This window comes from Corynebacterium sp. HMSC08F01 (assembly GCF_001807545.1).
GTDB classification, from domain to species: Bacteria; Actinomycetota; Actinomycetes; order Mycobacteriales; family Mycobacteriaceae; genus Corynebacterium; species Corynebacterium coyleae.
This window is the reverse complement of sequence record NZ_KV789314.1, coordinates 112,557-169,583: the sequence shown is the minus strand read 5'-3', so window position 1 is coordinate 169,583 and position 57,027 is coordinate 112,557. Positions and strand designations below refer to the sequence as shown.

The window sequence follows — 57,027 nt, the reverse complement described above, 5'->3', positions numbered from 1 at the left end:
GTCCATAAGCAAACGCATTAGCTCAGGAATGCCGAGCACCGGGTGTGTGTCGTTGAGCTGGATCGAGTTGTACTTGTGGAAGTTGCGCAGGTCGTCGCCGTGGGCGGCGCGGTAGTCGTCGATAAGTTCCTGCAACGATGCAGACACGAAGAAGTATTGCTGACGCACGCGCAGCAACTTGCCGGCGTACGTGGTGTCGTTCGGGTAGAGCACACGCGTGATGTCGTGGACAGCCTCGCGCTCAAGGATCGCGTCGGCAAAGCGCTGAGAATTGAACGCGTCATAGTCGAACTCATCGATCGGGGAAGCGTCCCACAGACGCAGCGTGCCCACATTGTTCGTGCCGTAACCCGTGATCGGCATGTCGTACGGAATTGCGCGCACATCCATGTCGTCGAAATGAACAATGCGCTGCTCAGAGCCACGACGCACGATAAACGGGTAGAACGATTCCTTCCAACGGTCCGGGTGCTCGCGCTGGAAGCCGTCCTCGAACTCCTGGCGGAACAACCCGTAGCGGTACAGCAGGCCATAGCCGGTCAGCGGATAGTCCTGCGTCGCTGCCGAATCCAAGAAGCAGGCGGCGAGACGGCCGAGCCCGCCATTGCCCAGTGCCGCGTCGTGTTCTGCCTCCAACACATCGGAGAGATCGTGGCCCAACTCGCGGGTCACCTCCTCAGCCTTATCGACGAGCCCAAGGTTTGTCAGATTGTTCAGCAGCGCACGGCCCTGCAAAAACTCCGCCGAGAAATACGCAGCGCGACGAGTGTTGCGGTAGGTGTTGCGGGTTTCATCCCAATCGTCGGCGATCTGCTCAACGACAGCGGCCGACAAGCCGGTCCAAAACTTCTTCACGGTTGCGGCTTGCGGCGACTTGCCGGCAAAGCCACGGACATGGCCTGCGATCGTCTGCTCAAATGCGGGTGACTGCTTGGAGAACGTCATGGCGCCCAAGCGTACCGCCAGTTAGCCAGCTAGGTAGGTCAAGACAGCAACTGCGGCCGAGCGTGTGGCAGCAGAAATCGTGGGCTCATAATCCGGCAGGAAGTTCGGCATATGGTTGACCGGAACATCCTCGGCAACCCGATCCTCCTCGACAGCACGATCCCACACGTCGCGCGGGGTGCAACCGATGAGCCAGAAGAGGTACGGCGCCCCAAACGTTTGACCGATGATCGGGAAGTCCTCGGAAACCGTCTTCGGATCCGACGTGACCGAGTCCTCACCGAACACCGCATCGAAGTTCGCGCGCACTGCGGAAAAGACCGCCTCGTCGTTGTCCAACAGTTCGCCGTGAGCAAAGTACTCGATGCCAGCCGTGCCCTCCGCGCCCGAGGCAGCTACCTCGGCATGGACAACACGCTCGATGGCGGCATACACGCGTGCCTTGACCTTGTCGTCGTAGAAACGGCAGTTGAGCACCAACTCCGCAGACCCTGGAATGATATTGATCGCGCGCCCAGCACTCATGCTGCCGACGGTGACCACCGCGAAATCCGCCGGATTGACCTCACGCCCCACAATCGCCTGCAGACGAGCGATAATCATCGCGGCAGTAAACGTGGGATCCACCGAGTTGTGCGGCATCGAACCGTGGGCCGAACGGCCGGGAATGTGCACCCTGATCGAATCACAAGCAGCGAACTGCGGGCCGGGCTTGGACATGACCTCGCCAGCGCGACCAGGCATCACGTGCAGGCCCAACACCACGTCCGGGGTGGGCACCTTCTCAGCCAGGCCGCCATCGGCCATGTCTTGGGCGCCCGCAGCCAGCTCCTCGCCAGGCTGGAACAATGCGATAAACGTGCCCGACCAGTGGTCGCGCGTGTTGTCCATGACGTGGCACAAGCTCAGCAGAGCCGTGGTGTGGATGTCGTGGCCGCAAGCGTGCATCGTGCCGGTCGTGTGCCCATCCGCAGTGGTGACCACCTTGCGGGAAGCAAACGGTACGCCGGTGCGCTCCGTGACCGGAAGGCCATCAAAGTCGGCTCGGTAGAGCGCTGTCGGGCCTTCACCGTTGCGAAAGACTGCGCAGATGCCGTACTTGCCAATCGGGGCAACAACCTCGCAATCAAGCGGCTTCAACTCATGCAGGATTCGCTGGTAGGTCTCCTCCTCGTGCATGGAGAGCTCCGGGTTAGCGTGCAGTTCCTCGTAGAGTCGGCGCTGCCAGGCTGCATCAACCTGGTACGTATCCAAGATGTCGGCGATGTTGCTCATAGTCTCGTTACCTCTCTACGTTCGGGGCCAAACCTTGGGTATAGCGCAGCACGTTCGGCCTAGGCGTGCATTCTTGGCCTATACGGATACTAGGCGCGACCGTTCCCACGGCACGCAAGCGCTCCAGTTCCGTGGTGACGCGGTCGTGGACATCAAAGGGCGAAAGCGTATTGACGAAGATCTGCGTGCCGCCCTCAAAACCCGCAACAGTAGAGATGCGCCACTTCACATTGATACGCCACGGCATTGGCACCTCGACATCGTGTGGTTTGTAGTGCCACTCTTCGTTCGTGGCCACACGGGTACCGGTCGCGGCGTGTGCGGCGTGGAGCAGGTCCGACATGGCACGGACCTCGTCGTCAGTGTGCAGCCATGGCTCGCATGCTTCCGACTTCGAATACACCGTCATCGTGGGGTAGCGGTGCCCCACACCGGCAACTAGGACGGCGTGGTCGTTCTCCGCGATGACCAGGTTGTTGTCGAAAGCGGGGTTCACACCCCAGTCGTTGTACATGTTCGGGTGCTGCTGCAACTTGGCGATTTCGGACTCAGCGTTGACGCCATGCTCGTCGATAGCAACCAACTGCTTATGCAGGTGTTCAAAGGACGCGCCGGCTGCGGCGAGCCAGTTTTGAAACACCACAACATAGCGGGCGTGACGGTGGTGAGTGATGAGGTCGTGCAACGAATCGACGGTGAAGGCGATGAACTGGTAATGCTCATCCGCAGTGAGCGAGCCTGAGCCTGCGAGGTCGGAGGTGTCGCGGGCGTCGTCGATAAAGTGCCGCCTTGCAATGATGACGTCGTGCCCACCACCAAAATAAGCAGGCGCGATGCTGAGCAGTTGCTCGTCCGGCGGATCCGGATCCTGACCCGACGCAGACAAGCGCGTGCGCACAATATCCAACACGTGGTGTCGGCCAGACGGGTCCGACAGGTAGCGCTCCATGTGCTCCTGCCAATCTTTTGACATTTCCGCACCATAGTTTTCGCGCCAGTAGTCGTAAGAAACGATCTCGAACAGGTTGGGCACGCGCCGAAAGTCGGCCTGTGTCGCATCGAGTTCCTCCGGCATGACATTGCGCAGAATGTCGAAACCCGTGCTGGTAATCACCAGCCGCGAACGCTCCGGGGGAGTATGCAGCATGCGGTCCGCGCAGAAATTACACGTATCGGTGTGCGCGTCGGGGCCAAGTGCTGCAGGTTCGTTCGGCTGGGTGTGAAGCGGACGGTTGCCACGGCCAGGCACCGTCCACACATGGGTTCCCGTGAACGGATTGACCTGCTTTAACGTGCCGTCCTTCATACGTTGCAGCGCTGTGTGCTGCGCGGGCGTCGGGTTGACAGCAGCGTGAGACATGAACGACACCCTACCGCCCCGAGCGTCTAGCCTTATGCCCATGTCTGTCATTCAATTCGACGTCCTCGTCCCACCCGCGGCAGCTCCAGAGGTACGCGACGCATTCCAGCGCGCCCTCGACATCCTGGTGCGCCGCGAGATGCTCACCTCCGGCAGCGTGACTATGGAGCAAGTGCGTATCGACGACACCGTGCACGCCCAGCTCGCCGAAACCTATGAACACGACCGCGGCGAGCCAGCAGACGACGCTGAAATCCACCGCTACCGTATCGAGTCCGAAGGCGCGGACAGTATTAACCGCCTCGCTATGGGGCTCTCACGCATCCTGACCCCCAAGCGCGACCTGCCACGCGACCCCGTGGCGCTCGAGGACCAGGACAAGTTCGAGGCCCCGTCGATTTATCCCTGGACAGTTGAAGTGTTGAGGTAAGCGACCGCAATCTCCGCACCGGCGCGAACGAGCTGCTCGCGGACGTCGTCAATCTCGGGCAGCGTCACTGCGAGAGTTCCGTCGGCGGGCTGCTCGTCGAAACGCCCTGCAGCAATCGCGAATACCGCACCTGCTTCCGCAGCAAGCTCGCCGACCACAGACGCCACCTTGCCGGTGCCTGTCTGTCCATCGAAGCGACCTTCGCCGGTGATCACCAACGCAGCGCCATCGATCTGCTCAGTCAGCCCGTTGGAATCTGCGACAACGCGCGCGCCGGGCACGATATGCACGTGGGAATCGGTCCCGTGCAGCATGGTGGAAAGCCATGTCAGGCCGATGCCCACGCCGCCCGCCGCACCAAGCCCCGGGGTTGTGGGGTCGATCTCTGCGACCTCGCACAGTCGAGCAAGACCACGGTCCAAGAGTTCAACATCGTCGGCGGTCGCGCCCTTTTGTGGGCCGAACACGTGAGCTGCACCGTTCGGGCCTGTTGCTGGTGCAGACGTGTCAGTGAGCAGCACCCACTCCATAGCGCCAGCAGGGACATTGACTTTGGCAGTGTCGAAATCCGCAAGATTTTCCAACGCGCCACCGCCAGGTTTTAGCTGATAGCCAGCAGCGTCGAGGGGGTTGACACCGAGCGCCACCAGAATGCCGGTACCGCCATCGACCGTTGCGGTGCCACCGAGACCAAGCACGATACGTTTCGCGCCGCGGGTCTCCGCATCAGCGATGAGCACACCGGTGCCGTAAGTGTCGCCGGTCAGCGGGACCGGCTTTTCCACAGCGGGCAACCCAGAAGCAGCAGACACATCGATATAGGCGGTGGAGGAGGGGGCGTGGAATGTGTATTCGGCTTCGGTAAGGCGACCGTCTGCTGTGGTCGTCGGTAAGCAAATGCGTTCCCCCTCAAACAACGCGGACGTGCCCTCGCCACCGTCGGCCATCGGGGCAAGGATGATTTGGGCATCGCGGATCACGCTTGTCACACCCTCTGCCAGCCATTCAGCAGCCTCCTGCGCAGTAGCAGTGGACTTAAACGAATCCGGGGCGATGACGATTTTCGGCGACGGAGCCGGGTCGAAAGAGGAAGACATGCGGGCAAGTTTAACCGGAAGACCGCAAAATTCCGCGGGCGGGCGAGATGTGTTGTAGCATCTTTCCGGTAAACAATTCTGCAAGCCTATAGAAATTGGAGGCGGGGTCCCATGAGTGCAATCGACCAGGAAGTTGCGAGTTTTTACGACAGGGTGCTCGAGCGAAACGCGGGAGAACCCGAGTTCCACCAAGCAGTTGCCGAGGTGCTCGACTCGCTGAAGATCGTCCTGGAAAAAGACCCGCACTACGCCGACTACGGCCTCATCGAGCGCCTCTGTGAGCCGGAGCGTCAGATCATCTTCCGCGTCCCGTGGATCGACGATGACAACAACGTGCGCGTCAACCGTGGCTTCCGTGTCCAGTTCAACTCCGCACTTGGCCCCTACAAGGGCGGTCTGCGATTCCACCCGAGCGTGAACCTGGGCATCATCAAATTCCTTGGCTTTGAACAGATCTTCAAGAACTCGCTCACCGGCCTGCCCATCGGCGGCGGCAAGGGCGGCTCTGACTTCGACCCGAAGGGGAAGTCCGACGCTGAGATCATGCGCTTCTGCCAATCCTTCATGACTGAACTGTGGCGCCACATCGGCGAATACCGCGACGTCCCCGCGGGTGACATCGGCGTGGGTGGGCGCGAAATCGGCTTCCTGTTTGGCCAGTACCGCCGCCTGGTGGACCAGCACGAGTCGGGCGTGCTCACCGGTAAGGGGCTGACATGGGGTGGCTCCCTCGTGCGCAAGGAAGCCACGGGCTACGGCGCTGTGTACTTCACCGACGAAATGATGCGTACCAACGGCGAATCCATTGACGGTGCACGCGTGATTGTCTCTGGCTCCGGCAACGTTGCCACCTATGCGATCAAGAAGGCGCAGGCGCTTGGTGCAACTGTCGTTGGCTTCTCCGACTCCTCCGGTTGGGTGGAGACCCCGAATGGGGTTGATACTGAGCTCCTGATCGACATCAAGGAAAACCGTCGCGGACGCGTTTCCGACTATGTCGCAGAAGCCACCGGGGCGACCTACCACACCGACGGCTCCATTTGGGACCTCGAAGCTGACGTGGCGTTGCCGTGCGCAACCCAAAATGAGCTCAACGGCGAGCATGCCCAACGCCTCGTCGACAACGGTGTGAAGTACGTCGCGGAGGGCGCCAATATGCCGTCCACGCACGAAGCGACCGAGGTCTTCCGGGCTAATAAGGTCTCTTTCGGCCCAGGTAAAGCGGCTAACGCCGGTGGTGTTGCTACCTCTGCGCTGGAGATGCAGCAAAACGCTTCCCGTGACTCCTGGTCCTTCGAATACACCGACGACCGTCTGCAGCGCATCATGTCCAACATTTTCAAGACCGCTGCACGAACCGCGGAAGAATATGACCGCGCGGGCGACTATGTTGTGGGCGCAAATATCGCTGGGTTTAAAAAGGTTGCCGACGCGATGCTGGCGCAAGGCGTGATTTAGAGCTTCATCCAGTACGCTGTGCAACTATGTACCGCGTTTTTGAAGCCCTCGATGAGTTAGTGCAGACGATGGAGCAGGCCTACGGCGTGCCGATGACCTCCAACTGCATGGTGCCCCGCAATGAGATGCTCGCTCTTCTCGACGACCTCCGCAACGCCCTGCCCGGCGATCTAGACGATGCCCAGGACGTTCTGGACAAGCAGGACGAAATCCTGCGCGGGGCCCAGGAACGCGCCGACGTTCTCGTTGGCGACGCCGAAGAGGACGCCCGTCGCATCGTTTCCGACGCCCAAGCCGAATCGGAGACGGTGCTGTCGGACGCCCAGGACCACGCAACTCGACTCGTCTCGGGCGCCGAGGAAGAGTCGAACATGATGATCACCCGCGCTCGCGACATTGCAGAAACCACCATCAACAGTGCTCAGCGCGAAGCCGATCACCTTGTGGAAACCGGCAACGAGGAATACCAGCGCTCCGTCGACCAGGGCCTGAAGGAGCAGAAGCGCTTGATCTCCGAGTCTGAGGTCATGCGTCGCGCAGACGAAGAGGCACATCGCCTCGTCGAAGACGCACACGCTGAATCCTCCCGCCTGCGCGCAGAGTGCGACGACTATGTCGACTCCAAGCTCGCAGAGTTCGAGGAGACCCTCAACACCGTGCTGCGCACTGTCTCCACCGACCGCTCCGCGCTGCGTCGTGGGGCGGGCGTCTCCGGTGCAGACCGCGCTCGCCGTGGCCAGGGTGAAGCCGACGAGTACTAGCAAGGGAAGCGATTCGTTGTAGTCTGAAAGGGCTATGGCTAACAATCCTTTCGTATTTGATGTTTCCGGCGTCCTCAAAGGCGACGGACTGCCGGAAACCCTGACGCAGACGGGGCCATCCCCGTCGCGTATCGGCCCGGAAATGATCGCTATTCCTGAAGGCCGAGAGGTCAAGGTAGAAGCCACCCTGACCCCACTTGGCTCCGGCATCATGGTCGATGCGACCCTGACTGCTAAGTTCGTAGGTGAGTGTGTGCGCTGCCTTAAAGATCTGACCCCCACCGAAACGCTCCAGATCTCCGAAGTGTTTTCCACTTCAGATGATTTCATCACCGGAGACGCAGAGGAAGAAGAAGACCGTGGCTCGGGGGACGAAATTGCCCGTGTCGAAGGCGATACTGTCGACCTAGAGCAAGCGTTTGTGAACGAAGCTGGGCTTAACCTGCCGTTCAACCCGACCTGCCAGCCAGAATGCGCCGGCGATACCGACGTTCCCGTGCCGGACGGTGTATCGGGCGAAGAAAACAACCTTGTCGACCCGCGTTGGGCAGATCTGGAGAAGTTCCTGTGAGCCGTTCACGCAGGAAACCCGCCAACGCCGAACAGGCATGGGAAGACGCCTATGGGGCAGTAGACCATGCGCCACTGCTGGAAAAACTGGGCGTCAACATCGAGCGCGACAATCTCAAACTTGCGCTGACTCACCGCTCGTTCGCCAACGAACACAACCAACTGCCCAACAACGAGCGACTCGAGTTCGTCGGCGACGCCATCTTAGGTCTGACCGTGGCAACTAAGCTCTTTGAGCTTTACCCGTCGCGTCCCGAGTCCGATCTTTCTCCAATGCGCGCAGCGATTGTGTCGCGTTACGGCTTGTCCGACATCGCCCGTGAGATCAACCTCGGCCAGCACGTTCTCATTGGCAAAGGTGAAGAACTGACTGGTGGGCGCGATAAAGAGTCGATTCTTGCCGACACAACAGAGGCTGTGCTCGGCGCGATATATCTCGAGCATGGATTCGCGACTGCCCGCGACGTGATCCTGCGGCTTTTTGACGAGAAACTGCGTCACGCCACGGTAAGCAAAAAGAACAAAGACTGGAAGACCGCACTGCAAGTTCGTGTGGCAGAACTGAAGCTCCCTGTTGCAGAGTATCGCTCTGAGGCGACCGGTCCGGACCACGAGCAAACCTTCCACGCCGAAACGCTGATCAACGGTGTCGTGCGAGGTAAGGGCGTGGGGCCGAACAAGAAACTCGCGGAACAGGAAGCAGCGCAACAGGCACTGGTATACCTGCGCGACCACGCTGCCGAGGCCACCCTGGGACATGCCTGAACTGCCAGAAGTTGAGGTGGTCCGCCGGGGGCTCCAACAACACATAGTCGGCCTCACGTTCGGCCGCGTCGAAGTGCTTCACCCACGTGCATCGCGTGGCAACGAAGTTGATCTTGAGCGTGTGCTGCCGGGACGTACCGTCGTGGATACGGGCCGACGGGGCAAGTACTTGTGGCTACTGCTGGACAATGGGGCAGCGGTGCTGGTGCATTTGAGGATGAGTGGACAGATGCTCGTCGCAAAGCATGGCGAAGTGACATCGCCGCATTTGCGAATTCGCGCAGACATGGGCACATGTGAGCTGTGTTTCGTCGACCAGCGCACGTTCGGATTCTGGCAATACACCGACCTTGTCGACGGGGTGCCATGTCCTGCGGGCCATATTGCGCCGGACCCTTTCGAGGATGCATTTGATGTGCGAGAGACAGCGCGCGCGATGCGCCGGAAAAATTCGGCGCTGAAAACGGTGCTGCTTAACCAAGAAATCGTCAGTGGAATCGGTTCAATCTACGCCGATGAAGCGATGTGGGCTGCCAACCTCAAACCCTGGCGAAAAGCGCGCACCATGCGACAACGCGACGCCGAAGCAGTGCTTGAAGCATCGCGTGACGTAATGGCCAGTGCGCTCGAGCAAGGCGGCACGAGCTTCGATGCCCTCTATGTCAACGTCAACGGAGCCTCCGGATACTTCGCACGCTCCCTCAATGCATACGGTCAAGCCGGAAAACCCTGTGCGCGATGCGGAACGGAGATCGCCCGCACCGTGATCATCGGCCGTTCCAGTTATTACTGCCCGGTTTGCCAAGTGCTCTAGGTTAGAAGACATGGTTGATCAGCAGACGTTCAAAGTCGCGATGTCCCAGGTTGCCGCTGCAGTTGCCATTGTGACGACAGGGACGCAAGCATCGGCACACGGCACAACGGTCAGCGCATTCATGTCACTTTCTCTCGAACCACCGATGGTGCTGGTCTCGCTAGACCAGAAGTCATCGCTGCTCGCGAGGTTGGAGATCGGCTCACCGATCGGTATCAACGTGCTGTCCACCGAACAGAACGAGTTGGCGCGCAGGTTCGCTGACAAGCTCGAGGATCGTTTCGCGGGGGTGGATTGGCGCATTGCCGACGGCGCACCGAAACTTGCCGGCGACCACACCTGGATCGCCGGCAACGTTAGCCGCATCATCGAAGCAGGGGACCACTTCCTCGTCTTGGTTGACGTCACTGCCACCGAAGTTACCGCAAACTGCCCGCTGCTGTACTGGCAACGCGAGTTTGGCACCCACGGGCCAATCCAACCCGGAGAGGTACAGACCAAATCCATAGAGGGGTAGTGCGCTCGATCACGTTGGGTAATTGAGACAACCCAGGGATAAGCTGCCCGCCATGGATTCAGCTACCTCATTTGTCGAGGGATCGCTCAATGGCGTGATTTGGAGCCTCGTACCGTGGTTCCTCGTTGCTGCCGGCATCTACTTCGGCTTGCGCACATTATTCGTTCAAATCCGCATGTTCCCGGACATGCTCAAAGCCGTTGCAGAAACCCCGAAGGGCAAAGACCGCGAAGGTCGAGACCTCGATGAAGAGTACGGTGGCTTGTCGGCCTTCAAGGCTTTCACCATCTCTGCCGCCTCTCGTGTCGGCACCGGCAACATCGCCGGTGTCGCACTGGCAATCTCCATCGGTGGCCCGGGTGCGGTGTTCTGGATGTGGATGCTCGCCTTGCTCGGTGGTGCGACCGCATTCGTCGAATCCACGCTGGCCCAGCTGTGGAAAACCAAGGACAGCGACGGCAACTACCACGGCGGCCCGGCGTACTACATGACCCGCGGCCTTGGATGGAAGCCACTCGCGGTGCTGTTCTCTGCCTTCCTCGCCATCACTTACGGCTTTGTGTACAACGCCATCCAAACCAACTCCATCGCTGAAGCGGTTTCCGGCTCGTTGGGCAACGACTCTATCGCCGTGAAAACCATCGTGGCTGGTGTCGTCGCCGCACTCACCGCGCTCATCATCTTCGGTGGCGTTACCCGCATTGCATCTTGGACCCAGGTGATCGTTCCGTTCATGGCCGGTGCCTACATCTTGATTGGCCTCGCGGTGCTGGTGATCAATTGGCGCGAGATCCCAGGCATGTTCGAACTCATCGTTGGCCACGCACTCGGCCTCAAGCAGGTCGCAGGAGCGACCGTTGGCGCAGCCTTCGCACACGGTATGCGTCGTGGTTTGTTCTCCAACGAAGCAGGCATGGGTTCGGCACCAAACGCTGCCGCGACTGCGACCGTGTCTCACCCCGTTAAGCAGGGTCTTGTGCAGGCCCTCGGCGTGTACTTTGACACCCTGCTCGTGTGCTCCATCACCGCGTTTGTTGTACTGCTCGGCCCCGCAATCACCTATGGCCGCGATGACATCCAGGGTGCCTCGCTGACGCAGTCTGCACTCGCCGATTCTGTCGGCGCCTGGGGCGCACACGCCATCACGTTCATCCTGTTCTTCCTGGCGTTTTCTTCCGTGATCGGTAACTACTACTTGGCGCAAGCTAATTTGCAGTACCTCACCGACTCCAAGTCCGCGTTGACCACGTTCCGCATTGTTGTTCTCGGCTTCGTCATCTTCGGTGCGTTCGGATCTGTGCCGCTCGTTTGGGCCCTCGGCGACACGATGGCCGGTCTTCTGGCGCTTTTCAACATCATCGCAATCGTTCCGCTCGGCGGGGTAGCGCTGAAGCTGCTGAAGAACTACAACGAACAGCGTCGCCGAGGAGAAGACCCTGTCTTCCACCGCGGCATGCTGCCGGAAGTCAAGAACGTTGAGTTCTGGGACGGCTCCGACCCCGTCACCCGACGCAGCGCAGACGACCGCATCTAAGTTGTATTCTCGGGCGGTATGGCTAAGACACGCATGACCGCCCACGTCCACGGCGAAGTCCAGGGGGTTGGATTTCGCTGGTGGACCCGCTCCCGCGCCCTCGAACTTGGGCTTGCGGGATACGCCAAGAACCTTGCAGATGGCCGCGTTGAAGTGGTTGCGGAGGGGGAGCAGGGTGGCGTCGAAAAGCTTGAAAAGCTCTTGCGGGAAACACCCTCTGGTTCGGGGCGCCCTGGGCGCGTGGACCATGTGCAAGCCCAGTACAGCGCACCGAAGGGTGCGGTAGGATTCGACGAACGTTAAAAGCCGCGCCCGAGCGGGTAATATTGCGCGAATGCACCTGAAATCGCTGACGCTCAAAGGATTTAAGTCCTTCGCGTCCGCGACAACCATGAAATTCGAGCCGGGCATCTGCGCCGTCGTCGGGCCGAACGGCTCGGGAAAATCCAACGTCGTCGATGCACTCGCGTGGGTGATGGGCGAGCAAGGTGCGAAAAACCTGCGTGGCGGGAAGATGGAAGACGTCATCTTCGCCGGTGCCGGCGGGCGCAAACCACTCGGACGTGCCGAAGTCACGCTTACTTTCGACAACACCGACAAACGTTTGCCCATCGACTACACCGATGTAGCAATCACTCGCCGCATGTTCCGCGACGGTGCGTCCGAATACGAAATCAACGGCTCCAAAGCACGTCTCATGGACATTCAGGAGCTGCTGTCCGACTCCGGTATCGGCCGCGAAATGCACATCATTGTCGGCCAGGGCAAACTCTCCGAAATCCTTGATTCGCGCCCTGAAGAACGTCGCGCGTTTATCGAAGAAGCCGCTGGTGTACTGAAGCACCGTCGTCGTAAAGAGAAGGCACAGCGCAAACTTGTCGGCATGCAGGCGAACCTGGATCGCCTCACCGACCTCACCGACGAACTGGGCAAGCAACTCAAACCGTTGGCGCGGCAGGCAGAAGCTGCGAAACGTGGGGCGGCGGTGCAGGCCGAACTGCGCGACGCCAAACTCAAGCTCGCAGGTGACCAAGTCGTGCGTTTGCGAGCGAAGCTTTCCGACGCCGCCCGCGCCGCCGAACTCCTCGAAGAACAGGTGGAAACCGTCACCGCACAACTCGAGGAATACACCGAAGCGCAGGAGAGCATCGAAGCACAGCAGCAGGAAGTACAGCCCAAAGCACAAGAAGCACAGCAGGTGTGGTTTGCGCTATCGACGCTGGCGGAACGGGCGAGTGCTACGGAACGCATCGCATCGGAGCGTGCTCGGAGCCACAACGCCGATGTTGCCTATGCCGGGCAAGACCCGGAAGACCTCGAAGCACGGGCACGGATTGCCGACGAACGCTACGCGGAAGCCGTCGAAGCAGCCGAAGAAGCAGCAGAACAGCTGGAAACGGTACGAGAAGAAGTCGCGGAACGACAGGAAGCTTTCGATGAAGCTGAGCGCGAACACATGGCGCAGGTGCGTGCGATCGCGGACCGTCGCGAAGGCGTAGTGCGACTGCTTGCTCAAGAAGAATCGCAGGCGCAAGCGGTTGAAGCTGCTGAGGAGGAGATTCGGCGTTTCGACGAGACGCTTCAAGAAACCCGTGAACGTGCACGCCAAGCTGACGCTGAGGTTGTGTCCGTTGAGGAACGCATCGCGGCGTTTGAGGCGGAACGCGCTCCACTCGACGCCGCATTCGCCCGCGCCCACACCGAATCTGACGCTGCAGAGAAGCGCCTAGAGCAACTTCGTGCTGAGCAGGGCGAACACGAACGTAACGTAGCAACGCTTGAATCGCGCATTGCAACGCTGTCTGAGCAGACGCCGAAAATGGATGCCGCCGAATTGCTCGACGGTTTCTCACCGCTAGCGGGTTTGCTGACTACAGAGGCAGGTTTGGAAACGGCGCTTGCGGCGGCCCTCGGCGACTATGCCGAAGCGCTCGCAGGTGATGTGTCCGACGAGACCGTGTCGCGGTTGGGGAATGCGAGTCGTACGGTGGTCGTCGATACACGAGGCGGCTCCACATGGCGCCTGGAGACCGACGTTGAGGTGGACTGGCTGCTCGACCACGTCACGCTGGACGATGCAGTGGCTGGTCCGGTGACACGTTTGCTCGCTGACACTGTGGTCGCAAAAAATGTTGAGCTGGCTCGTGCCGTCGTCGAACAAGACCCGAGATTACGAGCCGTCACACACGACGGCGTACTTGTCGGCGAAGGCTGGATCGCAGCCGGCTCCGGGCAAGCAACCACGGTTGAAGTCTCCGCCCGCATCGAGGCTGCTCGCGTGGAACTTGAAACGGCCCGCCAACAACTCAGCGAACTCGCAGGCACGTTTGAAGGTGCGAAGGTTGCGGCGGAAGAAGCCCGAGTCAACGCCGCGTCGGCGCGTGCGTCTCTTCGAGAACACGACACCGAACTCGAAGCCTGGCGACGCGATCGCACCCGCCTGGTCAAGCAAGCTGAAGCGAACAAGTCGGAGCACGAACGAGCTGCGCAGCGCGCCAACGAAGCTGACGCACGGCTTGCGCAACGCCGCGCCGAACTGGAAGAAACTCGCGACCGTCTCACCCGAGTGGACACGGATGTATCCGCCTCACCCGAGGAGCCGTCATCTGCCGAACGCGACGCTGCCCGAAACGCGCTAAACCACATCAAATCCATGGAAATGGAGGCCGTCCTCGCCGCGCGTACTGCACAACAGCGGGCAGAGGCGGAAGCGGGCAAGGGAGACGCGCTACGCCGCCAAGCCGAGCAAGAACGTCAGGCGAAAGCCCGCCATGACGCTGCGATGGCAAGGCGTCGAGCAGAGGCGGAGCTAGCGGGGGTCGTCGAGAAGCACGCGCGCGACCTTGCCGCCCGAATCGAGGACGCGTTGGCACGCGCGACGGCGCAACGCGATGAGCTCTCCGCCCAGACCGCAAGCCTGCAGGGGCAGTTGCAGCAAGCTCGTCAGCAGGTCAATGCCACGCGCCAACAATTGTCTCGATTGACCGACAACGCACACGCATCCGATATTGCCCGCTCGCAAGCACAGGTGCGTATCGACGAAGCCGAAGCCAACATCACCTCCACCCTGGGCATCGCCGTAGCCGATCTGCTTGATGGGTACACCCCAGGTGAGGACTTTGACCGCGAAGCAGAAGAGAAACGTCTCAAGCGGGGAGAAAAGGATCTGCGCGCGCTGGGTAAGGTCAACCCGCTGGCATTGGAGGAATACAAGGCGTTGGAGGAGCGGTATTCGTTTCTTTCTACGCAGCTTGATGATGTTATTCAGGCGCGCAAAGACCTCACTGGTGTGATCGAGGACGTTGACGCACAGATCTTGCAGTTGTTCACCGATGCCTGGACGGATGTGGAGGCCGAGTTCCCGCGAGTGTTCCAGACGCTCTTCCCGGGTGGTGAGGCGCGCTTGGTGCTCACCGAGCCAGACGACATGTTGGCCACCGGCATTGAAATTGAGGCCCGGCCACCGGGTAAGCGTGTCAAGCGGCTTTCGCTGCTTTCCGGTGGTGAAAAATCGCTGACAGCCTTGGCGTTTCTGGTCGCTATCTTCCGTGCGCGTCCAAGTCCGTTTTATGTGCTCGACGAAGTTGAGGCGGCGCTCGACGACGTCAACCTGCGCCGGCTCATTGCCCTTCTGGAGGAACTCCGTCAGGATTCGCAGCTCATTGTGATCACGCACCAGAAGCCAACGATGGATGTTGCGAACGTGCTTTATGGCGTGACTATGCGTGGCGATGGCGTCACTCGAGTGCTGTCTCAACGCATGCAACCTGCCGGTGCAGCGCCTGGGGTGTAGCACCTGGGGCGTAGCACAGCGCAAGATGGCTACCCGGTGTCCGGTGCGAACAGGGGTGGATCTGTTCCCGGTAGTTCTTGGTCGTCGAAACTTGGGTGTTTGTCCCGAATTTTTCGTTTATGCCGCTGACCGGGTGACTGTTCGAACTGCCATGTGCTGGTCGTGGTCGGTGGCCCGCCGTCGGCTGGATGGTGGGTGATGTCCCAGGTGTCGGGGTCTTTTTCGAAGTGTCCCTTACCACCGGCTCCGTCTCTGTTGTCGTTGTTGCATCTGTGGTGTTCGCGACATAGCAGTATCAGGTTATTGAGGTCAGTGACACCTCCGTGGAGGTAGGACTGCAGGTGGTGGGCTTCGAGTTCGACGCCAGGTTTGGTGCACCCGTTCCAGGCGCAGACACCTTGGGTAGCGAGTAGGACGAGGCGCTGTTCAATCGACGCGAGGCGGGCGCGTCCGAGTGATAGTGGCACACCGGTTGCAGAGTCGAGTTGGAGAGCAAAAGTGTCTCCTGCTAAGCCCAGGTGAAGAATGTCGAGGGCAGTGAGATCCACACTGGTATTGGTGGAAAAGCGTGTTTGCCAATCAGCACCGACCAGATCTTCCAGGGTCAGTGTCACCACAACGGTTCCGATGCCGCGGTCGCGCGTGATACGTGCCTGGGAGTAGTTATCCAGGATGTGCATGAGTTGGTCGAAGCGGCGTTGTTGTTTCGTGCGGGTGTCTTTGGAGCCGTCGGGTAGGTGAGAGCCGGGGGCTTCTCCGGCGGCGAGGGCTGCTTCGAATTTTGCGCGTGATGCGGCGTCAAGGTAGAGCCGGGCGTAGGAGCCGCCGTCTGCATCGGTGGGTCCGAAGGAGATGCCTCGTTTTTTAAACGCGGCTAGGGGGTCCTTTTTCTTTTCGTAGTCCAGCCCCGCGCGGTTGGCTTTGCGGACGAGGTCGGTGACGAACTTCCGGAGCTCTTCGGGGGTCATGCGTGCTGCGGCTTCCATGGCTTGGGAGTAGCACTCGAGGTAGCCCGGGTTGGCGTGTTCGTTGAGGTCCTTGAGCGCGTTGGAGATAATGCGCTTCTTTTCTTCGGAGGCTTTCTTTTCTCGTGCAGCCTTGCGGGCGCGTTCCTGGGCTTTCTTTTCTTGTTCTTTGCGTCGTTGTGCTTCTTCTTCTGCGGCTCGCTTGTCCTCTTCGGTTTGTTCCGGGTTAGTTGGTGGGACTGGGATGTCGGGCTCGCCGAAGAGGCGCTTGCCGTGGTTGAGGAGGTCGAACGCCTGGGCACGGGAGAGGCCGAGGCGTTGCGTGAGGTATTCCACGGGATGGTTGGCGCCGACCAGGGATCCGGCATTGTCCCTTGTGCAGAGATGTGCGAAGGCGGCGTTGACGTTTCCGAGCAGTGGCAATGAGCCGTGTAGCCGCTCTATTGCTTGGTGGGTGCCGAGGAGGTGGAGGGAGTCGGGTTCCATCATGAGGTTGGACAGCGCTTCTAGTCCAGCGGTGATCTGGTTGACGTGTTGGTCGATGATGGTTGTCATGGGTCCCCCTCTCGGCTACGTGTGCTGCTAACTGAGTTGAAAATGAAGCTACAGACCAGGCCGACACGATCGCCACACATTCGAACACCCGTTCGTATGGATGGGCCTGACCTGCAGCGTTGATTCGTCGATAAGCAATGTGTCTATTGCTGTTCCACCTTGTGTCGTGGCGGCTGGCACACTAGAACGCATGAATACCACTGAGTTGATGAACTCCCCGGCCCTTTGGGTGGCGGTTGCGGTCGTCGTTGCCGTGCTGATCATCGTGGGCATCGTCGTTGCGGGGAAGAAGCGCAAGGAGTCGAAGACCGTTTCGTTTGAGAAGCCGGAGGAGCCGAAGGAGCTCACTCAGCAGGAGAAATCCGGCAATTATCAGGCGAAGGGCGGTTTCAATTTCGCACCGGCGGATGCTCAGCCGAAGCAGCCGGAGCCGATTCGTCGTGACCAGCCGGTTCTGCCGGTAGTCGAGCCTGAAAAGGCCGAGCAGGAGCCGAAGACTGTTATCGAGAAAGCAGTTGCGCCTGATGAAGAGCCATTGCTTGTCGACGACACCACCAGCACGGAGGTAGATCAGCCGAAGCCGGCCGAGCGGCCTGTGGAGGAGCCTGTCGTTGAAGAATGTGCCGTGCCAGAACCGGAGCCGGCACCAGAACCTGAGCCGGTAGCAGAGCCGAAGCCAGCTCCAGAACCGGAGCCGGAACCTGCTGTCGATGAGGCAGAAACCCCTGAGGCCGAATCGGAAACGCCCGATGCGCCAGACACACCAGACACGGCGGAGGCAGAGGAGGCTGCTGCGGCTGCTGTAGTGGCTCAAGAGGGTGCTGAAGAGGCGCTCCAGGATGGTGCTGAGGTTTCCGATGAGGCTGTCGTTGTTGAGGCCCCCGCGAGCGAACCGATCGATGACATCGCTCCAGCAGCAGGTCGCATGGGCAAGCTCCGTGGCCGCCTTTCCCGTTCTCAGAACGCCATCGGCCAGGGTCTGCTTGGCATTCTTTCCGCTGGCGATCTGGACGAGGACGCGTGGGAGGAGATTGAAGACACGCTGATCTTGGCCGATATCGGTGCGGGTCTGACGATGAAGATCACGGACAACCTGCGCGAGAAGATCGCTGAGCGTGGTGTGGAAAACGAAGCGCAGGCTCGTGCGATGCTGCGCGAAACTCTGATTGAGGCTGCCCGTCCGGAGCTCGACCGTTCGATTAAGGCGATGCCGAATGACGGCAAACCGGCCGTGATCTTGGTTGTCGGTGTCAACGGCACCGGTAAGACGACGACTACCGGCAAGCTTGCTCGTGTGCTCGTGTCTATGGGGCACTCGGTGGTGCTTGGTGCTGCGGATACGTTCCGCGCGGCGGCTGCGGACCAGTTGGAGACCTGGGGCAAGCGCGTCGGCGCTTCCACGGTTCGTGGCAAGGAGGGTGCGGACCCGGCTTCGGTGGCCTTCGATGCTGTGGCAACTGGTGTTGACGAGGGTGCTGATGTGGTGCTCGTCGATACGGCGGGCCGCCTGCACACCTCCACGGGTCTGATGGATCAGCTGGGCAAGGTCAAGCGCGTCGTGGAGAAGAAGAGCAACGTCGATGAGGTGTTGCTGGTGCTCGACGCGACGGTGGGGCAGAACGGCATTGCGCAGGCGCGTGTCTTCCGTGAGGTTGTTGACATCACGGGTGTGGTGCTGACCAAGCTCGACGGCACCGCCAAGGGCGGTATCGTTTTCCAGGTTCAGGAGGAACTTGGTGTGCCGGTAAAGCTGGTTGGTCTTGGTGAGGGCGCGGACGATCTTGCGCCGTTTGAGGTTGAGAGTTTCGTCGACGCTCTTCTCGGCTAAGCGCTTGCTTGTCGACGACCCCGCGCCCCCGGTGATGTGCCCATCACCCGGGGCGCGCGCTAGTCTTGTGGGGATTCTTTTCCGCTAGAAGCAAAAGGGAGCGTGCACACCGTGTTCGAGTCACTGTCCGACCGCCTCCAATCAGCCCTGGGTGGTCTGCGAGGCAAGGGCAAGCTCACCGAGGAGGATATTAACGCCACGGCTCGCGAGATTCGTATCGCGTTGCTGGAGGCGGACGTGTCGCTTCCGGTTGTGCGTGCGTTTATTAAGCGCGTCAAGGAGCGTGCCCTCGGTGCCGATGTTTCGGCAGCGCTGAATCCGGCGCAGCAGGTCATCAAGATTGTTGATGAGGAACTGACAAACATTCTCGGCGGTGAGACTCGCCGGTTGAATTTGGCGAAGAACCCGCCGACCGTGATTATGCTCGCCGGTCTGCAAGGTGCTGGTAAGACCACCCTGGCAGGTAAGTTGGCTAAGCACTTGGCTAAGCAGGGCCACACCCCGATGTTGGTGGCGTGTGACTTGCAGCGTCCGGGTGCGGTGCAGCAGCTTCAGATTGTTGGTGAGCGCGCTGGTGTGCCGACGTTTGCCCCGGATCCGGGTACGTCCATCGACTCGTATGAGCACGAGATGGGCACCTCGCACGGTGATCCGGTTGCGGTGGCGCAGCAGGGTATTGAGCACGCCAAGCAGAACAAAAACGATGTGGTCATCATCGATACTGCGGGCCGCCTCGGTATCGATGAGACCCTGATGACTCAGGCCCGCAACATCCGTGATGCAGTGAATCCGGATGAGGTCATTTTCGTTATTGATGCGATGATCGGTCAGGATGCGGTGTCTACCGCCGAGGCGTTCGCTGCTGGCGTCGACTTCACTGGTGTTGCACTGACCAAACTTGATGGCGATGCCCGTGGCGGTGCCGCGCTGTCCATCCGTGAGGTCACGGGCAAGCCGATTCTGTTTGCGTCGTCTGGCGAGAAGCTCGACGACTTCGACGTGTTCCACCCGGACCGCATGTCCAGCCGTATTCTCGGCATGGGTGATCTGCTGTCGCTGATTGAGCAGGCTGAGCAGACTTATAACGAGCAGGACGCTGAGGCAGCCGCAACCAAGTTGGCTTCCGGCGAACTCACACTGGAGGACTTCCTCGACCAGTTGCTCATGATTCGTCGCATGGGGCCGATTGGCAACCTGCTCAAGATGATGCCTGGCGGCAAGCAGATGAACCAGATGGCGGACATGGTCGACGAGAAGCAGCTCGACCGTATCCAGGCCATCATTCGCGGTATGACTCCTCAGGAGCGCCAGGATCCGAAGATTTTGAACGCATCGCGCCGCAAGCGCATCGCTAACGGTTCCGGTGTGAAGGTCTCGGATGTGAACCAGTTGGTGGAGCGCTTCTTCGAGGCGAAGAAGATGATGGGGCAGATGGCCAGCCAGTTCGGCTTGCCGGGTATGCCTGGCATGGGCCGAAGCGCTACCAAGAAGAAGCCGAAGGGGCGCCGGGGCAAGAACGGCAAGCGCAAGCCGGTGAAGCGCGGTGGAAATCAGGGCATGCCGAAGATGCCAGGGATGCCAGGAATGCCAGGAATGCCGGGCATGGGTGGCGGTATGCCGGATATGAAGGATTTGGAAAAGTTGCAGAGCCAGCTTCCTGCGGGCATGCAGGGCATGGATCTCAACAACCTCGATTTCAACGAGGCGATGAAGCGTATGCAGAAGGGGAAGTTCTTCTAGCGCGCAGCGCGCCGCAGCGCGAACGCTTCACAGATCAAAGGGGGGAGAGGCCAGCACTTTAGAGGGTGTTGGCCTCTTCGCCATCTTGGGCAGAGTCGGTGGCGGTTTCGGGGGCCAGCGTGGTGTCGTCGATAAGCCCAAGCTTGTTGAAGATCGGGGTGAGCTCTTCCCACATCAATGGGGCGAGCGATTCGGCGTACGCGTTGGAGATGTGATTCTGGTCGCGGTAGATGTAAATGTTGCCGATCTGCGGCGGGCAGATGCCGTCGATGCAGTACCAGCTGGCGGTGTCGATTTCCCACTGGTTGTAGCCGCCGTCGAGGAAGTACTTCGCAGGGTCTTCAGGGGAGTAGACCACGTGTGCGTCCATGGAGCAGTCGGCTTCGGAGGATCCGGCTACGAGGCACAGGTTGGGGTCCATTGGGTCGCCGTCGGGGTTGAACATCCATGGGTTGTCGCGCAGGCCGACGAATGGGATGCCGTATTCAGCGAGGCGTTGCCAGAAGTTTGCGTATGCGTCAGGCACGTAGTCCTGAGAGGCGATGCCACCGCCTGCGTGACCTGCGGGGCGTGTGGAGGTGGAGATCACCATGGCAGGGTTGAGTTCGACGAGTTCTGCGAACGCGTTCTCGCCCCATTCTGCGCATTCTGGCGAGACAATGTCGGCGTTGGCGGGGTCCCAGGGGCCTCCGACGACGAGTGGGCATTCTTGGCGCACGAATGTTGCAACTTTGAAGCCGTGGCGTTTGCCAAGGATGTCCAGTGGGATGCCGAATGGTTCGATGTGGGAGCCGCCGACCAGTGCGATGGTGGTGTCGGCTTCCAGGTCACCGTATACGCAGTGAGGTCCCGGCATGATGTCTGGGCCTTCGGGGAGGAAGACCATGCAGTTGTCCAGTCCGATTGGTGGGTAGATGCCTGCAACCAGGTTCGGGTCTGGTCGGGCTTCGACGTCGGGGACTTCGGCGCCGGCGAGTGCGAGTGCGCCTGGGTAGATGGCGGGGTCGAGGGGTTTGTCGGCGTCGTCGATACGATCGTTCCAGATTGGCTGGATGGCAAGTGCTGCGGCAAACAAAGCGGCGGTGAGCACACCACCCGTTGCGCGGAATTTTCCGGGCCACGTGCGTAGCGACGACCCCGCGTCGCGCACCGGCGTATCCATGGCACGCGGGCGCGCACGATGCTGGCGTAGTGGATCTTCCACCAGCATGTGGGTGATGTGTGCGAGGGCGAGGGACACGGCGATGACACATGCGCCGAGCCATGCTGGGGGAACGGCGTATCCGCCGAGGGCGGTGACGATGATCAAAAGCGGCCAGTGCCAAAGGTAGAGCGAGTAAGCGATCTTGCCCAGCCAGGTCATGGGTGCAGATGCCAGCACGCCGGAGACAGCGTTGCTGTTGCCTGACAGGATGACCAGTGCGGCACCGGTCAGTGGCAGCAGTGTGAGGGGGCCGGGGAATGCGAGCGACGTTGGGATAACGATGCCGGTGATGGTGATCATTGCGACGCCGAGTAGCGCAGTGAACCAGGCGAAACGCTGTGGGAAGAATCGCTCGGCTGGTACGAAGGCGAGCAGTGCGCCGAGGGAGAGTTCCCATGCGCGAGAGAACGTGGAGTAGTAGTTGGCGCCGGTGCCGACGAAACCGAAGCGGGAGGCCCAGGCGAAGGAGGCGATAGTGATGAGCGCCAGCACCCCGATAGCTACGCGCCGTGCCCAGACAGGGTTGGCTTTGAGCTTCGATACCGCAAAGGCCAGCAGGGTGCCCATGAGGATGCCGAAGATGTAGAACTGGCCCTGGACCGACATTGACCACAAGTGCTGTAGCGGGGATGTTTCCTGGCTTGCTGCAGCGTAGTCGGCATTTTGGGCGATGAGTTCCCAGTTTTGGTAGTACAGCATCGACGCTGTGACTTGGCTCGCGAGCTGCTGGCTCATCAGTTCTGGCGTAAACGCGAGAACGAGAAGGACAACGCTAACGATGACAAGTGCGAGCGCCGGTACGAGTCGGCGGATGGTGCGCCACAGGGGCCACCACGGGTTCAGGTTTGGGTTCGGACGCAGAGCGTATCGCAGTTGCCCGCCAAGGAAAAAGTAACCGGACAGCAGCAGGAAGACGTCGACGCCACCAGAGACACGTCCGACGAAGACGTGGAACAGGACGACGAGTGCGATGGCGTATCCACGCAGCCCATCGAGGTCGACGCGGTATGCGGTCGAGCCTTTTGTCGACTGTGCCGATTGTCCTGCCATCGTGTCCAACCTTGTCAACTACTTCTATTTCGTTACAGGCGACGTGTATTGCAGCTGGCAATGCGCGTCGCAATCGGTAAAGACCATACAGTCTGAACTTTGCATGACCGAACCAGCCACACCGGGGCATTGCAAGGCATTGCCGTGCGGGAGTTTGGTGCCTTGGGGTTTAGCCCGTAAGGTGTCAAAGGTTGTCTGACGTCATTGTTGGCGTTTGGCACGACAAGTCTATAACTGCGTACGCGCCGGATCCGTCTGGATCCTTCTCAGGTTGCCTGGGAGGGGATGGTCGACCGGCCAGGCACGCGCAGGGTAAATAAGAAGGGTTGAACCGGCTCGTCGAGAAGCGGCGGGTGTCTGCACTGCCCAGTGACCTAAAGGAAGTACACCATGGCTGTAAAGATCAAGCTGCAGCGCGTTGGCAAGATCCGCAACGCTCAGTACCGTGTCGTCATCGCTGATGCTCGCACCCGTCGTGACGGTGCTGTCATCGAGAACATCGGCATCTACCACCCGAAGGAAGAGCCGTCGCTCATCCGCATCGATTCCGAGCGCGCTCAGTACTGGCTGGGTGTCGGCGCACAGCCGACCGAGCCGGTGCTCGCGCTGCTGAAGGTGACCGGCGACTGGCAGAAGCACAAGGGCCTCGACGGTGCTGAGGGCACCCTCAAGGTTGCTGAGGAGAAGCCGTCCAAGCTCGACCTGTTCAACCAGGCTCTGGAAGAGGCTAAGAACGGCCCGACCGCTGAGGCGATCACCGAGAAGCGCAAGAAGGCTAAGGAAGACGCTGAGGCTAAGGCAGCTGCTGAGGCTGCAGCTGCCGCAGAGGCCGAGGCTGCAGAGGCTGAGGGCGAGGCTGCTGAGGCTGAGTCTGAGGAGGCTCCGGCCGAGGAGGCATAAGCCTTTCGCTTATCGACGACACCCCGCACCGCACACTTTTCGTGCCGGTGCGGGGTTTTTCGTGCTGCGACTTTGTAAAACTTGCGTACGGTTGGGCATGTAGACATTTCCTAATCGAAAGGGGAGCGGATCATGGCTCGTACGTTTTTGGTGACTGGTGGCGCGGGCGGCATTGGCAAGGCGACTGCGGAGTTGCTTACCTCTCGCGGTCACAAGGTGATTACTGCCGATATTGCGAATGCGGATATCAATGCGGACCTCACAACTGTTGAGGGCCGGCAGGCACTCGTTGATGAGGCAACCAAGCTTTCCGAAGGAAAGCTCGACGGCGTCATTGCGAATGCCGGTATGCAGGCGCCGACGCCGAAGACCGCGCAGGTGAACTACTTCGGCGCGGTGGCAACGCTTGAGGGGCTTCGTCCGCTGCTGGAGGAGTCGGATGCGCCGCGCGCTGTGGTGACGGCGTCGATCGCATCACTGCAGCCGGCGGATGACCAGTTGATTGAAGCGATGCTGGCGGGTGATGAGGAAGCTACCGTTAAGCGTGGCCAGGAACTTGCTGACCAGGGCCCCGAGGTTGCATACCTTAACTACTCGTCCTCTAAGCAGGCCATTGCTCGTTGGGTGCGCAAGAACGCGATCTCCGAGGAGTGGGCTGGCAAGGGCATTGCGCTGAACGCTATTGCGCCGGCCGTTGTGATTTCCCCGATGACTGAAGAGCTGCGCAACACCGACGAAGGTCGTGCGCAGTTGGCACAGGTGCCGATGCCGCTGAACGGTTGGATGCCGGCAGAGGCTGCGGCCAGCTTCATTGCATGGCTGACCAGTGAGGAGAATACCCACCTGTGCGGCCAGGTTGTCTTTATCGACGGCGGCTTCGACGCCACAGTTCGTGGCGACAAGGTCTGGTAGGCCGACAAGGGCAATTTGTGGGGCTGCTACCGTAGCCGATTATGGAGCTCAACATTGGCCGCGTCGTGAAGTCGCATGGCGTGAAGGGTGAGGTAGCAGTCGAGCTACTCGCCGACGAGTCTGAAGACCACATTGTTGTCGGCGAGGTGCTCACTGGCCGCCAGGCTGGCAAGGAACAGCACTTGACTGTGAAGACGGTTCGGCCTCATCAGAAGCGCCTCCTCGTCAGTTTTGAGGAGGTGCCAGACCGCACCGCTGCGGACAGTCTGCGGGGCATGAAGTTTTTTGCAGAACCTCTGGAGCGCGACGAGGATTCCGACGAGTACTACAACCACGAACTCATCGGGTTGAAGGTCCGCCATGACGGCGATGAAGTTGGCGCTGTTACTGGCGTGATGGATGCGCCGAATCGCAAGATTCTGGAGATCGACTATCACGGCAAGGAAGTCCTCGTGCCCTTCGTTATGGAGTTTGTGCCGGATATTGACCTCGCTGATGGCTACCTGGTGATTACGCCGCCGGAGGGACTACTTGATGTCTAACCCGAAGCCGGTGCTTCGCCTCGATGTCGTCACTATTTTTCCCGAGTACTTGGACCCGTTGCGCCACGCGCTGCTGGGCAAGGCGATTGAGCAGGGCATCCTGTCCGTCGGAGTGCATGACCTGCGTGATTGGGCGACGGGTAACCACAAGTCGGTAGACGCGCCCCCTCTGGGCGGTGGTCCTGGCATGGTGATGAAGCCGGAAGTGTGGGGGCCGGCGCTCGACGATATCGCTGCGGGACGCACAGGCACGGAGCTGGACTCGGCGGCCAAGCACCGGAATGACAAGTTGCGTCACGACGATGTCGCAAACGTTGCACCACGCCCTTACGAATCCCCAGTGGCAGGCGATGACGCCTCAAAGCCGCTGTTGCTCGTTCCCACACCGGCCGGAAAGCCATTTACGCAGGCGGATGCCCGTGCCTGGTCGCGCGAGGAACACATTGTGTTCGCTTGCGGGCGCTACGAGGGAATCGACCAGCGTGTCTTCGAGGATGCGAAGCAGCGCTACCGGGTGCGTGAGGTGTCCATTGGTGACTATGTACTCATTGGTGGCGAGGTCGCCGTACTGGTCATCGCGGAGGCAGTCACCCGGTTGATCCCCGGAGTGCTTGGCAACACTGAAAGCCACGAGGAGGACAGCTTCTCGGATGGGTTGCTTGAGGGCCCGAGTTATACAAAACCACGAGTATGGCGGGGGATCGAGGCTCCGGAGGTGCTTACCTCTGGCGACCACAAGAAGGTTGAAGCGTGGCGCCGTGAGCAGTCGCTGAAACGCACCCGTGCCGTCAGGCCCGAATTGCTCGAACAGGTGGAGCTCAGTGAAGAGGACCGGTTCATGCTGGATTCGCGTGAGGTTGTGTCGGTGTTCGAGGTGGGCGGACAGCGGGTCGTCGCAAAGCAACTGCGACGGGCGCTGAAACAGGCAGGCTACCGCGCGGAGACGATCGAGCGGAACGAAACGACGCTTACGGTAAAAGGGCGAACCGCGCTGTCGCTGGAGGATGCGACGCAAGCGGTTGCGGATGCGTTGCCGAAGGGCACGCAGTGGAGCGGGTACACGGCAGGGTAATGCCTGCTGAGGTGGTGAAAATCACCCCACAATAATTTAAAGGTCAGATCATTGTTCGCTTAGAGTTGGGTGTGTTACACGCGTTGCAAAACGAAAGGACACCCATGCTCGCGTCAGTGCTCGACCCCACCTCGGGGCTCGCAATTGTCCTTCAAATCGCCATCATTCTTGGTGCCCTGCTGCTCGGCACGCGGTACGGGGGCCTTGGGCTTGGTCTGATCTCTGGCATCGGCCTGATGTTTATGGTCTTCGTCTTCGGTCTGGAGCCGGGCGAACCACCGGTGGGCGTCATGCTCACCATCATCGCAGTCATCGGCTGTGCGGCGACCCTCCAACAATCGCGCGGATTGGAGGTGATGATGCAGCAAGCCGAGAAGCTCCTTCGCGCCCACCCGGAACGCATCACCTTGCTGGCTCCGGTGACCACATGGTTCCTCACCGTGCTGTGCGGTACCGGCCACGTGGTGTACACCATGTTCCCGATTATCGAGGACATTGCGGTGAAGAAAGGGATTCGCCCAGAGCGTCCTATGGCGGTGGCTTCCACTTCTGCGCAGATGGGTATTACAGCCTCGCCGGTGTCGGTTGCCACCGTGTCGCTCGCGTCGATTTTGGCGGAGAACGCCGGAGTGATCGATAAGGCGTATTCGATCCCGCAGATTCTTATGGTTGCCATTCCGGCTTCGCTTTCCGGCGTGATCTTGGCCGCGTTGTGGTCGTTGCACCGTGGCAAGGATCTGGACAAGGATCCGGTATTCCAGGAGCGCATGCAGGACCCGGCGTTTGCGGAGTCCATCAACAAGTCCAGCCATTCGCTTCTGGACGAAGTCTTTCCAAAGTCCGCTCGCAACGCGGTGTGGATTTTCCTCGGCGCTATCGCCTTCGTGGTTGTTCTCGGCGCGTTTGAGGGCCTGCGTCCCGCGTTCGACGACGGTGACGGTGGCATGAAGCCGCTGTCCATGAACCTCGCCATCCAGATGGTGATGCTCTTTGCCGGTGCGATCATCTTGCTGTTCTGCAAGGTGGATCACAAGAAGATCGCCTCGACACCGGTGTTCAAGGCAGGCATGACCGCGGTGTTCTCCGTGTTTGGCGTGGCCTGGATGGCGGATACGTTCTTCGCGGCGCACATCGACCAGCTCGAATCCAGCCTCGGTTCTGTTGTGGAAGCTGCCCCGTGGGCGTACGCCATCGTGTTGCTGATTGTGTCCAAGTTGGTGAACTCCCAGGCTGCGGCGCTGGTCGCCATCGCCCCGATCGGGCTTGCCTTGGGCATCGACCCGAAGGTCATTGTCGGCTTCTACGGCGCGGCGTATGGCTACTGGATCCTGCCCACCTACCCGTCCGACCTGGCTTGCATCGGCTTCGACCGCACCGGCACCACCCGAATTGGCAAGTTCGTGATCAACCACTCGTTCCTGATTCCGGGTGCGATCTCGGTGTTCACTTCGTGCGTGGTGGGCTCGATTCTGGCGCAGGTGCTGCTGTAAAGCTCCCGTGAGTACGGCGCGACTAAGATCGCCCGAATGACATCAATCGCAGTCACCATCGCGAACGAACTCAACATTCGGGAATCTCAGGTCGAGCAGGCGCTGAAACTGCTCGCCGAGGGCAACACCGTGCCGTTCATTTCCCGCTACCGCAAGGAAGCCACCGGTGGGCTCGACGACGGGCAGTTGCGCCATATTGAGGAGCGCAACACGTACCTCGTCGAGCTCGCTGAGCGTAAGAATGCGGTGCTCGAAAGTATTGAGGAGCAGGGCAAACTTACCGACGATCTCAAACGCGAGATTCTCGCAGCCGACACGAAGGCGCGCGTCGAAGACCTGTACCTGCCGTACAAGAAGCGTCGCAAGACTAAGGCGGATATCGCCCGCGAGGCAGGTCTTGAGGATTTGACGCAGTTGCTTATCGACGACCCCACCGCCACCCCCGAGACCCTCGCCGAGAGGTACCTCTCCGAAGGATTCCCGGACACGAAGGCTGCACTCGACGGTGCCCGCGCGATTCTGGTGGACCGGTTCGCCACTGACGCCGACCTGGTCGGTGCGGTGCGTGACCGCGTGTACGAGCAGGGCACCATGCGCTCCTCGGTCGTTGAGGGCAAAGAACAGGAAGGTGCGAAGTTCGCGGACTACTTCGACTTCTCGGAGCCGTTTGACAAACTGCCCAGCCACCGCATTTTGGCGCTGCTTCGCGGGGAGAACGAAGGTGTACTCACGCTCAACCTTGACCCGGGCGACGAGTCTGTTTTTGAGGGCATGATTGCGGATCGTTTCGATCTTCCGGTGAAAGACTCCGCCTGGCTGGCCAAGGCGGTGCAGTGGGGTTGGCGCACGAAACTGCAGGTGTCGGCCAACCTAGATACCCGCATGCGTCTGAAGGAAAAGGCCGAGGAGGGCGCGCTGCAGGTGTTCAAGACCAACCTGCGTGACGTGTTGCTCGCCGCCCCCGCAGGTCAGCGCGCAACGCTCGCGCTTGACCCGGGCTATCGCAACGGCGTGAAGTGCGCGGTTGTGGACGGCACCGGCAAGGTGCTGGCCACGACAATCGTCTACCCGCACCAGCCGCAGAACCGTTGGGACGCGTCGCGTGCCGAGTTAGCGTCGCTGGCTGCCCAGCACGGAGTCGAGCTCATCGCTATTGGCAACGGCACCGCTTCGCGCGAATCGGAGAAGCTCGCCGGCGAGGTAGCGGACCTCATCGCACAGGCTGGCGGCAAGCGCCCGACTCCGGTGGTTGTGTCCGAATCAGGCGCGTCGGTCTATTCGGCAAGCCCGATCGCAGCCGAAGAGTTCCCAGACATGGATGTCTCGCTGCGCTCCGCAGTGTCCATTGCGCGCCGCCTGCAGGACCCGTTGGCGGAACTGGTCAAGGTTGACCCGAAGTCGATCGGCGTGGGCCAGTACCAGCACGACGTGAATCAGACGGCGCTCGCACAGACGTTGGACGCTGTGGTGGAGGATGCGGTGAACTCGGTTGGCGTGGACGTCAATACCGCTTCGGCACCGCTGCTTGAGCGTGTCGCTGGTCTGTCCGGCACGGTGGCGAAAAACATCGTGGCGTACCGCGACGAGCACGGCAGTTTTGCTACCCGCAAGGAGTTGGGCAAGGTTCCGCGTCTGGGGCCGAAGGCATTCGAGCAGGCCGCTGGCTTCCTGCGTATCCAGGGCGGGACGAACCCGCTCGATGGCTCAGCGGTACACCCGGAGGCTTACCCGGTGGTGGAGCGCGTCGCCCAGGCGACGGGCCTGAACACCGAGCAACTCATCGGCAACACGGCGGTACTCACCAAACTCAAGCCGGCGGATTTCGCTGACGACACTTTCGGTGTGCCTACCGTGACCGACATTCTCGCCGAGCTGGACAAGCCGGGGCGCGACCCGCGCCCTGAGTTTAAAACTGCGGAGTTCAAGGAAGGCGTCAACGAGGTCAAGGATCTCAAGCCCGGCATGATCCTCGAGGGAACCGTGACCAATGTTGCCGCTTTCGGCGCGTTCGTGGATGTGGGTGTGCACCAGGATGGTCTGGTTCACGTCTCCGCGATGAGCCACAAGTTTGTCTCTGACCCGCACGAGGTGGTGCGCTCCGGCGAGGTGGTCAAGGTCAAGGTGATGGATGTGGATGTCGCTCGCAACCGCATTGGGTTGAGCCTGCGGCTTGACGACGAGCCTGGCCAGCCCGGCCAGACCACCAGCCAGAAACAACGCAGCGGGCAGAGCCGTGGCCAGAACCGTGGCGGTCAGAAGCAGCGCCAGGGGCGAAACCAGAACCGGGGCGGTGATCGTCGTCAAGCAGCTGGCTCGATGGCGGACGCACTCAAACGTGCCGGATTTGGGAAGTGACCGGGCAGTATGTAGAATGCTGCAGGTTGTTGTAATCGACACGAACCGGCCGAGCGCCCTGATTAGGGAAGTGCCGCCAGGGTCCTCTGTCCGAAAACGAAAAGGATTGCTTTCATGAGCAACGGCATTATTGATCTGGTTGACGCAGGCCAGCTCCGTGACGATATCCCGGACTTCCGCCCGGGCGATACCCTCGACGTTCATGTTAAGGTTATCGAGGGTTCTGTGACCCGTACTCAGGTGTTCACTGGCTTCGTTGTGCGTCGCCAGGGCAGCGGTATCCGCGAGACCTTCACCGTCCGCAAGGTTTCCTTCGGTATCGGCGTTGAGCGTACCTTCCCGGTGCACTCCCCGAATCTGGAGAAGATTGAGGTCGTCCGCAAGGGTGACGTCCGTCGTGCGAAGCTGTACTACATGCGCGATCTGCGCGGTAAGGCTGCTCGTATTAAGGAGCGTCGCTAGTTTTAGCCGCACCACGTGCCCCGTCCGAGTTTCTCGGGCGGGGCACGTTGCGTTCTCAGGGTGTCGGGGTGCGGTGCTAACCTATCCGGCGTGACCAACGCGAATGTGCCCGCCAACGGGCAGCCCCAGACCCCTAAGCCGCACAACCCGTACGCTGCCGAGGATGCATCGTATGAGGTGAACGCTGCAGACCGCCCTACAAACGGCGCTGCAAATGGCGCTGACAGCAGCGACGAGAAGCAGAACCTTCCCTGGTACGTCGAGATCCCGGTGGTAGTTGTGCTCACGTTGGTGATCATGTTCGTGCTGCAAACGTTTATCGGCCGGCTGTATGTCATTCCGTCGGCGTCGATGGAGCCAACGCTGCACGGCGAGGACGGTTCGGGCGACCGCATCTTTGTAGAGAAGGTCAGCTATTACTTCTCGGACCCTGAGCCGGGTGATGTCATCGTGTTCGCCGGTACGGATTCGTGGAACACGGGTTTTTCCTCCAACCGTTCTTCTAACCCCGCGATTCGTGGGCTGCAGGAGGTGGGTTCCTGGGTTGGTTTGGTGCCCAAGGATGAAAACACGTTGGTCAAGCGCATCATCGCTACCGGCGGACAGACTGTCTCGTGTCAGGCGGGCGACCCGGCGGTCATGGTTGATGGTAAGCCGATCGATCAGTCGTACATCTTGCAGCCGAACTTCTACCCGGTGGATGAGGAGACCGGATCGGATGCGTGTGGTGGTCCGTACTTCGGCCCGGTGACGGTGCCGGAAGGCCACTACTTCATGATGGGCGATAACCGCACCAACTCGCTGGACTCTCGCTACCACTTGGGGGATCAGTTCCAGGGAACTATTCCGGAGGAGAATATCCGCGGCAAGGTGCGGGCGGTTGTCTTCCCGCTGAACCGCCTTCAGGGTGTGTCGGACCCGGACATTCAGCAGTAGGGTAGTGCGCCGTCTTAAGCAGTTACGCACCTACGAGGTCGCGTTGGACAAGGCCGGGCTGGGGCCGGTGGCGGGGGTCGATGAGGCTGGTCGGGGCGCGTGCTTCGGCCCTGTGACCATCGCTGCGTGCGTCTTGCCCATCAAGCCGATTGCTGCGCTTGAGGGGTTGACGGATTCGAAGAAACTCTCGGCGAAAAAGCGCGAGTTGCTTTTCGACGAAATCCGCAACGCCGCCGTCTCCTACCACGTCATTCATATCCCTGCGGCAGAGATTGATCGGCGCGGGATCCAACACGCCAACCTGGATGGGGCCCGGCGCGCCGTCGCAGGCTTGGATGTCGATCCGGGTTACGTGCTCGTGGACGCGTTTCGTGTGCCGGGGCTTCGCGCACCGCAACTGCCAGTTGTCGGCGGTGACTACACCGCGCGTTGTATCGCTGCGGCGAGTGTGCTGGCAAAGGTGAGCCGCGACAGGCTCGTTGTGGAGATGGCTCGGGACTATCCGCAGTACGGGTTGGAGGGCCACAAGGGCTATTCAACAAAGGTGCATATGGACGCGGTGCGCCGCCACGGGGCGAGCCCGGAACATCGTTATAGTTATGCGAACGTCAGGGACGCTGACAGGTTTCACACTGAGCTAAGGGGTCATGTATGAGCGCCGAGGATCTTGACAACTACGAGGCAGAAGTTGAGCTGTCCCTGTACCGCGAGTACCGCGACGTGGCGAGCCAGTTCTCCTACGTTGTGGAGACGGACCGCCGCTTCTACCTGGCTAATGCGGTGAAGCTGATTCCGCACACGGAGGGTGGCGACGTCTACTACGAGGTCCTCATGTCGGATGCGTGGGTGTGGGACATGTACCGTGCGGTGCGCTTTGTGCGTTACGTGCGTGTGATCACCTACAAGGACGTCAACATCGAAGAGTTGGATAAACCTGAACTGACATTCCCGGAGTAGGGAACCGGGGCGTGCATTTGCCCGTCTAATAGGCACCAGATGTTTTGGTCCTAAAAGACAATAAGGGGGAATGTATGCACGCCAGGTATGCGGCCCAACAGGAGTTGGGCGTATTGGGGGAACGTGCTGCGGCTCGCTGGTACGCGGAGCAAGGGTATACCGTCCTTGGTCAGCGAGAACGCGTTGCTGCGGGGGAGATTGACGCAGTCGTTGAAGACGAAGACGGCACGATTGTGTTCGTCGAGGTGAAGTCGCGCAGGGGTGGCGCGTTCGGTGCTGCGGAGGCGGTCACTGCGAAGAAGTTGCGCACGATGCGTCGTTGCGCTGCGCAGTGGATGCGAGAGCATCCTGCGTTGGGGGTTCGCGCTATCCGTTTCGACGTCGTGGAGTGCGTCACCGATGGCGATGATTTCGTCCTTCGTCGTTACTTGGGGGTGGAAGATGCCGCTTGCTAGCACGATCAGCGCAACAGTTGAGGGCATCACGGCTCGGCTTGTCACTGTGGAGGCCAACGTCGGCCCGGGTCTTCCGGGGATCCACATGGTGGGGTTGGGCGATGCTGCGGTGAAAGAGTCGCGCGACCGGATTCGCACTGCGATCTCCAACTCGCAGCTTCCTTGGCCACGTACGAAGATCATGGTGTCGTTGTCGCCGGCGCATTTGCCGAAGACGGGCTCGCACTTCGACTTACCGATTGCAGCTGCCGTCTTGGGCAGTTTGGATCCGCGGGTGCAGCGCAGACTAGAGAGCACAATGCTGCTCGGAGAGCTGGCGTTGGATGGTTCGTTGCGCCGAGTGGACGGCGTGTTGCCGATGCTGATTGCAATGCTTCACGACGACTCCACCACCGGACCCGACATCGTCGTCGTTCCACGAGAGAACGCCGCAGAAGCCTCACTGCTCGGCATGAAGAACATCCTTGTGGCAGATTCGCTGGCGCAGGTGTGGCAGTGGCTCATCGGGGAGACAACGCTGGATACCGTCGGCGAGCCGGAGGTCCAACACGCTGCAGCGGTCGCGGACTTCAGTGACATCGCCGGAATGACTGTGGAGCGCGAGGCCCTCGAGGTCGCCGCAGCCGGTGGGCACCACGTGATGATGATCGGCCCGCCTGGCTCCGGCAAGTCGATGCTGGCAGAGCGGCTGCCTTCTATCTTGCCGCCGCTGAACATCGAGGAGATGGTGGAAGTCACGGCGCTGCACTCGGCTGCGGGAATTTCCAGTGGCGGCATTGTGTCCAACCGGCCGTTTATCGCCCCACATCCGTCGTTGACCAGGGCGGCGCTCATCGGCGGCGGTTCAGGAGTGCCTCGCCCCGGGGTGGTCAGCCAGGCCCACCATGGGGTGCTGTTCCTCGACGAAGCCTCGGAGATTTCTGCGCACGTTCTCGACGCGCTTCGGATCCCGCTAGAAAAGCGTGAGGTGCGCCTGACGCGCTCGCGTCGGGAAGTTGTCTACCCGGCTGATACGCAAATCGTTCTGGCTGCGAACCCGTGTGCGTGCCAGCGGGTCAACGGCAATTGCACGTGTCGGGTGGCTGAGCGGGCCCGGCACTTATCCAACGTTTCCGGCCCGTTGCTCGACCGGCTGGATGTGTTCATCCAGACCTCAGCGGATTCCACGGTGGTTACCCCGGGTGACGCGGAGTCGTCGGCAGTCATCGCCGAGCGTGTCATGCAGGCGCGCGAGCGTGCCCAAGAGCGCTGGTCGCAGGCTGGTATCGACGAGTCCGTCAACGCTCGCGTTGCCCCAACTTTGATCCGCAAGCAATTTCCCGCGGACGAAGCAGCGATGGCCTACCTGTCCTCGCTGCTGCGCACCGGAAGTATCACGCAGCGTGGCGTGGATCGGAGCCTGAAGGTGGCGTGGACGCTTGCGGATCTGGAAGGCGTGGCGCAACCGGATATCGACCATGTGGCTCGCGCCGTCGATATGCGCACCGCACCAGAGGAGGTGGCGGCATGAGGAATGTAAGTTCGCCAGAATCCTGGGCGTATCTCAGCCGTGTTGTCGAGGGACCCTCGATCCACATTCAGGAGTTCATTACCAACGGGCGAAGCGCGGACGAGATTGCCCACGGTGTGCGCACGCGTGCAAGCTGGATCGGGGCCCTAGGACCGCAGACGCAAAACCGCTATACGTGGGACCAACCTGCGCAGGATCTCGCTCGTGCCCAGGCCGCTGGGTATACGTTGCTGACTCCAGACTCGCCAGGCTGGCCTGGAGAGAACATCAAGCCCACGTTCCACTGTGAGTATCCGGACGATGATCGAAAACTTTCCCTGAACGAAGAAGCGGTTGCACCACACGCGCTGTGGGTAAAAGGTGAAGCAGACCTTGCGAAGCTACTTGCACAGTCGGTCGGCGTTGTCGGTACACGAACAGCAACGCAGTATGGACGTCACGCTACCGATGACCTTGTGCGGGGTTTGGCAAAACACCAGTACACGATCGTCTCCGGTGGTGCACTGGGCATCGACACGATCGCACACCAGGCGGCCCTCGACTGCGGCGCACCCACCATCGTGGTCGCTGCCTGCGGGCCGGGGTACGTCTACCCGCTGAGCAACGAGCCACTCTTCGATCGGGTTGTGCGCGCCGGGGGAGCCATTGTCACCGAGTACCCACCCGGCACGACCCCGGACCGGCACAGGTTCCTCACCCGTAACCGTCTCGTAGCAGGGCTGACCCAGGGCACCCTGCTGGTGGAAGCGGCGTTTCGCTCAGGTGCGTTAAACACGCTGAAGTGGGCCAATGCAATGAATAAACAAACGATGGCAGTGCCGGGCCCCATAACTGCAACGGAGTCGCTCGGCACGAACCTCGCCATTCAGAACAAGCAGGCGGCGATGGTGCTCAACGCCGACCAGATTCACGAGCACATCGTGCATACGGGGGATTTCGATGCGGGCGAGCAGATGGAAATGAAGTACCCGCCGACATTGACGCAGCAACTCAGCCACAACGAACTGCGCATTTACGACGCACTGCCACGAGCAGGCGAAGGATCGCGAACGGCTGAAGAGATCGCGGCAGACGCTGGCCTTTCCATCGGACTGACGGTGCACATTCTGATGGACCTGGCCAAGCGGGGAGTGGTGCAGCGCGAGCGGAAGGAATGGTCCCGCACCGAGTGAATAACCAAGTGAATATTGGTTAGCGAGTAAACTCCTGCGACATGAGTGAAAGCGTAGGGCAAGTGCAAGCGGGCGTCGGCGATTTCGCCGACTACGCCTCGCTTGTGCTCGGGCGCTCCCCAAACACAGTGAAGGGGTATGTCTCCGACCTGGCGACACTCGCCGGGTACGCAGACACCTTCGACGCGTTCACCCTGGAGGCGCTTCGCACCTGGCTGGCCGACGCACTGACCGCCGGGCGCAGCCGAGCCACCCTTGCGCGCCGTACCGCAGCCGCGCGCGCATTCTCTACCTGGGCGTACCGCCAGGGCTACATCGACCACGACGCAGCAGCCCGCCTCAAAGCACCAAAAGTGAATCGCGCGCTGCCCAACGTCGTACGCGGGGAGCGTGCCACAGAACTCGTCGAGGCGGATACCGCCGACGACGCCCACCCCGCCGAACACCTCCGTGACCGAGCCATGCTCGAGCTGCTCTACGCCACCGGCATGCGTGTTGGCGAACTCACCGGTCTCAACCTCGCCGACATTGACTTGGCTCGCGGGCTTGCCCGCGTGACCGGCAAAGGCAACAAACAACGCGTGGTCCCATTCGGGCGCGAAGCAACACTGGCGCTCAACGAGTGGCTCGAGTTCGGGCGCTCCGAACTGGCCAATGGCAAAGCAGAGGATGCGGTATTCGTCGGATCCCGTGGCGGGCGCATCGGCCAACGCCAAGTGCGCCGTGTTGTCGAGCGCGCCGGGCAACGTGCCGGTGTCAGCGACATCAGTCCGCACACCCTTCGCCACACGGCCGCGACGCACATGCTCGAAGGCGGAGCGGATCTGCGTGTTGTGCAGGAAATGCTTGGGCACTCAAGCCTGCAAACCACGCAAATCTACACGCACGTCTCGGCGCAGCGGCTCAAAAACGTCTACGACCAGGCGCATCCACGGGCTTAAGTCGTATTCTCGGTGGCTCCAGCAGTGTGAGCGGATCGATGTACTTGTCAGGTCCTGTAAGCGCACCCCAGTGCAGTCCGTCGTGTTCGCCAGCAAAGTGGCTTGTGGCGCGCGCAAGTCTGCCAATGATGTGGCCTTCCGTAATGTTGTCGCCAGCCTTGAGGTCTGAGCGCACTGGCTGGTAGGTCGTGCGAATGCCCCCTGGGTGGTCAATCGAGATCACAGGAGTGCCCGCGACAGTGCCGACGAACGCCACAACCCCGTCGCCCGCGGCGAGCACAGGCGCGTTGAGCTTCAACGGCAGATCCACGCCACGGTGGCCGGGCTTCCAATTTTCCTCCGGGATTGACGCAGGACGGGATACCGCGCGGGGATACGGTGTGCCTGCCGCGGGATCGACCCAGGCAAGGGCGGTGGCGGGGGAGTACCACAGTAGGACTCCGAGCAGGATGGTGGCTGTGGTGGTGCGTGGCGTCGTCGATAGGCAATGCATGCTCTCAAAGGACCATTGCGGCGCGGAAAAGAACAGGGTCTTCGCAAAATCTGTGGATAACGGGAGTGGTTAGTGTGACTCTAGGGGAAGTTATCCACAACGTCGCAGATGAGTTTAGGTTTTTAGGGCTCATGCGGGTAAGGTTGCCGGGGCAGTTTGTGCAGCACCGTAGAGCGCTGCATAAATTGACTACGCGCGCCGAACAATGGCTGCTCAGCAACGGTCCCTCTCACAGGGGTGCGGGGCAGGCACGGTGCCAGGGTGAGGGATAAAAACCCGCACGTGAGACTTACAAGTAACCGAACTACTTTCTCCGAAGGAGACATTCCCATGGCAGTTGTAACCATGCGTGAACTCCTCGACGCAGGTGTCCACTTTGGTCACCAGACGCGTCGCTGGAACCCGAAGATGCGTCGCTTCATCTTCACGGAGCGCAACGGCATCTACATCATCGACCTGCAGCAGACGCTGACCTACATCGATGAGGCATACGAGTTTGTCAAGGAAACCGTCGCACACGGCGGCACCATCCTGTTCGTCGGCACCAAGAAGCAGGCACAGGAGCCGATCCAGGAAGAGGCGCAGCGCGTCGGCATGCCGTACGTCACGCACCGCTGGCTGGGTGGCATGCTCACCAACTTCCAGACCGTATCCAAGCGTATCGGTCGCATGAAGGAACTTCAGGCGATGGACGCAGCCGAGGACGGCTACGCAGGTCGCGGCAAGAAGGAAATCCTCATGCTGACCCGCGAACGCGTGAAGCTCGAGCGTGTCCTGGGTGGCATCTCTGAGATGACCAAGGCTCCATCCGCTCTCTGGATCGTGGACACCAACAAGGAGCACATCGCCGTCAACGAGGCGCAGAAGCTTCGCATCCCGGTCGTCGCTGTTCTGGACACGAACTGCGACCCGGATGTTGTCGATTTCCCGATCCCGGGCAACGACGACGCCATCGGCGCTGTCAAGCTGCTCACCCACGTCGTGGGCGAGGCTGTCATCGCTGGTAAGCAGCAGCGCGAAGAGCGTCAGCTCGCAGCTGCACGTGACGCTGCAGGCGACACCGACGCGAAGCGTCAGGCTGAGGCAGCCGAGGCTGCTGCACAGGCCGCTGCTTCCGACGAGGTTTCCGCAGCCGATGCTGCTAAGGCCGCTGTTGCTGCAGAGACCGCTGCTCCGCAGGAAGTTGCAGAGGTCGAGCAGCCGGCAGCCGTCCGCGCTGCTGAGCAGGCTGAGGGCAAGGACGCCTAAGTCTCAAGGACACTGCAAGTCCGCAACCCAGGCGTAAGCCGCCTGGCTTCGGCCAGGATTCACGCACACCCCGCGTTCCGCTCACGTCCGCCGATTACCGGCCGGGACGCGGCGGACCGGGGTGTTCGTATTTTCCACACGTGGCAAGTCATGCCGCCGGCCAGATCGTCGGCTACGCTTGAAACGGTTGAATACCTTTACGTAAAACTTTCACGAGGAGGATCGCCCAATATGGCGAACTACACTGCTGCTGACGTCAAGAAGCTCCGCGAGATCACCGGCTCCGGCATGCTCGACTGCAAGAAGGCACTCGAGGAAACCGACGGCGACTTCGACAAGGCCGTTGAGAACCTCCGCATCAAGGGTGCGAAGGACGTGGGCAAGCGCGCTGAGCGCAACGCCCTCGAGGGCCTCGTTGCTGTTTCCGGCAACACCATCGTGGAGATCAACTCCGAGACCGACTTCGTGGCGAAGAACCAGGAGTTCAAGGACATCGCCAACCAGATCGCTGAGGCTGCTGCTGCAGTGAAGGCGAACTCCCAGGAGGAGCTGGCAAAGGCCGACGTCAACGGTGAGACCGCACACGAGGTGCTGGAGCGCCTCTCCGCAAAGATCGGCGAGAAGCTCGAACTGCGCCGCGCTGCCACCATCGAAGGCGACAACATTGCCAAGTACCTGCACCAGAAGGCTGCTGACCTTCCGCCGGCAGTTGGCGTACTCGTTGCCTACAACGGTGACAACGCTGAGGCTGCACACCAGGTGGCTCTGCAGATCGCTGCTATGAAGGCTCGTTACCTCAACAAGGAGGCTGTCCCGGCCGACGTTGTTGAGAAGGAGCGTGCGGTTCAGGAAGAGATCACCCGCAACGAGGGCAAGCCGGAAGCTGCCATCGAGAAGATTGTCGAGGGCCGCATGGGTGGCTTCTTCAAGGACGTTGTCCTGCTCGACCAGCCGTCGCTGGCTGACTCCAAGAAGACCGTGAAGCAGTTCGCTGACGAGAACGGCATCGAGATCACCGACTTCGTCCGCTTCGAGGTCGGCCAGGCATAAGCCAGGCGAGAGGTTTCATAGCCTCACACGCGGTGCAACCCCGTACTGTCTGTCCCGATTAGGGGGACGGGTGGTGCGGGGTTGTCGTCGTTAAGCAAGCAGTTCTGAACTCAACGCGTTGCGTGGCTAAGATCGGTTCCGAACATTTTGCAATTGGCTGATCCGCGCAAAGGAGCGTTTTCGGTGACTGACCTCAACCCCAACCGCACAGGTTTCAAGCGAGTCATGCTGAAGCTGGGGGGTGAGATGTTCGGCGGCGGCAAGGTTGGCATCGACCCCGACGTAGTCGAGTCCGTCGCCCGCCAGATCGCAGATGTCGCGCGCTCCGGCACCGAGGTCGCTGTCGTGATCGGTGGCGGCAACTTCTTCCGCGGCGCTCAGCTGCAGCAGCGCGGCATGGACCGTGCGCGCTCGGACTACATGGGCATGCTCGGCACTGTCATGAACTGCCTTGCGCTGCAGGACTTCTTACAGCAGATGGGCATCGATTGCCGCGTCCAAACTTCGATCAACATGGCGCAGATTGCAGAGCCGTACCTGCCACTGCGTGCAGCACGCCACCTGGAGAAGGGCCGCGTGGTCATCTTCGGTGCGGGTATGGGTATGCCGTACTTCTCCACGGACACCACGGCCGCGCAGCGTGCGCTGGAGATCGGCTGCGAGGTGCTGCTCATGGCTAAGGGTGTGGACGGTGTCTACGACTCCGACCCGCGCGAGAACCCCGATGCGAAGCTCTACTCAGAGATTTCCCCTCGCGAGGTCATTGAACTTGGCCTCAAGGTTGCGGATGCCACCGCATTTAGTCTCTGTATGGACAACAACATGCCGATCCTGGTGTTTAACCTGCTCAAGGAAGGAAACATCGCCCGCGCGGTTGGCGGCGAGCAGGTAGGTACGCTAGTCGCCTAACAGCGTCTCAAAATGCTGCGCCACCGTGAGCAGTTCCGGCCCGGTGAGCGTAAGGCTGCCAAGGTGCACCCCGCCGAGTGCAATCGCAGGGGTGCCGAGCATGTTGTACAGCGAGCACCACGGTGACCATTCGGTTTGCGCGTGGAAGCTCGCTTCTGGCGTGAGAGAGGGGAAATAGCCGATCCGGGGTGGTGCGAATGCGAGCGTGGGGGAGAGCACTACATCGACGTCCCATTGGGAGGCGATGAGGTGAGGCAAATCCCGGCGGTGTTGCTCGGCGGCGTCAAGGTCGCTGTTGGTCAGCTTGTGGGATTGCTCGACGAGCCAGCCGATGTATCCGCTGTCGAGCGGATCCGTCAGGTTGAAACTCGCGGTGATTGTGGTCGTGAAGTGGGCGTAGGTTTCCAGCGATTCGCGATACGGCTTGAGCTGCACCACTTCAAAGTCGAGAGCACTCGCAAGCTTTTCGACGAGCGCACCTCGCCGATCCTCCACATCCGGCCGCGCGAAGATACCGTCGGTAAGCACACCGATTCGGAGCCGCTTGCCTTTGATGCGGCGGTGCCAACCCCACAACGTGAATTGGTCCGCGACGTCCTGGGTGAGAAACCCATGTGCGGCGATACCTTTGCTTGCGGGTTTGAAGCCGACGATCTCGCACGCTGCAGCTGGCACGCGTATGGATCCGCCGGCATCGGTGCCGTGTGCGGCGCGAACGGTGCCGTCGGCCACCACAACTGCGGCGCCAGTAGAAGAGCCACCTGGGGTGCAGCCGGGGTAGGCCGGCGACTCGAGCACGGGAACGTCAGGGCGCTCTGCGTAGCAGGTCGCGCCCAGCTCTGAGGTCAGCGTCTTGCCGTGGATGGCGACGCCGTGCGCCAAAAGATTGGAGATAAACGGATCGGTTGCTGTTGCGGTGTAGGCGCGTGCAGGGCTGCCGTGGGTAGTGGTCATGCCAGCAACGTCGGTGCCGTCTTTGACCGGAATCTGCCAACCAGCCAGACGTCCAACGTTTGGGCGCGGCCGCGTGTGTGTGCTTGGGGGCAACGTGAACGCGGGATGCAGCATGGCGCCAGTGTAGGTGCCAGTCGCGCTGGTAGGTTAGTAGGGACGCCGAATAGAGAAAAGGTAGGGTTTTCCCCATGATTGATGACGTATTGCTGGATGCCGAAGAGCGCATGACCGCCTCTGTTGAGCACGCTCGTGACGAGTTGGCCACGATTCGTACCGGACGTGCGAACCCGGCGATGTTCAACGGTGTGATGGCTGACTTCTACGGTGCACCGACGCCGATTAACCAGATGGCGACGATTTCCGTGCCGGAGCCGCGCATGCTGCTGATCAAGCCGTACGACATGTCCACCATGGGTGAGATCGAGAACGCAATCCGTAACTCTGATCTCGGTGTGAACCCGACGGATGACGGCCAGGTCATCCGTGTGTCTATCCCGCAGCTCACCGAGGAACGCCGCCGTGACCTGGTCAAGCAGGCGAAGCAGAAGGGCGAGGACGGCAAGATTGCCATCCGTAATATCCGTCGCCAGGGCATGGAAGCGCTGAAGAAGATTCAGAAAGACGGCGACGCTGGTGAGGATGAGGTCGTGACCGCCGAGAAGGCGCTGGACAAGACCACCCAGTCCTACGTTGCTCAGGTCGATGAGATCGTTCAGCGTAAGGAAGCCGAACTGCTGGAGGTCTAGCGTGCCTGCTGCTGATCAGGAGGAGCGCGCCACGCCGAGCCGCTGGCCGGTGCATGCGCCGAAGCCGAAGAACAACCCGGGGCGTGATCTGCCGACCGCCATTACGACCGGTGTTGTGCTCGGCGCGATTGTCATTGCCGCCGTATGGGTGGGGCCCAAAGCCTGGTACCCACTTGTCGCCGTCGCTGTAGCAGGAGCGATGTGGGAGGTGATGACCCGGCTGCGGGAAGCTGGTTACCAGCAGCCGCGCACACTGCTGATCATCATGGCCCAACTCATGCTGTGGTCCTCCGTGCCGTATGGCACTACAGGGCTCGTGGCGGGTTTTGCCTTCACCGTTCTAGTTGTCATGTTCTGGGGGATGTTCCACCAGGGCAGGAATAAGCGACCAGAGAATTACCTGCGCGACACGGCAGTGAGTCTGTTCGTGCTTGCGTGGATTCCGCTGTTTGGCACGTTCGCCGCAATGATTTCCTTGATTAGCCAAGGTGGGGTGGATGGTTCCGCCTACATTGTGGCGTTCATGCTGTGCGTTGTTGCCAGCGATGTGGGTGGTTTCGCTGCAGGCGTGATGTTTGGCTCGCACCCGATGGCGCCGGCAATTAGCCCGAACAAGTCCTGGGAGGGCTTCGCTGGGTCGATCGTTGCCGGAAGCATCACCGGCATCTTAGTGGTCACGCTGCTCATTCACGGCCCGTGGTGGATGGGCGTTGTGCTCGGCATCGCTTTAGTGATTTGCGCAACGATGGGAGATTTGGTGGAAAGCCAGTTCAAGCGTGAACTGGGCATCAAAGACATGTCCAACCTGCTGCCAGGGCATGGTGGCATCATGGATCGACTTGACGGGATGCTTCCCGCAGCAGCGGCGACCTACATCTTGCTCACGACCATCACGCTTATGAGCGCCTAAGCACAGACCTAGTAATTCGAAAACATTCGTGCGACATGCAAAGATGGGGCGCACTATGAGTGATTTTCCCGAGATCAAACTGCTCGCCCCAAAGCGTGGCATGCCGCCAAAGCACTTCGCTGATCTGTCGGCACAGGAGCGAATCGACGCGTTGAAGGAACTCGGGCTGCCGAAGTTCCGTGCTGATCAGATCGCGCGTCACTATTACGGCAAGTTTGAGGCAGATCCGCTGACGATGACGGATCTGCCCGAGAACCAGCGTCAGCTTGTCAAGGACGCACTTTTTCCCACGTTGTTGACCCCCGTGCGCACCGTGGAGACCGACAACGGTGATACCACGAAGACGCTGTGGCGTCTGCACGATGGCATCTTGCTGGAGTCGGTGCTGATGCGTTACCCAGGTCGCGCGACGTTGTGCATCTCCTCGCAGGCTGGCTGCGGCATGGCATGCCCGTTCTGTGCGACCGGTCAGGGTGGCCTGGACCGTAACCTGTCCACCGCGGAGATCGTGGACCAGGTGCGCGCTGCGGCCGCAATGATGGAGGCAGAAGGCTCCCGCCTATCCAACATTGTGTTTATGGGGATGGGGGAGCCACTGGCTAACTACAAGCGTGTGGTCTCTGCTGTTCGCCAGATTACGCAGCCGTCGCCTGCTGGCTTCGGCATCTCCCAGCGCAACGTGACGGTATCCACTGTCGGACTTGCACCGCAGATTCGTATGCTCGCGGATGAAGGGCTGTCCTGCACACTCGCAGTGAGTCTGCACACACCGGACGATGAATTGCGCGACGAGTTGGTCCCGATCAACAACCGCTTCGAGGTAGCCGAAGTGCTTGATGCGGCCCGCTACTACGCGGACCAGACGGGGCGCCGTGTCTCCATTGAGTACGCCTTGATTCGCGACATGAACGATCAGAACTTCCGCGCTGACATGTTGGGCAAGAAGCTTCACAGCGCGTTGGGTTCGCTGGTGCACGTCAATCTCATTCCGCTCAACCCGACACCGGGATCGAAGTGGGATGCGTCGCCGAAGGATCGGCAGGACGAGTTCGTCCGCCGTGTGATCGCCCAAGGCGTGCCTTGCACGGTGCGCGACACCAAGGGCCAGGAGATCGCGGCTGCCTGCGGGCAGTTGGCAGCCGACGAAAAAACTGGCTAGTCCGCTCAGGCAGACGGCATGAAAATACCGCCGCACCTTCGTTGGAAGGTGCGACGGTATTTCGTCGAAAAGATTTTAGAGGGCGTGCTTGCCGGTCTTGGATTCGACCTCGATGACCTCTACGTTTTCGCGTGCCTGCGCCGGTGCAGTGTTGCGCAGGTGTGCAACACGGCTCGGCTCGATGTTGAGGGCGCGCAGCTGGCTATCGGTCAGCGACTCGTAGACGTCGCCGGAGAGGGTGGCCTGGTCGTAGGTCCAGTCACGCTCCACGTAGCCGACCGGCTTGTTGTGCGACGTCACGGTGCGCACCTGGTTGAGCTTCGGCTTGGTAGCCAGAAGGATCAGTGCGAGAGCAATGAGGACGGCCAGTGCGATGAGCCAAATGGTCTCAACGTGGCCCTGGTGGTTGCCAAAGTTGTAGGCGACGAGGAACGCGACGGAAATCCAACCTGCCAGCTGGATGGCGCGGTCGCTCAGCGCACTCCAACCAAATTTGGCGGACGGGACGTCAGCCTCGGATACACCGTTGTACACCTGGGGTGCGCTTTCCTTTGCGTGGGCCACTGCAACGCTCCTTGTTAACACGGGATCGATCGCAAACACGATCACCTGGAAATGATGAAACTATCGCTGCCCATCATCGCACACAGAGCGCGAAAAAGGTGACAATAGCCCCCAATGTGTTCAAACTTTCGCACCACCTCGGGGGTTTAATCCAGTTCAAGTGCCGAAATGAATCAAAACGTGTCACAATGGTTGCGTGCGAAACGTTGTAATTTTAGGTTCGACCGGTTCCATTGGCTCACAGGCTGTGGAGGTGATCCGCGAAAACCGCGACAAGTTCAACATTGTCGGGATTGCCATTGGTGGCGCCAATCCTAAGGCTGCTATTGAGCAGGCGCAGGAGTTTGGCCTGAGCGCCGACCAGATTGCCGTGCGCAATATTGAGGGTGCGAAGGAAGTCTCCCGTGCGCTTGGCGGTTACGTGATCACTGGCGAGAACTCCGCTGCTGCGCTCGTTGAATCGCAGGAAGCTGACGTGGTGCTCAACGCACTCGTTGGTGCCTCGGGCCTGCCGGCAACCATGGCTGCGCTGCGCTCGGATGCGACACTTGCGTTGGCTAACAAAGAATCGCTTGTAGCGGGTGGCCGTATCGTGCTCGACGCTGCAAAGCCGGGTCAGATTGTTCCGGTTGATTCGGAGCACTCGGCAATGGCGCAGTGCATGCGCGGCACTCGCCGTAGCGAAATCGCTCGCCTTGTTCTTACCGCATCGGGTGGTCCGTTCCGTGGCTGGGAGCGCGAGGGTCTCATGGAGGTGACCACGGAAGAAGCCGTGGTACACCCGACCTGGTCGATGGGAACGATGAACACCATTAACTCTTCGACTCTGGTGAACAAGGGCCTTGAGCTGATTGAGGCGGCCATGTTGTTCGACATGGATCCGGACAAGATCGACGTCACGATTCACCCGCAGTCCGTGATTCACTCGTTGGTCACGTTTACGGACGGTGCAACGCTTGCACAGGCTTCGCCGCCGTCGATGAAGCTGCCTATCGCGCACGCGCTGGATTGGCCGAACCGTGTGCCGGATGTGCAGGAGCCGTTGGATTTCTCGCAGGCATTCTCGTGGGAGTTTGAGCCGCTGGACAACGAGGTGTTCCCTGCTGTGTGTCTGGCCCGTGAGGTGGCCAAGAAGGGTGATCCGTACCCGGCTATTTACAACGCTGCTAACGAAGCAGCGGTAGAGGCGTTCTTCGCGGGTCGCATTAAGTTCCCGGAGATCGTGGACATTATCGGGGAGGTCCTGGACGAGGCCGACGAGTTCGCCGCAGTCCCGAGCGATGTGTTTGATGTGATGCGGGTTGAGTCCCGTACGCGTGAGCGAGTCGCCGCGGCGATTGCGCGCATTGAGCGTTAGACCCTTGAGGTGCGGGCGGTGTGCCCGCACCTCTTCGCTGTGTGTGCTGTGGGGTGAAGCGCGATGAGTGTGTTGGGGATTGTGCTTTTCGCGCTTGCAATCACTGCTTCGATTGCGCTGCACGAAGCAGGCCACATGTTCACTGCGCGTGCGTTTGGCATGCGAGTGCGCCGGTTTTTTGTCGGTTTCGGGCCAACGTTGTGGTCGGTGAAACGGGGCGGAACAGAGTATGGGATTGCTGCGCTGCCGTTCGGTGGGTTCTGTGACATTGCGGGGATGACGGCGATGGATCCGGTCACCGAGGAGGAAGCGCCGCACGCGATGGTGAAAAAGCCTGCGTGGCAGCGTATTGCGGTGCTCTCCGGCGGGATCGTGATGAACATCTTGATCGGCGTCGTGATCATTTTTGGGGTTGCTGTCTCATCAGGTATCCGGAACCCGTACGCGGATTTCACCCCGAAGGTGGGCCAGGTCGTCTGTGTTGCCGACCAGGTGGATGAGAAGACTCTGGCGGAGTGCAGCGGACCTGGTCCTGCGGGCCAAGCGGGTGTACAGGTGGGCGACACGTTGGTTGCGGTCGACGACGAACCAATCGAGACATTCGCGGATCTGCGTACTTATGTTGCGCAGCGTCCGGGGGAGATGGTCGCGCTTGAGGTGGAGCGCGGTGGGTCGTCGCAAAGCATTGATGTCCCCGTGGCGCGGGTCGAGCGCATCGATCCTTCGACGGGCGAGCGTATCGACGTCGGCGCGGTGGGCATCGCCGCAGCTCCGGTCAAGGATGCGGTGAAGCAATTCGGGCCTGTCGAGGCGGTGCCGGCGACGGCCAAGTTTACCGGTCAGATGCTTCGTGCGTCCGTTGACGGGTTGATGGCGTTTCCGGGCAAGATCCCGGGGGTTGTCGCATCGATCTTCGGCGGGGAGCGCGACATTGAGGGCCCCATCAGTGTGATTGGGGCCTCGCGCACCGGCGGCGAGCTGGTGGAACGCGACCAGTGGCCGGCGTTTTGGATGATGCTGGCCAGCCTGAACTTCTTCCTGGCGTTGTTTAATCTCGTGCCGCTTCCACCGCTTGATGGTGGCCATATTGCGGTGGTTATTTACGAGAAGATTCGCAATGCTTTGCGACGACTCCGTGGCCTGCCACCAGTCGGCCCGGCAAACTACGAGAAGCTGATGCCACTGACCTATTTCATGGCGGCGCTGCTGCTTGTTGTCGGTGTGTTGGTGATGGCGGCAGACGTGGTCAACCCCGTCAATCTTTTTGGGTGACGGTGCTAGAGTTATCCACCATGAGTACCCCCATCGGATTAGGCATCCCTGAAGGTCCGGCACCCACCCTGGCCCCACGTCGTAAGACCCGCCAACTGATGGTTGGAGGTGTCGGTGTTGGCTCCGATCACCCGATCACGGTGCAGTCGATGACCACGACGAAGACGCACGACATCAACGCCACCTTGCAGCAGATCGCGCAGTTGACCACGGCTGGCTGCGACATTGTGCGTGTCGCATGCCCGAAGACGGTCGATGCGGAAGCGTTGCCAGCAATTGCTGCAAAGTCGCCGATCCCGGTGATCGCCGATATTCACTTCCAGCCGAAGTACATCTTCGCTGCGATCGACGCCGGTTGCGCAGCTGTGCGTGTGAACCCGGGCAACATCAAGGAGTTCGACGGCCGCGTCAAGGAGGTTGCAAAGGCAGCCGGTGACGCAGGCATCCCGATCCGTATCGGCGTCAACGGTGGCTCGCTGGATAAGCGCCTGCTGGAGAAGTACGGCAAGGCCACGCCAGAAGCGCTGGTGGAGTCCGCGATCTACGAGGCTGGCTTGTTCGAAGAGTACGGCTACGGCGATATTGCGATTTCCGTAAAGCACTCGGACCCGGTGCTGATGGTCGAGGCGTACCGCCAGTTGGCAGAGAAGACGGATTACCCGTTGCACCTCGGTGTGACGGAAGCTGGTCCGAAGTTCATGGGCACGATTAAGTCGTCCGTCGCCTTCGGTGCCCTGTTGTCGCAGGGTATCGGCGACACGATTCGTGTGTCTCTTTCCGCTGACCCGGTGGAAGAGATCAAGGTCGGTGACCAGATTCTGCAGTCGATGAACTTGCGTCCGCGCAAGTTGGAGATCGTTTCCTGCCCGTCCTGTGGTCGCGCCCAGGTGGACGTGTACAAGTTGGCCGAGGAGGTCACCGCTGGCCTGGATGGTATGGAGTTCCCGCTGCGTGTGGCCGTCATGGGCTGTGTTGTCAACGGTCCGGGCGAGGCGCGCGACGCTGACCTTGGTGTAGCTTCCGGTAACGGTAAGGGCCAGATCTTTGTCAAGGGCGAGGTTGTGGAGACCGTGCCGGAGTCGAAGATTGTGGAAACGCTGATTGCTCACGCGCTGCGTATTGCTGAGGAGCAGGGCCTCGAGGAGGTCGCTGGCGCCAAGGCTGAGGTCAAGGTCACCCGCTAGTATGCGTCGTGTCGTCGCAGTTGTTGCCGGGGTGGTGCTTGCGTCGTCGATAAGCGCATGCACCCCGCGCCCCAATGATGCTGAGCCAGCAGCGAGTGCGTTTTTGGAGGCGCTGGAGCGTCGCGACGTCGAGTCGTCTGCGATTGACAATCCGACGTCCGCGGCTGATTCCACGAACGCGACCTGGGATGGTTTGCAGGCAGAAGACGTCACGGCGACGCTGAAAGATGTGCGCCAGGAGGAGAATCTAGCCACCGCGACGTACGAGTTGGCGTGGCAATTGCCGCGTGACCGTGAGTTGAAGTACGACGCGCAGATGACGCTGACACAATCTGGCGAGAAGTGGACTGTGCGCTGGCAACCGTCGGTGTTGCACCCGCGTCTGGGTGCGCACCAGCATTTGGAGCTGCGTGCGATCGCTCCCGCACAGGCGAGTGTCGTGTCCTCTGATGGGGTGGAGTTGTTAAAGCCCGGCATCGCGTATCGGGTGTTGGTGGATACCAACGAGATGCGCACCGCCGGTGCTGCGGCATCTGCGATCAGCGGTGCTCTCGCCCGGGCGCACGAGCAGGACCGTGGCGTGCCGCTCCGCGATGCAGACACGTTGAAGGACGAGCTCGAGCGCGCCTCCGGTGTGTATTCGGTGGCGGTGGTGCCGGCAGCAGCGCGAGATGCTGTTGAAGCAGCGCTTAGCGACGAACCCGGTGTCCGGCTCAACGAAGAAGCCGCCATGGTCAACGCAAAGCCGGGTTTCGCGCCCGACATTATGGCGCGCGTGGGCGAGTTGGTGCGCGATGATCTGGTTGGTGATTCCGGCTGGAGCGTCGACATTGTCAACGAAAATGGTGCGTCGTACGAGGAGATCACCCGTCAGGATCCCGCACCGGCGCCGGCGGTGCACATCAGCTTGGATCACCGCGTCCAGGAAGCCGCTGAGCGTGCGCTCGAACCCGTTGCCGGGCAGCAGGCCATGATTGTGGCCATCAGGCCGTCTACGGGCGGGATTCTGGCTATTGCGCAGACCCCGGCTGCGGATGCGCAAGGCAATCTGGCGACGATGGGCCAGTACCCGCCTGGCTCGACATTTAAGATCATCACCGCAGCGGCGGGGCTTGCACGGCAAGGGCTCACACCAGGCTCGCCGGTGCCGTGTCCGGGCCCGATGAACCTGTATGGGCGCATCGTGACCAACTACGGAGGCTTCAGCCTCGGCACCGTGCCGTTGGAGACGGCGTTTGCGCGTTCGTGCAACACCACGTTTGCGGACATGTCGACGCGTCTCGCCCCAGGTGAGTTGCAGGACGTGGGTAAGCAGTTTGGTCTCGGGGTCGATATGCAGATCCCAGGGGTAGAGACAATCACTGGCTCGATCCCGGTCGGGGAGGAGCCCCTCGACCGCACTGAGGCCGGCTACGGCCAGGGCCTCGACCTTGCCAGCCCTTTCGGCATGGCACTGGTTTCTGCGACGGCCGCGCGTGGGTCATTGCCGGTGCCGTACCTGGTGCAGGGCGAGGAAACGAAACTCAGCGAGGACGTGCAGCCCCTTCCACCGGAAGCGATCGATCAGCTGCGCCAGATCATGGCTGCCGTGACCGGGCCGGGCGGTACCGCAGGCGGCATGAGTGCCGGCGGCGATATTCGCGGCAAAACCGGCGAGGCCGAAATCAACGGTGGGTCCCACTCCTGGTTCACCGGCTACCGCGTGGAAGACGACATCGCGTTTGCAACCCTGGTGGTCCTCGGCGGTGGTTCTGAAGCGGCAGTCGCGCTGACGAACACGATGCTTGCCAACTTGCCGCTGGGGTAGATCAGAAAGCTGGCTAGCTGCCGCAGGGCCAATTTGCTCGCGGTACTACCATGGCGTTTATGAATCCAAGAGGACTACTTACACCAGGTAAACCGACCCCAGTGCGTAAGGTCCCGGACCACATTGAGCGTCCGGAGTACGCCTGGAAAGACGATGTGCAGGAAAACGTCGGCGAACCCGTCATCCAAACGCCCGAGACGATCGAGGCGATGCGCGAGGCATCCAAGATCGCCGCGAACGCCCTCGCCCTTGCTGGTGCGGCGGTTGCGCCGGGCAAAACCACCGATGAGATCGACGGCATTGTGCACGACTACCTCATCGAACACGGTGCGTACCCCTCCACGCTTGGATACCGCGGCTTTACAAAGTCTTCCTGTGTGTCCCTGAACGAGATCGTGTGCCACGGCATCCCGGATACGACGGTGATCCAGGAAGGCGACATTGTCAACATTGACGTCACTGCTTACAAGAATGGTGTACACGGCGACACCAATGCCACATTTTTCGCTGGCAAGGTTGCACAGGAACACAAGGACCTTGTGGACCGTACCTACCAGGCCATGATGCGCGGTATCAAGGCAGCAAAGCCGGGCCGCGAGATCAACGTCATCGGGCGCGTTATCGAGGCGTACGCGAAGCGTTTCGGCTACAACGTAGTCACCGACTTCACCGGACACGGTGTGGGCACGACTTTCCATAACGGTCTCGTCGTCCTGCACTATGACTCGGATGCCTACACGGATGTTCTCGAGCCGGGGATGACGCTGACCGTCGAGCCGATGATCAACCTGGGTGAGTTGCCGTACACCGTGTGGGACGACGGCTGGACGGTACAGAACGTCGATGGTGAGTACACCGCGCAGTTCGAGCACACCATCGTGATCACTGACGATGGCAACGAGATTCTCACGATCCCGGACGCCGATGTAGCAGCAGGCCAGCACATGCTGGGGGAGTAGACGTCGCACTGGTAGATGCATATGTGCCCCGCAGGGAACGTTCCCTGCGGGGCACATTTTTGTTGGATGCAAAGCCGAGACTGACCAAAGCAAAAACCCGCTGCCGGAGCAGCGGGTTTCTATCGTCCTACGACGAAGTTGACTTAGAACTTCGGCAGCTGGATGAAGCCGTTGTAGGAAGCGAAGTTGATGCCAGCGATCACGAGGCCGACGAGAGCACCGATACCAGCGACGATGGTGCCGTCGATCCAGTAGCGTGCCCACTGCGGGACAGCCTCAGGGTTGGTCTTCTCGCCGAAAGCATCGGTCGGGTAGAACGGGGTCGCGGTGTCCTTCTCGTCGAAGTACTTGGAGGAACCCTTGCCGTTGAACAGGCCTGCGGTGCCGTCCTTGACAACGTCGCCGAAGGACTTGTCGCCCTCCTGCTTGCCAGCGAAGATGACCTGCTTGTCCTTGTCGGACTTCTTCTCTTCCGGCTTCTTGGTGTCGGTCTGGCCGTTCTGCTCGGCAGTAGCGGTGGTCTCCGGATCCTTGTTTTCCTCAGCGGAAGCGATAGCGGTGCCGCCAACGAAGACGGTCAGAGCGGTTGCGGAAGCAACTGCAGCGGTGCGGAAGTTACGCATCTTATTCCTTCTTTCGAAATGTGAGTTGGAAGTGGTTAGCGGAAATCCGCGTTATTAGAACTTCACCGGGCCGTGAACGATGAAGTTGTACAGCGGGCCAACAATGAGGCCGATGACTGCGGAGACAGCGGTGAAGACGGTCAGGCCGTAAGCAGCCTGAGCGTACTTAGGCTGGTTGTTGAAGCCGTTTTCCTGCTTTTTGGTGCCGAAGATTGCGCGGCCATCAACACCGTTGACCTTGACGTCGCCGTTCTCGTCCTTGCTCCAAACGCCGAGCTTGTTGCCCAGCTTGGTGGAGGAACCGTTGGTCTTCTCAGCGTCGTTGTCGACGCCCGGCTTCTGGTCGCGGACCGGTGCCGGGTAAGAGGTGTACGTCGGGGTCGGGGTTGCCTCCGGCTTCTTGGTCTCAGCGGTTGCGACTGCGGTGGAGCCGAATGCCACAGCGACGGCGGTTGCGCCGGCGAGGGCTGCCTTACGGAAATTACGCATGAAACGAAATCCTTCTCTGATAGTTCTTGCACGACGTCCGGGTGGAATTCAAAGAAGTCCAGGGGCATTGAGCTCCTAGGACCGATAGCAAGCCTTAGAGGCTCGGTCCCGGTGTCTGCAACGACAATAGCCGATCGTTTCCAGCATCGTGCAAGTTTGGTGTGCGATTTGATGCAAAGATCATCAAAAGGTTGGAGTCTCTGTGTGTCCGCTGGGAATGATTGCGGGTTGATAACAATCGCAACGTGCACTTTTCGCTTCTTGGGCAGTTGTCGCAGCGGTTTTGCTGAATGGCCCCCAAATTAGGGGGTAAAGGATAGGTTTAGACTTCTTTGAAAGTCAGATCAAGGCCCAGGATCGCGTTTTCCGTCACTTCAGCAAGTGCTGGATGGATCCAGTATTGGCTGCGTGGGAACTCGCGAAGGTCGAGGTCGTAGGCCATGACGGTAATCATTTGCTGAATCAGGGTCGACGCCTGTGGGCCCATGTAGTGCGCGCCAAGCAGTTTGCCGGTGGTGCGATCCGCGATGAGTTTCACCAGTCCGGTGCTGTCCTCCAGCGCCCAGCCGTATGCAACGTCGCCATAGTTCTGGACCTTGACGGTGACATCGTGGCCGGCCTCGATTGCTTGCTGCTCGGTCAGGCCGACGGTGGCGATCTGCGGGTGGGTGAAGATCGCCGACGGCACGTGGTCGTGCGGCATCGGGACGAGCGCGCCGTTGCCGCGCCACGTTGCCAGCACGTTGTGGGTCACCGCACGCATCTCGGCGTTGGCAACGTGCTTGAGTTGGTAGGGGGAAGAGAGATCACCAAGCGACCACACACCCTCAGCGGTCGTGCGGCCGAACTCGTCGACTTTTACGCGGCCGTCGTCATGCGTCTCGATGCCTCCCGCCTCAACATTGAGGGTGTCGCTGTTCGGGATACGGCCGGTGGCGATGAGGAGGGCGTCGGAGGTCACCTGGGTGTCGTCGTCAAGTGTGAGCGTCACCTGGCCGCCATCCTCAGTGGCGGATGCGACCGTGCGGCCGATGTGGGTGGTGTAGCGCTGTGTGGCGATCTCGTTGAACGGATCGCGCAGATCCTCGTCGAGCGGACGCAGGAGGGGAGAGCGGCTGATGATGGTTACGTCGGTGCCCAGGGCATCGAAGACGTGCGCAAACTCCATGGCGATAAAGCCGCCGCCAACGATGGTCATCGACTTTGGCAGTTCGTCGAGGCGCATGACGTCCTCGTTGGTGTGATAGGTGACGCCCTTGGCCCACTCGGGGATAAACGGACGCGCACCGGCGGCGAGAATGATCGTGTCTGCGGTAATCGTTTCCTCTACGCCGCCGCGACCCGTCTTTAGGGTCTTCGGCCCGACAAAGGAGGCCTCCATGTCGTAGACGGTGACGTTGTCGCACTCATTGCGGCGGTAGTTTTCGCCGCCCTTAGCGATGAGGTCGATCCGGTTATCAAAAACACGTTCCTTGATGGCATCCCAGTCGGCGCCATGGAACTCAAGATCAACACCGAGTTTGCCGGCCTCGCGTGCGGCAAAGGCGTGCTCGGCGGCCAGGACGTACATCTTCGTCGGGATGCAACCCACGTTCAGGCACGTTCCACCGAATTTGCCCTTTTCGACGATAGCGACCTTCTTGTCATCGAAGTCCGGGGTCAGGATCGAGTTGCCGGAACCGGTGCCCACGATAATGAGGTCGTAGTGGGTGGAATTCGTCGCCACAGCAGACATGCTCGTCTCCTCTATATATATGTATGGATTGGGTTTAGACGTTACTGCGCCCCGGTGAGATCGTCTAGCCACGTAAACGTCGCCTTGAACGCGGACTCGCGGGCATGGCGTTCGGAGAGGAAAACGTCGTGGCGGGCGCCGTCGATAACTCGCACTTGTGAATCTTTCCCAAGTGTCGGGGCCCAACGCTGGATCTGGTCGACATCAAGCACGGTATCGGCCGTGTCGGCAGCGGGGGAGTACTCCTTGCCCAGGTATGAGTGCGAAGAGCACAGGGTCAGCGTTGGCACGCCGGTATCAACGTTGCCCTTGTGGATTTGTTCCTGTCCTTTAAGTACTGCCCGGATCCAGCCGAAGTACTTGCGGTGACCGACCAGCGGTTTCCAGGTGGTGTTGAAGCTCCATTCGCCGTGTTTGCTCTCGTGGATAGAGGTGCCATAGGTACCCAGCCCGCCGCCCGGCAGTGGGATAGACGGGAAAATGGCTCCAAGCGTGTTCAGTACTGGGCGCAGGAGCTTCACCTGCCAGGTCGGGTACTGCAGGTCCAACCACGGGCTGTTGAGCGCGATTCCTTGAAGCAGTGCATGATCCGCGGGCGATTCTCGTCGTAAATGATCCGCCCACAGCGGAACAATCAACCCGCCAGTGGAGTGTGCGAGCACAACGACCGAGCCATGCTCGCGCGCGATGAGCCGCAGCGCCGTCGTGAGTTCCTCGAAGTAACGACGCATATCCAGCGTGAAGTGGAAGCGCTGGCCCTTCGTGTGCGCGCGGCCACAACGGCGCAGATCCAAGGCGTAAAAGGGGAAATCGTGCTGGGCAAACTCGTCGGCAACATGGTTGTGGAAGAAGTAGTCCGACATGCCGTGGACCCACAGCACCGCGGGCTTGTTGCTTGTCGACGACCTCACGTCCCGGACCAACACCGCCTCTGGCGCATGTCCCGTGTCGGGGTCCTTATCTAATTGCAGACGCGCATGCTCGTAATTTTTACCGAGCACGTCCGGTTTCCAGGTAAGTGTGTCGAGGGATGCTTCTTCTGTTTGATTCATGGGGCTGATGATACTGACCCGAAAGCGGGTGTGGGCCGTGTCATAATTCGGGCCTATGCACGTTCCGGTGCAGATAGACGTAGAATGTCTGTACTCCAAAAATTGTCGAAACACTATAAGGATGACTACGCATGTCTGACAACGGTGGTAATAAGTACGCGGACGAGGTGGACATCCTGCACGTTGGCGCTGGCATTATGAGCGCCACCCTGTGCTCGATGTTGCACGAACTGGAGCCCGAGTGGAGCCAGGTGATCTTCGAGCGCCTCGATGGTCCCGCCGAGGAATCCTCGTACGCGTTCAACAACGCTGGTACGGGTCACTCCGCTCTCTGCGAACTGAACTACACCCCGGAAAAGAACGGTCGAATCGACGTCTCTAAGGCGATGGCGATCAACGAGAAGTTCCAGGTCGCTCGCCAGTTTTGGTCCCACCAGGTAGAAAACGGTGTGATCAAGGACCCGCGCGCCTTTATCAACCCGGTGCCGCACGTTTCCTTCGCCCAGGGCGAAGACCAGATTGCATACCTGCGTAAGCGCTACGACAAGCTTTCTGCGAACCACATGTTCCCGGAGATGCAGTTCACCGATGACCGCGAGAAGTTCGCTGAGAAGCTGCCGCTGATGGCGCAAGGCCGCGACTTCGACGCTGAGCCGGTCGCAATTTCCTGGACTGATGCCGGCACTGACATCAACTACGGCTCGCTGACCAAGCAGTTCCTGGAGTCCGCTCAGGAAAGCGGCACCAAGATCCGCTACGGTCACGAGGTCCTCAACCTCAAGCGTGAGGGCAACTTCTGGAAGGTCACCGTGAAGAACGTTCGCACCGGTGACAAGCAGGTCGTTCGTGCACGCTTCGTGTTCATCGGCGCTGGCGGGTACGCCCTGGACCTGCTGCGCAAGGCAGGCGTTCCAGAAGTTCACGGCTACGCAGGCTTCCCGATCTCCGGTTTGTGGCTCAAGACCACCAACCCGGAACTCGTCCAGCAGCACAAGGCAAAGGTGTACGGCAAGGCCAAGGTTGGTGCCCCGCCGATGTCTGTTCCGCACCTGGACCTGCGCGTTGTCGATGGCGAAGAGTCCCTGCTGTTCGGCCCGTACGGCGGCTGGACTCCGAAGTTCTTGAAGGAAGGCTCCTACCTGGACCTGTTCAAGTCCATCCGTCTGGACAACATCCCGTCCTACCTCGGTGTCGCGGCAACCAACATCGGCCTGGTCAAGTACCTGGTTGAGGAGGTTTTCCGTAACTTCGACGGCAAGATGGACGTGCTGCATGAGTACTACCCGATGGCAGACGGCAAGGACTGGGACGTTGTCGTCGCCGGTCAGCGCGTGCAGGTGATCAAGCCGGCAGCATTCCCGCGTTTCGGCACCTTGGAGTTCGGTACCGCCCTGGTCAACGACCAGAACGGCACCATCGCGGGCATCCTCGGCGCATCCCCGGGCGCATCGATTACCCCGGCTGCGATGCTCGAGCTGTTGGAGCGTTGCTTCGGTGAGCGCATGATCGAGTGGGCTGACAAGCTCCACGAGATGTTCCCGACGTACGGCAAGTCGCTCAAGCACGACAAGAAGGCGTACGAGGAGCAGTGGGCATGGACCCAGAAGACGCTGAAGCTCGAGGATTAATCCGCTCGCTTCACTGAACTGGCTGCCCTACGTCCCGCAGAAGGTGACGTAGGGCAGTTGTCCTTCCGGCCGGGTCATCCATTCGGGCCCGGCCTGTTCGTTGTACGGGTCGGATACTGCCGCGAGCAGTCCGTTGTACTTCGCGTAATCACCGTGCAACTCAGCGGCGTCTATCGCATCCTGCAGCATGTGGTTGCGCGGGACGAAGATCGGTCCTGGATCGCCGTTGATGCCGTGTTCGCGGTTGTAGGTGGTGATGTCGGTGGCGTTGTTGAGCCCCTCGTGGTCGTCGCCGATCCAACGCTGCCACGCCTCGTCCCAGGTTGGCTGGACTGTTTTGATGTAGGCGTCAACATAATCCTGGCCCAGCAAGGGGTAAAGCGCCTCTGCCAGGCGGGCCATGTTCCAGGCGATGATGCTCGGTTGGTTGCCAAAGGCGTAGCGGCCTTGCCTGTCGATGGACGAAAACGATGCTGTGGCTTCGAAGCGCTCTGTAAAAGCGCACGGGCCGTAGTCGATCGTT

The 57,027-nt window shown here is 60.6% G+C and carries 52 protein-coding genes (2 of these 52 running past the window's edge); 38 read left to right on the top strand and 14 right to left on the bottom strand.

Features of this window, described 5'->3' with window-relative positions:
* The 3 genes in view from HMPREF3171_RS07315 to HMPREF3171_RS07305 are tightly spaced (at most 21 nt apart) and all read right to left on the bottom strand, a layout consistent with a single transcriptional unit that may run on beyond the window.
* A protein-coding gene (locus tag HMPREF3171_RS07315; protein ID WP_070483927.1) for a glycogen/starch/alpha-glucan phosphorylase crosses the window boundary here: on the bottom strand, positions 1-945 show its beginning. The gene continues 1,446 nt to the left of window position 1, outside the view; 945 of the gene's 2,391 nt are visible here — the first part of the coding sequence; the start codon lies at positions 943-945; the stop codon falls past the left edge of the window.
* A gap of 21 nt (positions 946-966) precedes the next feature.
* Complete coding sequence (locus HMPREF3171_RS07310; protein WP_070483926.1) at positions 967-2,220, bottom strand: amidohydrolase; 1,254 nt, start codon at positions 2,218-2,220, stop codon at positions 967-969.
* 7 nt (positions 2,221-2,227) lie between these two features.
* The gene (locus HMPREF3171_RS07305) at positions 2,228-3,580 is read right to left on the bottom strand and encodes a DUF4921 family protein (RefSeq protein WP_246815345.1); all 1,353 of its coding nucleotides are present in this window, start codon (positions 3,578-3,580) and stop codon (positions 2,228-2,230) included.
* A gap of 40 nt (positions 3,581-3,620) precedes the next feature.
* On the opposite strand from HMPREF3171_RS07305, the gene HMPREF3171_RS07300 reads away from it, so the two are divergent.
* A complete protein-coding gene (locus HMPREF3171_RS07300; protein ID WP_070422386.1) occupies positions 3,621-4,010 on the top strand; it encodes a hypothetical protein in 390 nt (129 codons plus the stop codon).
* Here the strand turns inward: HMPREF3171_RS07300 and HMPREF3171_RS07295 are convergent.
* On the bottom strand, positions 3,980-5,107 hold the full coding sequence (locus HMPREF3171_RS07295; RefSeq protein ID WP_070483925.1) for a glycerate kinase: 1,128 nt from the start codon (positions 5,105-5,107) through the stop codon (positions 3,980-3,982). The genes HMPREF3171_RS07300 and HMPREF3171_RS07295 overlap by 31 nt on opposite strands.
* A gap of 111 nt (positions 5,108-5,218) precedes the next feature.
* Here HMPREF3171_RS07295 and gdhA point away from each other — a divergent pair, with 111 nt between their 5' ends.
* The 9 genes from gdhA to smc are packed head-to-tail and all read left to right on the top strand — an operon-like array spanning position 5,219 to position 15,319.
* Positions 5,219-6,565: an NADP-specific glutamate dehydrogenase gene (gene gdhA, locus HMPREF3171_RS07290; protein ID WP_070422239.1), complete on the top strand. Its 1,347-nt coding sequence runs from the start codon at positions 5,219-5,221 to the stop codon at positions 6,563-6,565.
* A gap of 26 nt (positions 6,566-6,591) precedes the next feature.
* On the top strand, positions 6,592-7,326 hold the full coding sequence (locus HMPREF3171_RS07285; RefSeq protein ID WP_070422240.1) for a DivIVA domain-containing protein: 735 nt from the start codon (positions 6,592-6,594) through the stop codon (positions 7,324-7,326).
* A 34-nt stretch (positions 7,327-7,360) separates the two neighbouring features.
* Positions 7,361-7,897, top strand: a complete 537-nt coding sequence (locus tag HMPREF3171_RS07280; RefSeq protein WP_070483924.1) for a YceD family protein — start codon at positions 7,361-7,363, stop codon at positions 7,895-7,897.
* Positions 7,894-8,661 (top strand): ribonuclease III, encoded by a 768-nt coding sequence (gene rnc, locus HMPREF3171_RS07275; protein ID WP_070450962.1) that lies wholly within the window; start codon positions 7,894-7,896, stop codon positions 8,659-8,661. The genes HMPREF3171_RS07280 and rnc overlap by 4 nt, the downstream gene beginning before the upstream one ends.
* A complete protein-coding gene (mutM, locus tag HMPREF3171_RS07270; protein WP_070483923.1) occupies positions 8,654-9,475 on the top strand; it encodes a bifunctional DNA-formamidopyrimidine glycosylase/DNA-(apurinic or apyrimidinic site) lyase in 822 nt (273 codons plus the stop codon). Before rnc ends, mutM begins: the two co-directional genes overlap by 8 nt.
* 10 nt (positions 9,476-9,485) lie before the next feature.
* Complete coding sequence (locus tag HMPREF3171_RS07265; protein WP_070422244.1) at positions 9,486-9,992, top strand: flavin reductase family protein; 507 nt, start codon at positions 9,486-9,488, stop codon at positions 9,990-9,992.
* A 52-nt stretch (positions 9,993-10,044) separates the two neighbouring features.
* Positions 10,045-11,526, top strand: a complete 1,482-nt coding sequence (locus tag HMPREF3171_RS07260; RefSeq protein WP_070483921.1) for an alanine/glycine:cation symporter family protein — start codon at positions 10,045-10,047, stop codon at positions 11,524-11,526.
* A gap of 18 nt (positions 11,527-11,544) precedes the next feature.
* Complete coding sequence (locus tag HMPREF3171_RS07255) at positions 11,545-11,829, top strand: acylphosphatase (RefSeq protein WP_070483919.1); 285 nt, start codon at positions 11,545-11,547, stop codon at positions 11,827-11,829.
* A 31-nt stretch (positions 11,830-11,860) separates the two neighbouring features.
* The gene (gene smc, locus HMPREF3171_RS07250) at positions 11,861-15,319 is read left to right on the top strand and encodes a chromosome segregation protein SMC (RefSeq protein ID WP_070483917.1); all 3,459 of its coding nucleotides are present in this window, start codon (positions 11,861-11,863) and stop codon (positions 15,317-15,319) included.
* Between the two features lie 29 nt (positions 15,320-15,348).
* Here smc and HMPREF3171_RS07245 read toward each other — a convergent pair whose 3' ends face one another.
* On the bottom strand, positions 15,349-16,839 hold the full coding sequence (locus HMPREF3171_RS07245; protein ID WP_070483915.1) for an HNH endonuclease signature motif containing protein: 1,491 nt from the start codon (positions 16,837-16,839) through the stop codon (positions 15,349-15,351).
* Positions 16,840-17,029: 190 nt separating this feature from the next.
* Between HMPREF3171_RS07245 and ftsY the strand changes: the two genes are divergently transcribed.
* Together ftsY and ffh are read left to right on the top strand one after the other, a co-directional pair.
* On the top strand, positions 17,030-18,667 hold the full coding sequence (gene ftsY, locus HMPREF3171_RS07240) for a signal recognition particle-docking protein FtsY (RefSeq protein ID WP_246815344.1): 1,638 nt from the start codon (positions 17,030-17,032) through the stop codon (positions 18,665-18,667).
* Between the two features lie 111 nt (positions 18,668-18,778).
* Positions 18,779-20,407, top strand: coding sequence for a signal recognition particle protein (gene ffh, locus HMPREF3171_RS07235; protein ID WP_070422388.1), 1,629 nt, complete (start codon positions 18,779-18,781; stop codon positions 20,405-20,407).
* Between the two features lie 58 nt (positions 20,408-20,465).
* Here the strand turns inward: ffh and HMPREF3171_RS07230 are convergent, their stop codons facing one another.
* Positions 20,466-22,661, bottom strand: coding sequence for an acyltransferase family protein (locus HMPREF3171_RS07230; RefSeq protein WP_070483914.1), 2,196 nt, complete (start codon positions 22,659-22,661; stop codon positions 20,466-20,468).
* Between the two features lie 390 nt (positions 22,662-23,051).
* Here HMPREF3171_RS07230 and rpsP point away from each other — a divergent pair, with 390 nt between their 5' ends.
* From rpsP to HMPREF3171_RS07160, 14 genes are all read left to right on the top strand, one after another.
* Entirely contained in the window at positions 23,052-23,561 is a 510-nt protein-coding gene (gene rpsP / locus HMPREF3171_RS07225) for a 30S ribosomal protein S16 (RefSeq protein ID WP_070483912.1), read from the top strand.
* 132 nt (positions 23,562-23,693) lie between these two features.
* Positions 23,694-24,473 (top strand): SDR family NAD(P)-dependent oxidoreductase, encoded by a 780-nt coding sequence (locus HMPREF3171_RS07220; RefSeq protein WP_070483910.1) that lies wholly within the window; start codon positions 23,694-23,696, stop codon positions 24,471-24,473.
* A gap of 41 nt (positions 24,474-24,514) precedes the next feature.
* Positions 24,515-25,015 carry a ribosome maturation factor RimM gene (rimM, locus tag HMPREF3171_RS07215; RefSeq protein WP_070450978.1) on the top strand — a complete coding sequence of 167 codons (501 nt, stop codon included), beginning with the start codon at positions 24,515-24,517 and terminating at the stop codon, positions 25,013-25,015.
* Complete coding sequence (trmD, locus tag HMPREF3171_RS07210) at positions 25,008-26,087, top strand: tRNA (guanosine(37)-N1)-methyltransferase TrmD (RefSeq protein WP_070483908.1); 1,080 nt, start codon at positions 25,008-25,010, stop codon at positions 26,085-26,087. Before rimM ends, trmD begins: the two co-directional genes overlap by 8 nt.
* A 104-nt stretch (positions 26,088-26,191) precedes the next feature.
* Complete coding sequence (locus HMPREF3171_RS07205; RefSeq protein WP_070483906.1) at positions 26,192-27,577, top strand: anaerobic C4-dicarboxylate transporter; 1,386 nt, start codon at positions 26,192-26,194, stop codon at positions 27,575-27,577.
* Between the two features lie 36 nt (positions 27,578-27,613).
* Positions 27,614-29,932 (top strand): Tex family protein, encoded by a 2,319-nt coding sequence (locus HMPREF3171_RS07200; protein WP_070483904.1) that lies wholly within the window; start codon positions 27,614-27,616, stop codon positions 29,930-29,932.
* Between the two features lie 114 nt (positions 29,933-30,046).
* The gene (gene rplS, locus HMPREF3171_RS07195) at positions 30,047-30,394 is read left to right on the top strand and encodes a 50S ribosomal protein L19 (RefSeq protein ID WP_070422256.1); all 348 of its coding nucleotides are present in this window, start codon (positions 30,047-30,049) and stop codon (positions 30,392-30,394) included.
* Between the two features lie 105 nt (positions 30,395-30,499).
* Positions 30,500-31,330 carry a signal peptidase I gene (lepB, locus tag HMPREF3171_RS07190; RefSeq protein WP_371327144.1) on the top strand — a complete coding sequence of 277 codons (831 nt, stop codon included), beginning with the start codon at positions 30,500-30,502 and terminating at the stop codon, positions 31,328-31,330.
* 4 nt (positions 31,331-31,334) lie between these two features.
* Positions 31,335-31,985 (top strand): ribonuclease HII, encoded by a 651-nt coding sequence (locus tag HMPREF3171_RS07185; RefSeq protein ID WP_070450984.1) that lies wholly within the window; start codon positions 31,335-31,337, stop codon positions 31,983-31,985.
* Positions 31,982-32,287 (top strand): DUF2469 domain-containing protein, encoded by a 306-nt coding sequence (locus tag HMPREF3171_RS07180; RefSeq protein ID WP_070422258.1) that lies wholly within the window; start codon positions 31,982-31,984, stop codon positions 32,285-32,287. The genes HMPREF3171_RS07185 and HMPREF3171_RS07180 overlap by 4 nt, the downstream gene beginning before the upstream one ends.
* Before the next feature lie 74 nt (positions 32,288-32,361).
* Positions 32,362-32,742, top strand: coding sequence for a YraN family protein (locus HMPREF3171_RS07175; protein WP_070422259.1), 381 nt, complete (start codon positions 32,362-32,364; stop codon positions 32,740-32,742).
* Positions 32,729-34,252 (top strand): YifB family Mg chelatase-like AAA ATPase, encoded by a 1,524-nt coding sequence (locus HMPREF3171_RS07170; protein ID WP_070483901.1) that lies wholly within the window; start codon positions 32,729-32,731, stop codon positions 34,250-34,252. Before HMPREF3171_RS07175 ends, HMPREF3171_RS07170 begins: the two co-directional genes overlap by 14 nt.
* Positions 34,249-35,424, top strand: coding sequence for a DNA-processing protein DprA (dprA, locus tag HMPREF3171_RS07165; RefSeq protein WP_070483899.1), 1,176 nt, complete (start codon positions 34,249-34,251; stop codon positions 35,422-35,424). The genes HMPREF3171_RS07170 and dprA overlap by 4 nt, the downstream gene beginning before the upstream one ends.
* Positions 35,425-35,465: 41 nt before the next feature.
* Positions 35,466-36,365 (top strand): tyrosine recombinase XerC, encoded by a 900-nt coding sequence (locus HMPREF3171_RS07160; protein ID WP_070483897.1) that lies wholly within the window; start codon positions 35,466-35,468, stop codon positions 36,363-36,365.
* On the opposite strand, the gene HMPREF3171_RS07155 is transcribed toward HMPREF3171_RS07160, so the two are convergent.
* Positions 36,328-36,858, bottom strand: coding sequence for a M23 family metallopeptidase (locus HMPREF3171_RS07155; protein ID WP_083292010.1), 531 nt, complete (start codon positions 36,856-36,858; stop codon positions 36,328-36,330). The genes HMPREF3171_RS07160 and HMPREF3171_RS07155 overlap by 38 nt on opposite strands.
* A gap of 330 nt (positions 36,859-37,188) precedes the next feature.
* Here HMPREF3171_RS07155 and rpsB point away from each other — a divergent pair, with 330 nt between their 5' ends.
* The 3 genes from rpsB (at position 37,189) to pyrH (ending at position 40,065) form a co-directional block, all read left to right on the top strand.
* The gene (gene rpsB / locus HMPREF3171_RS07150) at positions 37,189-38,106 is read left to right on the top strand and encodes a 30S ribosomal protein S2 (protein WP_070422264.1); all 918 of its coding nucleotides are present in this window, start codon (positions 37,189-37,191) and stop codon (positions 38,104-38,106) included.
* A 231-nt stretch (positions 38,107-38,337) separates the two neighbouring features.
* Positions 38,338-39,156, top strand: coding sequence for a translation elongation factor Ts (gene tsf, locus HMPREF3171_RS07145; RefSeq protein WP_070422265.1), 819 nt, complete (start codon positions 38,338-38,340; stop codon positions 39,154-39,156).
* A gap of 225 nt (positions 39,157-39,381) precedes the next feature.
* Complete coding sequence (gene pyrH / locus HMPREF3171_RS07140; RefSeq protein ID WP_070422390.1) at positions 39,382-40,065, top strand: UMP kinase; 684 nt, start codon at positions 39,382-39,384, stop codon at positions 40,063-40,065.
* On the opposite strand, the gene HMPREF3171_RS07135 is transcribed toward pyrH, so the two are convergent.
* Positions 40,054-41,133: an amidase family protein gene (locus tag HMPREF3171_RS07135; protein WP_141743378.1), complete on the bottom strand. Its 1,080-nt coding sequence runs from the start codon at positions 41,131-41,133 to the stop codon at positions 40,054-40,056. The genes pyrH and HMPREF3171_RS07135 overlap by 12 nt on opposite strands.
* Before the next feature lie 74 nt (positions 41,134-41,207).
* Between HMPREF3171_RS07135 and frr the strand changes: the two genes are divergently transcribed.
* Genes frr through rlmN form a run of 3 tightly spaced genes read left to right on the top strand, consistent with a single transcriptional unit; the run spans position 41,208 to position 43,834 of the window.
* On the top strand, positions 41,208-41,765 hold the full coding sequence (gene frr / locus HMPREF3171_RS07130; protein ID WP_070422266.1) for a ribosome recycling factor: 558 nt from the start codon (positions 41,208-41,210) through the stop codon (positions 41,763-41,765).
* Between the two features lies 1 nt (position 41,766).
* Positions 41,767-42,675 (top strand): phosphatidate cytidylyltransferase, encoded by a 909-nt coding sequence (locus HMPREF3171_RS07125; protein ID WP_070422267.1) that lies wholly within the window; start codon positions 41,767-41,769, stop codon positions 42,673-42,675.
* 55 nt (positions 42,676-42,730) lie between these two features.
* On the top strand, positions 42,731-43,834 hold the full coding sequence (gene rlmN, locus HMPREF3171_RS07120) for a dual-specificity RNA methyltransferase RlmN (protein WP_070450991.1): 1,104 nt from the start codon (positions 42,731-42,733) through the stop codon (positions 43,832-43,834).
* Positions 43,835-43,909: 75 nt separating this feature from the next.
* Here rlmN and HMPREF3171_RS07115 read toward each other — a convergent pair whose 3' ends face one another.
* Positions 43,910-44,398, bottom strand: coding sequence for a DUF2631 domain-containing protein (locus tag HMPREF3171_RS07115; protein WP_083292009.1), 489 nt, complete (start codon positions 44,396-44,398; stop codon positions 43,910-43,912).
* 196 nt (positions 44,399-44,594) lie between these two features.
* On the opposite strand from HMPREF3171_RS07115, the gene dxr reads away from it, so the two are divergent.
* The 5 genes from dxr (at position 44,595) to map (ending at position 50,977) form a co-directional block, all read left to right on the top strand.
* On the top strand, positions 44,595-45,755 hold the full coding sequence (gene dxr, locus HMPREF3171_RS07110) for a 1-deoxy-D-xylulose-5-phosphate reductoisomerase (protein ID WP_070483892.1): 1,161 nt from the start codon (positions 44,595-44,597) through the stop codon (positions 45,753-45,755).
* Between the two features lie 63 nt (positions 45,756-45,818).
* Positions 45,819-47,027 carry a M50 family metallopeptidase gene (locus tag HMPREF3171_RS07105; protein ID WP_070483891.1) on the top strand — a complete coding sequence of 403 codons (1,209 nt, stop codon included), beginning with the start codon at positions 45,819-45,821 and terminating at the stop codon, positions 47,025-47,027.
* A gap of 20 nt (positions 47,028-47,047) precedes the next feature.
* Complete coding sequence (gene ispG, locus HMPREF3171_RS07100) at positions 47,048-48,211, top strand: flavodoxin-dependent (E)-4-hydroxy-3-methylbut-2-enyl-diphosphate synthase (protein WP_070422393.1); 1,164 nt, start codon at positions 47,048-47,050, stop codon at positions 48,209-48,211.
* Position 48,212: 1 nt separating this feature from the next.
* Entirely contained in the window at positions 48,213-50,018 is a 1,806-nt protein-coding gene (locus HMPREF3171_RS07095) for a penicillin-binding transpeptidase domain-containing protein (RefSeq protein ID WP_070483889.1), read from the top strand.
* 59 nt (positions 50,019-50,077) lie between these two features.
* Positions 50,078-50,977: a type I methionyl aminopeptidase gene (map, locus tag HMPREF3171_RS07090; RefSeq protein WP_168161887.1), complete on the top strand. Its 900-nt coding sequence runs from the start codon at positions 50,078-50,080 to the stop codon at positions 50,975-50,977.
* A gap of 143 nt (positions 50,978-51,120) precedes the next feature.
* On the opposite strand, the gene HMPREF3171_RS07085 is transcribed toward map, so the two are convergent.
* The 4 genes from HMPREF3171_RS07085 to HMPREF3171_RS07070 form a co-directional block, all read right to left on the bottom strand.
* Positions 51,121-51,600: a hypothetical protein gene (locus HMPREF3171_RS07085; RefSeq protein WP_070450996.1), complete on the bottom strand. Its 480-nt coding sequence runs from the start codon at positions 51,598-51,600 to the stop codon at positions 51,121-51,123.
* A 54-nt stretch (positions 51,601-51,654) separates the two neighbouring features.
* Positions 51,655-52,089, bottom strand: coding sequence for a hypothetical protein (locus tag HMPREF3171_RS07080; protein ID WP_070450997.1), 435 nt, complete (start codon positions 52,087-52,089; stop codon positions 51,655-51,657).
* 322 nt (positions 52,090-52,411) lie between these two features.
* A complete protein-coding gene (mtr, locus tag HMPREF3171_RS07075; RefSeq protein ID WP_070483885.1) occupies positions 52,412-53,824 on the bottom strand; it encodes a mycothione reductase in 1,413 nt (470 codons plus the stop codon).
* Between the two features lie 41 nt (positions 53,825-53,865).
* Complete coding sequence (locus HMPREF3171_RS07070) at positions 53,866-54,876, bottom strand: alpha/beta hydrolase (RefSeq protein ID WP_070483884.1); 1,011 nt, start codon at positions 54,874-54,876, stop codon at positions 53,866-53,868.
* Between the two features lie 131 nt (positions 54,877-55,007).
* On the opposite strand from HMPREF3171_RS07070, the gene mqo reads away from it, so the two are divergent.
* Positions 55,008-56,504: a malate dehydrogenase (quinone) gene (mqo, locus tag HMPREF3171_RS07065; RefSeq protein ID WP_070483883.1), complete on the top strand. Its 1,497-nt coding sequence runs from the start codon at positions 55,008-55,010 to the stop codon at positions 56,502-56,504.
* A 27-nt stretch (positions 56,505-56,531) separates the two neighbouring features.
* On the opposite strand, the gene HMPREF3171_RS07060 is transcribed toward mqo, so the two are convergent.
* Positions 56,532-57,027: the end of a protein adenylyltransferase SelO family protein gene (locus HMPREF3171_RS07060; RefSeq protein ID WP_070483880.1), read on the bottom strand. Its footprint extends 710 nt past the window's final position; the window shows 496 of its 1,206 coding nt (coding positions 711-1,206); the start codon falls outside the window, past its right edge — the gene reads right to left on this strand; the stop codon is at positions 56,532-56,534.

Excerpts from the sequence above, each read along its gene's own strand:
- HMPREF3171_RS07285 (WP_070422240.1), top strand. The coding sequence starts at position 6,592 with ATGTACCGCGTTTTTGAAGCCCTCGATGAGTTAGTGCAGACGATGGAG.
- HMPREF3171_RS07200 (WP_070483904.1), top strand. The coding sequence starts at position 27,614 with ATGACATCAATCGCAGTCACCATCGCGAACGAACTCAACATTCGGGAA.
- HMPREF3171_RS07085 (WP_070450996.1), bottom strand. The coding sequence starts at position 51,600 with ATGCGTAACTTCCGCACCGCTGCAGTTGCTTCCGCAACCGCTCTGACC.
- rimM (WP_070450978.1), top strand. The coding sequence starts at position 24,515 with ATGGAGCTCAACATTGGCCGCGTCGTGAAGTCGCATGGCGTGAAGGGT.
- HMPREF3171_RS07080 (WP_070450997.1), bottom strand. The coding sequence starts at position 52,089 with ATGCGTAATTTCCGTAAGGCAGCCCTCGCCGGCGCAACCGCCGTCGCT.
- HMPREF3171_RS07245 (WP_070483915.1), bottom strand. The coding sequence starts at position 16,839 with ATGACAACCATCATCGACCAACACGTCAACCAGATCACCGCTGGACTA.
- HMPREF3171_RS07205 (WP_070483906.1), top strand. The coding sequence starts at position 26,192 with ATGCTCGCGTCAGTGCTCGACCCCACCTCGGGGCTCGCAATTGTCCTT.
- HMPREF3171_RS07305 (WP_246815345.1), bottom strand. The coding sequence starts at position 3,580 with ATGTCTCACGCTGCTGTCAACCCGACGCCCGCGCAGCACACAGCGCTG.
- HMPREF3171_RS07170 (WP_070483901.1), top strand. The coding sequence starts at position 32,729 with ATGCCGCTTGCTAGCACGATCAGCGCAACAGTTGAGGGCATCACGGCT.
- HMPREF3171_RS07160 (WP_070483897.1), top strand. The coding sequence starts at position 35,466 with ATGAGTGAAAGCGTAGGGCAAGTGCAAGCGGGCGTCGGCGATTTCGCC.
- HMPREF3171_RS07180 (WP_070422258.1), top strand. The coding sequence starts at position 31,982 with ATGAGCGCCGAGGATCTTGACAACTACGAGGCAGAAGTTGAGCTGTCC.
- HMPREF3171_RS07220 (WP_070483910.1), top strand. The coding sequence starts at position 23,694 with ATGGCTCGTACGTTTTTGGTGACTGGTGGCGCGGGCGGCATTGGCAAG.
- HMPREF3171_RS07255 (WP_070483919.1), top strand. The coding sequence starts at position 11,545 with ATGGCTAAGACACGCATGACCGCCCACGTCCACGGCGAAGTCCAGGGG.
- dprA (WP_070483899.1), top strand. The coding sequence starts at position 34,249 with ATGAGGAATGTAAGTTCGCCAGAATCCTGGGCGTATCTCAGCCGTGTT.
- HMPREF3171_RS07095 (WP_070483889.1), top strand. The coding sequence starts at position 48,213 with ATGCGTCGTGTCGTCGCAGTTGTTGCCGGGGTGGTGCTTGCGTCGTCG.
- HMPREF3171_RS07175 (WP_070422259.1), top strand. The coding sequence starts at position 32,362 with ATGCACGCCAGGTATGCGGCCCAACAGGAGTTGGGCGTATTGGGGGAA.
- HMPREF3171_RS07230 (WP_070483914.1), bottom strand. The coding sequence starts at position 22,661 with ATGGCAGGACAATCGGCACAGTCGACAAAAGGCTCGACCGCATACCGC.
- HMPREF3171_RS07105 (WP_070483891.1), top strand. The coding sequence starts at position 45,819 with ATGAGTGTGTTGGGGATTGTGCTTTTCGCGCTTGCAATCACTGCTTCG.
- mtr (WP_070483885.1), bottom strand. The coding sequence starts at position 53,824 with ATGTCTGCTGTGGCGACGAATTCCACCCACTACGACCTCATTATCGTG.
- tsf (WP_070422265.1), top strand. The coding sequence starts at position 38,338 with ATGGCGAACTACACTGCTGCTGACGTCAAGAAGCTCCGCGAGATCACC.
- gdhA (WP_070422239.1), top strand. The coding sequence starts at position 5,219 with ATGAGTGCAATCGACCAGGAAGTTGCGAGTTTTTACGACAGGGTGCTC.
- frr (WP_070422266.1), top strand. The coding sequence starts at position 41,208 with ATGATTGATGACGTATTGCTGGATGCCGAAGAGCGCATGACCGCCTCT.
- rpsP (WP_070483912.1), top strand. The coding sequence starts at position 23,052 with ATGGCTGTAAAGATCAAGCTGCAGCGCGTTGGCAAGATCCGCAACGCT.
- rlmN (WP_070450991.1), top strand. The coding sequence starts at position 42,731 with ATGAGTGATTTTCCCGAGATCAAACTGCTCGCCCCAAAGCGTGGCATG.
- smc (WP_070483917.1), top strand. The coding sequence starts at position 11,861 with ATGCACCTGAAATCGCTGACGCTCAAAGGATTTAAGTCCTTCGCGTCC.
- HMPREF3171_RS07310 (WP_070483926.1), bottom strand. The coding sequence starts at position 2,220 with ATGAGCAACATCGCCGACATCTTGGATACGTACCAGGTTGATGCAGCC.
- pyrH (WP_070422390.1), top strand. The coding sequence starts at position 39,382 with ATGCTGAAGCTGGGGGGTGAGATGTTCGGCGGCGGCAAGGTTGGCATC.
- rplS (WP_070422256.1), top strand. The coding sequence starts at position 30,047 with ATGAGCAACGGCATTATTGATCTGGTTGACGCAGGCCAGCTCCGTGAC.
- HMPREF3171_RS07295 (WP_070483925.1), bottom strand. The coding sequence starts at position 5,107 with ATGTCTTCCTCTTTCGACCCGGCTCCGTCGCCGAAAATCGTCATCGCC.
- HMPREF3171_RS07260 (WP_070483921.1), top strand. The coding sequence starts at position 10,045 with ATGGATTCAGCTACCTCATTTGTCGAGGGATCGCTCAATGGCGTGATT.
- map (WP_168161887.1), top strand. The coding sequence starts at position 50,078 with ATGAATCCAAGAGGACTACTTACACCAGGTAAACCGACCCCAGTGCGT.
- rpsB (WP_070422264.1), top strand. The coding sequence starts at position 37,189 with ATGGCAGTTGTAACCATGCGTGAACTCCTCGACGCAGGTGTCCACTTT.
- HMPREF3171_RS07265 (WP_070422244.1), top strand. The coding sequence starts at position 9,486 with ATGGTTGATCAGCAGACGTTCAAAGTCGCGATGTCCCAGGTTGCCGCT.
- HMPREF3171_RS07280 (WP_070483924.1), top strand. The coding sequence starts at position 7,361 with ATGGCTAACAATCCTTTCGTATTTGATGTTTCCGGCGTCCTCAAAGGC.
- HMPREF3171_RS07155 (WP_083292010.1), bottom strand. The coding sequence starts at position 36,858 with ATGCATTGCCTATCGACGACGCCACGCACCACCACAGCCACCATCCTG.
- mutM (WP_070483923.1), top strand. The coding sequence starts at position 8,654 with ATGCCTGAACTGCCAGAAGTTGAGGTGGTCCGCCGGGGGCTCCAACAA.
- mqo (WP_070483883.1), top strand. The coding sequence starts at position 55,008 with ATGTCTGACAACGGTGGTAATAAGTACGCGGACGAGGTGGACATCCTG.
- HMPREF3171_RS07070 (WP_070483884.1), bottom strand. The coding sequence starts at position 54,876 with ATGAATCAAACAGAAGAAGCATCCCTCGACACACTTACCTGGAAACCG.
- ispG (WP_070422393.1), top strand. The coding sequence starts at position 47,048 with ATGAGTACCCCCATCGGATTAGGCATCCCTGAAGGTCCGGCACCCACC.
- trmD (WP_070483908.1), top strand. The coding sequence starts at position 25,008 with ATGTCTAACCCGAAGCCGGTGCTTCGCCTCGATGTCGTCACTATTTTT.
- HMPREF3171_RS07300 (WP_070422386.1), top strand. The coding sequence starts at position 3,621 with ATGTCTGTCATTCAATTCGACGTCCTCGTCCCACCCGCGGCAGCTCCA.
- ftsY (WP_246815344.1), top strand. The coding sequence starts at position 17,030 with ATGAATACCACTGAGTTGATGAACTCCCCGGCCCTTTGGGTGGCGGTT.
- HMPREF3171_RS07135 (WP_141743378.1), bottom strand. The coding sequence starts at position 41,133 with ATGCTGCATCCCGCGTTCACGTTGCCCCCAAGCACACACACGCGGCCG.